Genomic DNA, 57,671 nt, shown 5'->3' with positions numbered 1-57,671 from the left:
AGAGTTTTGGAACGCAGCCCGTATTGGGAGTGGCTTTTCATACCAAACCGTAGGCCACCACCTCTGTGCTGGGTACTTCTCATGGTCGTAAGTGAGCTCTTGATTCAAGCTACTTACAACACCCAAATCCAGGGCTATTAAGGTATTGGGTATTTTAAAGGTGGAAAAAGGTGAAAGCCTTGTATCTGCCCTGCTTTGATTGATAACTGTAAACTTGGATTCACGTTCACTCTTAAGAACAAATGTACAGGACTCATCACATATCAAATCCTCGGAAGCCCAAGCATGACTAGTAATCAAAAATGCAAAAAAAGTGCCTACTCTCAAGCAACGTTTAATGACATTCATTATTTTCTAAACCTTTTTTTGATTGAGGCACTAAAAATCTGTCAGCAAGCTAAAACACCGCCAGTCAATGCCCAGTAAACCACTAACATAGCAGTTATCCAATGGACTGGCATCTCAAATAAAATCAAATCTTCATTGAAGCTGAAGTTATCTTCGTCTTGGAACTATGTGTACGAAATCGGTATATGGTATAAGAATTTGCTAACCGATATACTTTCGATAGCTTTCAATACGCTTTTGGAGCCTGGCACCCAGCAACTCATTTGCTTCATGTAAATGTTGATAGATAACCATTGCCTCTTGCAGGTATGCAGATTTCCTCACTGAATCCCAGTGTGCCGGTGGTTCAGATAAATTAGCTATTCGGTCCGCAAGTTTTACCATCCAAATTTCTTTAGGCTGAAGCTTAATACGCTTAAGCGAATCAAGCATCTGTTCCTGCTTTGTAACTAATGTATCGTCTTTAGTGAGTGCCTGAACACCCTCAGCTACATCCCCACCAAATGTGAACTTTATGAGTTCAAAATCAACCTCAGTATCTTCCAAAGTATCATGGAGTAAAGCACACTGAATGGCGAGGTTACCGTTAAGGTTAACATCTGAAGCTAATCCAAAGATCAACTCCATAGCCACACTTCCGATATGATTAATGTACGGGAAATCTTGACCAGCTACCGAACTAGCGTACCTTTGCCCACTATGTACTAAGGTTGCAAAATTCCAGGCTTTGAGATATACGTCTTGCGACCAATTTAACTTCATTAAACCCCTGCGTTTATTAATGCTGGTAGTGAATTCATGGTTGTAAAACTTATAACACCATCAATATCACATTTTTCATTATATCGATTGTAAAAGAAAGTACTCATACCGGCTTTGGAACCCGCTTCGACACCTACGGGCCCATCATCTACTACGACACACTGTTCAGCCGTATAACCCATCCCTTTGGCAGCATGCAAATAGATACCAGGATCAGGCTTCCAGATCCCCACATCATATGAGCTGTATAGGTTATCGCCAAAATAATGAGATAACCCACATAGCTTTAGCGCATGCTTGATTTTAGACAATGGCCCACTGGAAACCACAGCTTTAGGCCCATTCAGTGCCTCAAGAGCGTTGATCACACCATTCACTGGCTTTAGCTCTCTATCGAACAGGTCTGATACTACCGAGCGATATTCATCAACAAAATTATCCGGTAGAGTCACCTCATTCTCTCGCTCTAAAATCACGAGAATACTGGCCAATTTCCATCCTCTAAAGCGTATAACCAACTCATCCGGATCAAGCTTTATGGCGTATCGATGGAACATTTTGGCCAAACCGATATTACAGAGATACTCACTGTCAACTAAGGTACCGTCATTATCAAAAAGAAAGCACTTATCCATTACACTCTCCATTTATATAAATTCACCAGAAGTCATTCAGCCAGGATAGTTGGCAATTAATATTGACAAGGCCGTTTACTTGAATATTCGATGGGAGGTTAAAGGTATAGTATACTAATTAATTTGCAATGATATCTTCGATTATTACTGGGGATGAGAGCCACTTTTGAGCTTATCTCTTTATTACTTGATCTAGGCAGGAACCCAATAGTATCTAACCTGACAGAGAAGTCCCTGCCAGATTAGAAATCTTCTAAATATCAATTACTGACTACTTTTCAGCAGTACGTGGATGGGGCTTATATCTGCCCTTACCTTTCACCTTATGCCACGCTCTTTGAGCATCAACAAAACCGAGACCTGTATTGTTAGCCCCCAGATGTGAGTGTCTTGCTGTCGATTGAAGTGCTTGTACTACCCTTTGAGTTGCCTCACTCCCAGAGAAACCATAGCGTTCTGCAGCATCCAGTAAAAGAACGCTCACTGCTGCCAGTTGTGGCGCGGAAAAGGAACTACCGGACTCAAAATTGTTGCTTGAAGCTGAGTAGACCGCATCACCCGCGATTGCAAAGCTTCGATCACTAGCCAACTGATTGTACCCAGGCACGGTGGCTGTCAGTGAAACCTCATTTGAAAAAGGCTGCAAATTAATCGCGAACATTAAGTTCTCATCACCAGGCTGACCCTCATTTCGCACAAGAAATGATTTTATTAACTCCAGGTCGTAAGTGAAAAAGCTACCAAGCGGCGGCAGACCTAAGCGCTCGCGAACATCTGTATTTACTCCATCCAAGTCTGTTCCTGTATTACCAATGGACTTTGTAAAGATTTTTGTCTGCAGGATACTGGATAAATGATCGGCAAACTCCTGATCTAACTGATCGTCGGTAATGTGAAATGCCCTGCTCATGTTGATAACACTAATATCCTCACGAGCACGCATGTATTCCATAGCTTCGTTGTAAGTTTTACTCTCTGTACTCACTGGAACAATAGTGGCCTTAGGCGCGATATCCAGGATGATATCAATCACAGTATTTCCATGCAGAAAAGTAATAGGGTCACCAAATTGAACTTCAGCCTCAATATTTGGGTACATTTCACGCTGCTCCTTCAATCGTATAGGGTCAAATAAATCGAATACCGCTATAACGATCCCTTCTCCATCAAAATGCCTAACTAAACTTTGCTGTTTAAGACTGTAGCTCGGCACATAGGGCAATAAAAATTCATTAATTGCTAACCTGAACTCATCCAATTCATGAATAGCTGCTTCAAATGCCGGCAGATGCTCTTGCTGATAATCTTCCGGCTGGAAAGTGTACAATAGTTCAGCCAGTACAATAAATTCAGTAATAGACTGGCCCCACTTATGCATCAGTAGATCTTCTACCATGTATAAAGATTTATACCTTCCCTGGTATTGATCGAAATCAGCTGCTAAGTAGCTATCAAATATCGGGGTAATGGGCTCTTCCCAAGACCAGGGAGTAAGCTCCTTGATGGTATCCAAAGACTCTCGTGCTTGCTCTACGTTCGGGTCAGATGCGAGCACTTTAAAACTGAATACAATCAGTAGAACCGTCAATATAACCTTATTCAAAACTATTTTCCTTTTATACTGGAATTTATTTGGATATTTTAGTTTGGACTACTACAAGCCAAGGGTGACAACACCGCAATTTCTCCCCGGCAGGATCTCTTAGCAGTGAATAAATAGGAACATGGAAGATACGGAAAGGCAATGATAGGCTAACAAATTTTGAGTAAAGTCACATTCAATTGAATAGACTTTAAATTGAAAAATCAGGAGGAGATATTGAACGATTCAGATCTATTTGATAACAATAAGTGAGAAACCAGAGTACGGTCAATGATGCCTAGTTTATCTTTACTAGATTAGAATTCATCTGACAAGCACCCTCTAAAAAATGTCACTGTGAAATCAAGCCTGAAATCAGATTTAACACTATAAAATCTGCATTCAATCACGTCTAAGATCGATTTTAAGTTTCCATATTTTGCCCCAGTGAATATGATTGCCGTAGAAAATAGGTTCTTTGAGGCTATGATTTCTTGAGGTTAAACTTACCTGGCTCTTTTCGAGGGTACCCGCGCTTCTATTTACGCCCGATCTGACGGGAATCAGGACAACATACCCATATCCCCCTTTTTTTGCCCATTCTTTGGAATGAAGGTGATCCAAGTCACCCAGACCTCTATCAGGCTTTTCGAAACCAGCTTTCTCCCACGCAGTTCCATAACTTGTATAATTAGGGTTGACCCAAATATGCTCTTCCTCTGGAATATAATCCCTCAGTGTCGAGTTTGTAATATTTTTTAGGCGGAGAGCATTACCTGAAGTAACTCCTGGGATTGATATGACGGTTCCAAGACTCCTTAAGACTTGCTCATCTCTAACCGCAACAGGCAAGTCATCTTTTAAAACTAGAGTGTCGCGCTTTTCATCATACGTTCGATTGAAGTCATTTTCGTCTATTGTAAACATCATTTCTCTCTAATTTTTATTAAAACCCAGAAATCAATTTAAAATATAATTATCAATTTATTTATGCATCATAAAAAATCCATCTCCTTCTGATTACGGAGATACTTTAAGGAGCGCTATACAAAGCACATCATACATAGCGGAACAGATAATCATGACAGGCAATCAGGACGAACAATATTTGATCACCTCATGAAGAGACCATGGGTATATACGCTTTTGCCTGAAAGCGATCTCAATATTTATGGTATTCCCCGATGTGTCAATAGCTCTGACACTTAATGCTTTATAAGAGGGCAAATCTTCGGGAAGTTTAAGCAGAATTGGTCCATATCGACTGTACTACTCATGAACTAGGAGATTTTTTATACTTCAGACCTCAACCCAGCTCGTCAAAATGCCTACCCATCAAATGTTGATATATGTCCTTTGTAGGCATAATCACTCACTGAAAATCAAGATTAACAATGGACTTGATTATGCCTACGCTTACTTAGAATTCCTTTTTAATCAATTTAACAGCTTCCTTTGTGGTTAATATATCATTAGCCATATACTTGAAGTTAATCATTGCCGCTTCGTAGCCATCACCCTCAGGCAAATTTGCACCAGCTGTTGCATCAGTTACAACAGCCACTTCAAACCCTTGTTCTAACAGTTCGCGCATATGAGATTCTGTGCATAGATTTGCAGACATCCCTGCAAGAATTACTTTATCAATATCCTGCTTTCTCAATTGAAGTACTAAATCATTTGTTTCAGGGCCATAAATTTTATGTGGGCCGGTCACAACAGTCTTACCATTATTTATATATGGCTTATATTGCTCCAACCAATCAGCTCCAGAGTTTTCAAATCCATTTAAACTTAGAGGGTCCTCTCGGTTGAACATACCAAGTTTGTGCATTACCACTTCGAGGTTCCCCTCAAACTTCCACTTGTGATCATGAGGATAGTAATAATGCGGAGAAATAAATAATGGCACATCCTTTTTCCCTGCAACTTTCATTAACCGTTCAAGGTTCTGAACTGTATTATTTTTTTCTACACTTTCCCCCACTACACCCCAGGTTACACCATTAGGACTTAAGAAATCATTCTGCGGGTCGGTTATTACGATTGCAGTCCGCTCAGGATCAATTTTCATTCCAGGTTCAGCTTGATCGGCAAAGCTATTCAGTGAGAAAGAGATAAGTCCTAGTGTTACAACTGGCGCTACTAGATTATTTAAAAAGTTCATCAGGTATTTTCCTATCCAAAGCTCTTAAGTTATATAGGGTAAGTAAGCAGGACATTGCTAGCGCTTAACCTGGAACGTATAATATCGTCACAATCTGTATGATAAATGCTTAAAAGTATATATTTCATGTCAGATCGTATGACTGTATGGTTTTTAGGTATTCGCAGCTATGGACGTGTTAAGTGATTTGCTCAGGGTTTTCCACTTAAAAGCACATGTTTTTTTACACAGCCAGTTTTATGGCGCCTGGCGGGTAGACACCTCCGGAGAGCAAAAGGCCACCTTTCATCTTGTTACTCGTGGTGTTTGCTGGTTACATTTACCCTCTAAGGATGTGCCAATACCATTAAGGGCCGGTGACTTGGTGGTATTTCCTCATGATGCTGTTCATACAATAACCCATAGTCAGGACACACCAGATCTTCAACTGGAACTTAACCAGCCTAACGAAGAGGGACAGGCTTCAGGCAGGGCTGCTACAAGTTTAATATGTGGTTATTTTGAGCTCGATCACTTTAGCTGGAATCCTCTTCATGAAGATTTACCTGAGGTTTTAATCGTTCAGAATGATTTGGCTGAAGGTGCTGCATTAATTGAAACGGTGACTCGCTTTATAACATTTGAGATAGAAAACAATTTGCCTGGAGAGAAAATCGCTATTGATCGCCTATCAGAAATTTTATTTATTTATATTGTGCGGGCTCATATGAAGAGCTCACAGTTCACCGATGGATACATTAAAGCACTCGCGGACCCCAAGCTGGGAAAAGTTTTACAGTCTATCCATTCTGACCCAGGTTACTCGTGGACAGTTGATAAATTATCCAAACGAGCTGCTATGTCTCGATCCTCATTTTCTGAAAAATTCCTGTCTTTGGTGAAAAAAACACCAATGCAGTATGTTACCAATTGGAGAATGCAGCGTGCTCACCAAGAGTTTTATGAGAAGAAAAATTCAACTGCTCAAGTAGCCCATCAGTTTGGCTACCAATCCGAGGCCAGTTTTAGTAAAGCATTTAAAAAACATTTTGGCTATGGCCCTGGAGCAGCAAGAAGGAAAGGCATCGAATCTTGACATTTCTAGTTATTTTTTAATAACTCAATAGCCTCTACAGCCTTCATAAAGGAGGGCTGAGTTAGATTTTACGTGATTCCCCCTCTTCTCTGGCTCTAGCTCGCTCAGCCTCCAGAATGACCTGCTCTACAGAATACTTTATTGCACAAATCATAGTAGCTATAGCGCCAATAAATGTTGTAAACCAAAATGAAACATTTAGCGCAACGAGAATAAGTGACATTACACTCACAGCCAGCAATTTTATGTTATCTAAATGAAAATCAAAAAATTTACGGTCAAGCAAACCCATATGAAAAACAAGGAACAAGCCAATTGCAGCACACGAGACAATGGCTAAAATCGCAGAGGAATCATCTCCAACTTTTACAAACTGATAGAATCCATAATAGACAAACCATCCTAAAAAAGGGCTTAATAAGGCTACCTTTCCAGCAGCTATATCTTTAGAGATATGACGCCAAAAAATTGACCACCGGTTATTTCTACCCTTTTCAAGATTAGTTAATTTAGCCGCTCCAAAAGGAATAGCTAGCAATCCTCCAATAATCATTGCAAAAACTATAATCGTTGTTATTGTTTCCAGTATCAGATACCACATAAATACCTAGCCTCGTCACTGCTTTGATATAAAAATCATATCTAGCGGACAGTAGAAACTATTTTTGCTGAGGAATACAGATCATTCTTAGCTATATGGAGCCTGCGCCAACTTTTATTCGCGCATTGTCCAGGTGATCACAAACCATTTCCATCCCATCCAGCACTCTAAAGGTATGTCTCTGGATAATATCTGGGGGTACAAAATAGAGACTATCATTTTTCACCGCATTGAGTGTCGGATACGCTTTCCAGGCATCCAGCCAATCTGGCCGGCTTTTCCCCATGCCGCTGGAAATAATCACTTCAGGATTCCGGTTAAGAACAGATTCGATACTGATCTTGGGCGCCAAAACCATCGCATCAGCAAATGCATTGCGGCCACCACAAGTTTGGATCACATCGCTGATCAAATGCTCGCCGTTGAGTGTTTGGAGGGGATCATTCCATACCTGGTAGAATACACTTACCGGTGTTTTTTTCTTGTTGCTATGCTGGAGTTCATTTAGTCTCTTAAGCCACTCGCTTGCAGTGCGATCCGCATTCTCGCTTGTGCCGGCAAGTTCGCCAAAAAATCTTACATTCTTTGCAATATCTTCCAGAGTTCGGGACTCAGTGACGAATACCGTAAACCCGAGATCATCCAGCTTTTGGATCATTTCATCGCCATTTCCCGACCCCCAGGCGACAATCAGATCCGGTGTCAGAGCCAGCAAAGATTCATAGCTTAGTGCTTTGTAATTGCCAATCTTTGGTAGCTTCTTTGCCTGCTCAGGATAATCGCTGTAGCTAACAGCAGCAACCAGCTTCTCTCCCGCACCTGCGCTGTAGAAATTTTCTACAATATGTGGAGCCAGGGCAACAATCCGCTCTGCCGGCGCTGGCAATTCGATCCAGTGCCCCCGTACATCCTGTACACGTACTGGTTTATCGGCCCAACAAGAGCCTGTCCATAAAAGGCTCAAGGTGGTAATGAAGATTGTGAAAATACTCCGAGACATCATTTAACTCGTCTAACTCTAAACTTATTGTTTTGTAACACTCAAATTTTAAACACTGGCAAGAGCTACCCACAGAATTAGTATTGCGAGCTCAATAATTTCGACCAGGCCACCCAGACAATCACCGGTATAACCACCAATAGTTTTCTCCCATAAATGACGCCAACAAAGAATCAGCACAGGTAAAGCACTAGCCATTCCAACTACGATGGCCATAGGAGCTGTTGCGAAAGCGATGGCCGTAACGATAATGACCACAGACAATAGCTCCCGTCTTCTCTTTGAGCCAGAGGGTGGAACAAAACCCTCCACACGGGCGTAGTCTGAAATACTCATTAGAGATAACGCTGCCGTCCTGGCCAACATCGGCGACAGTACCAGCGGCAGGTATATCCAGTTTTCTATCGCATCCAGTTCGGCTGTAAGTAGAGTTGCGATCGCTGCGAATTTAATCAGTAGAAATACAACAAGTGCAACAACCGCAACTGAGCCACAATGTGGATCATGCATTACAGTGAGGATTCGACTGCGCCTCTCTTCAGGATCAGCACATTTGTGACCGGCAAAGTAGGCATCAGTACAATCGGCAAGACCATCAAGATGTAAGGCACCAGTTAAAATGACCCAAAACCCCAGCAATATTGCCGCCTGTAGCTGAATTCCCAGTGGGGCCAGCAGGTATGCTGCGGCCGATAATAGAAGCCCAATAACAACCCCAACAAACGGATAGAAGTAAATTGATCGCTCTACTGTTTCTTTATCGACCCGGTACAACAATCCCGCGACTGGCAGCCGGGTAAGAAAGACCAGTGCATATAGGAATGCCTGGATAAGACCTGAAAATTTACGGACAATAAACATAGGCATCCTGCCCCGGATAGGGAATCCCGAAAGTCCCGCTATTGCAATCGTATTCCATTGACGCGGCAAATCCATAGCCTACCTGTAACGACATCATCTGACCGGGCCCCCAACCATTGGCAATGGTCAGCAGTAACTTGATCACGCCACCATGGGTTACCAATAATAGAGATTCTCCCGAGTAGCGCACAGACAGCTCGCTAATAGTCTGTAGCACCCGGGACCGGAAAGATGTGAAAGGCTCACCGCCTGGGGGACAGTGCTTTTCTGGCTCGCGGCTCCATGCATTACACAAGGTTTTGTGCTCGGTCCAGATTTTGTCGATCGCTTGCCCTTCCCATTCACCGAAACTAATTTCGCGGATACCGGGAACAATATCTACTGGCAACTTTCTTTTGTGGCCCAGCTGGGCAGCAAATGCCTGGCAACGACCCAGTGGGGAAGTGATAATTCTATCCCATGGGCCGGTAAGATCCCTGAGTCCTTGCCACATTTGCCCCCAACCTTCTTCAGTTAAGGAGACATCAATCTGGCCACGAAATATACTACCGCCAGCACATGCGCCATGTCGTAACAGGTCAATCCTCAATCGGTACACCTGCTTCGCTAAATGTGAACATCTTGTTATGCAGGTTAAGCGCCTGCCTGATAATACTTATAGCCAGAACAGCACCAGTACCCTCCCCCAACCGCATATTGAAGTTGAGCATAGGACTAACCCCCATACACTCTAGGGCCAGTTTGTGCCCAAGTTCATCCGACAGGTGCGCAAATAAGAACCAGGGTTTTACAGAGGGATTGATAGCTCCAGCAACAGCAGCTGCAGCCGTGGCCATAAACCCGTCAACCAGAACCGGGGTTCCCCGCTGGGCGCAGGCGATAAATGCCCCGGCCAGGGCCGCAATTTCGAAACCACCGAGAATTTGCAGAATACTCACGGGGGAATCCAGAGCAGCGCTGTGCTGCTCCAAAGCAGATTCAATCAGTGCAATTTTTCGGGCGAGTACATCATCACCGATACCTGTACCTCTCCCTGTGATTTCTGGAACTTTCAAATCAAACAAAGCAGCAAAAATTGCGGCTGCCGAGGTGGTATTACCGATCCCCATATCCCCGCCGATAAAACAATCACTATCGGTAGAGTGCCTTCGTCCCACATTAAACGCACTTATGAGCTGCCCATAAGTCATCGCGGGTTTACCTTGGGAAAAATCCGCTGTAGAAGGCGCAATGACCTCATCGATCAATTCAGGGTGCTCAGTGGGCACCACACAACCCAAATTAATAGCAGCAAAGTCTGCATTCTGCTCTCGACTCAATACATTGATGGCCGCCCCACCCTCACAGAAAATATTAAGCATTACTGAGGTAACGGCCTGGGTAAATTGCGAAGTGCCCTGGGCTGCAATACCGTGATCAGCTCCAAAAACACGCACAGATAGGCGTTCAAGTTGAGGCTGCCCTTTACCCTGGAACCCGGCAAAATCTACAGCAATAGTTTCCAACCGGCCGAGTGCGCCCTCTGGCTTTATCAATTGTTTCTGCCGGGCAATAGCTGCATTTCGAGCCGATTGATCTGGTGCAGGTGCCGGGTTATAGAGCCAGCTCAGTTCATCAGACATAACCTTTCGCCTCTCGTGCTCAATCTATTTTACCGTCAGAGGTAAACCGGCAATAGCCAGGGTTACGCTGTCAGCCCGCTCCGCCAACGCCTGGTGCAACCAGCCTGCAGCATCCATAAATTCCCGTGATAATTGCCCAAGAGGCACTATCCCGGAGCCAACTTCATTACTAACGAATATCCATGGGGCGGCATTGTTTTCTGAATTATTGCGCCTTTGATCAACACGCTGCATCAATGCTTCGCGTTCACGCGCCCAGACGCCTTCATGAATGCAGTTACTGAGCCACAACGTCAGGCAATCCACCAAAACACAGTGAGATTTAGGGGATGCATCTAAAGCCTCAGCCAACGCGATAGGCTCTTCAATAGTTTGCCAGTGTTGCCCCCTGTCTCCTTGATGACGAGCGATACGAGAAGACATTTCCTCGTCCCCCGCTGTAGCAGTTGCCAGGTAACTAAGTCCACCGGCATTGTTACTTTGCAGCCACTGTTCAGCACGCTGCTGTGCCAGTCGGCTCTTGCCGCTGCGCGCACCACCGAGAATCAGGTGCAAATTACTGTTGTTATACATCGGCAACCACCAGGGATTTACCAGTTACCGGGTGTGGTACCACTGTGACGCTGTAACCATAGAGTTGCTGCATATTTTCTGCGGTCAGTACCGTTTCTGGGCAACCATAGGCCATGCTACGGCCATGCTTAAGGGCGAGGATCCGGTCACTGTAACCACTGGCGTGAGCGAGATCATGCACCGTCATCACAACAGCCACACCACTTCGCGCAAAGTCGCGCACCGCTCTCATCATTTCGTACTGATGAGCGATATCGAGGCTGGTAGCCGGCTCATCCAGCAGAAGCAAACGATCTCCTCCATCTTCAGCACGCCAGATTTGTGCCATTACCCGTGCCAGTTGCAAGCGCTGCTGCTCACCGCCCGACAATGTGGGATAGAGACGCCCAGATAAATGGCAAACGTCCAGTGCCGCCATAGCTTCCAAACAAATAATTCTATCTCGCTCAGTGCCTGTGGAGTGTGGCGTGCGGCTGAGGGCAACCAGTTCAAGGCCCGTAAAGGCAAATGAAAGCGGATTGCTTTGTGGCAGAACTGCCAACTGCCTGGCTCGCTTGCGAGCGGGCAAACTAGCAAGCGACTCACCTTTAAAGTGAACTCTTCCAGTCTCCATCGCAGATTCACCGCAAAGTGCGCGCAATAGTGTCGACTTACCGGCACCGTTGGGACCAATCACGCAAACCAGCTCCCCGACATCAACGTCAAGACATACATCGGTAAGCAGCGGTCGATTGTCCACACTTACCGTGACTCCCTCAGCCTGTAACAGAGCCATTAGAGGGACCCCCTGTTTTTGCGTAACAAGGAAATAAAAAATGGCACCCCAATCAGGGCGGTAATCAACCCTACCGGTATCTCGACGGGCGCAATAATTGTGCGTGCGAGGGTATCAGAAACCAATAACAGGCTGGCGCCAGCCAGCGCCGATAGGGGTAACAGCTGGCGATGATCCGGCCCCACCCACAACCGCACTATATGCGGCACCACCAAACCCACAAAAGCAATACTGCCGGCCACGGCAACTGAAGTTCCCACCCCTGCAGCGACAAGCACGATCAAGCTGGTTTTTACCCGCTCCACATCGACACCGAGATGCCGTGCCTGGGATTCCCCCAGCAAAAGAACATTCAGTGAAGAACCAAAACCGGGCAGGCTGGCAAGCAACCCACACAATACTGCCAAAATCAGAAAAGCACGGGGATAGCTGGCCGCATCCAGCCCACCCATTAGCCAGAGGCTCATACGACGCAACGTGTCATTATCTGCAAAGTATTCCATCAGCCCGATTAAACTTGCTGATAGAGCAGTCACAGCGATACCCATCAGCAGCATGGTGGCCACTGAAGTTCCATTGATACTTTTTGCCACCCGATAAACCAATGTCACTGCTAGCAAGCCACTGAAAAATGCCGAAATTGATACCACCGGCAAACTTCCAAAGCCACCGGCTACTTCTGCTCCAAGTAAAATAGCCAGACAGGCACCAAGGGAAGCACCCGCAGTAACCCCAATTAATGAAGGGTCAGCCAGTGGATTGCGAAATAAGCCCTGTAACATCGCACCACAGATGGCGAGTACTGCCCCTACTCCTGCCGCCAATAAAGCCCGTGGCAAGCGAATTGCCTGAACGATATCTTTTGCCAGACCTCCCTCCCCTTGCCCACTGAGAGCAGAGACAACTTGAGAAGGCGAAAGATATACAGCACCGACGGCCACTGCGACAACAAAACTCATTGTGAGCCCTGCGGGCAATACCCACCAGGCAAGATTCAAAGCTTTGACTCGGGCGATTGTCATTGGCTTACCTCTTCCAATGTTGCCCCACCTTGGTCTCGTCCGAATTGCCTAAGCCAAGAGTTCTGCATATGTTCGGCAATAGAATCAGCCAGCCTATCCAACTGCTTCTCACGATGGACATTCAGGTTCAGCGGTGTAGCCCCTGTTAGGCCGCCCCAGGAAAACAGCGCATTTTGGGCTTGCGGAGAATCGAAAAGCCCATGCACATAAGTAGCAAGCACCTGCCCGTCGGCACTGATAGCCCCATCTGGCCTAAGGTTTCCAGCTTCGTCATGAAGAAATACCGCGGGGATCTGCAAAGCTGGCCCTTCTGTAATCCCGCAGTGTATTTCGTAGCCTTGAAGGGCGATATCCCCCTGGTCATTATCCTGATTTCCCAGAGATAGAAACCCGGTAACATTTATTAATGCCTTATATGGCTGCAGCCTGGTTATATAATCCAGATAACCAAGGCCTAGCTCACTGCCGGGGACATCTTCTACCCCATCTGGGTCCTGCACCTCTTTTCCCAGCATTTGCAGGCCGCCACAAATACCTATGAGTTTTCCACCATAACGCAAGTGCCGATCCAGTTGTGCAGGCCAGTCATTTTCTTTTAAATAGGCCAAATCAGCCCGCACATTTTTACTTCCTGGAAGGATAACCCAATCGCAAGGGGGGATTGATTCACGCACGCTAACAAATTGCAGGTCAATATCCGGGTTCAACCTCAGTGCGTCAAAATCTGTATGGTTACTAATTCGGGGCAGCACCGGTACCACTACCTTTAGCCGAGCATCAGCACCAGCCTGCTGGGTGCTAATCGCATCTTCCGCATCCAGATACAGGTCATGGAGATATGGCAATACCCCGAGAACGGGTTTACCGGTGTAGTTTTCCAACCATTCGAGCCCCGGCTCTAGCAGCTGCAAGTCGCCACGAAAGCGGTTGATCACAAATCCAACTACGCGATCGCGTTCAGTTGGGGACAGTAATTCGAGGGTGCCTACCAAGTGGGCGAAAACACCGCCGCGATCAATATCAGCAATTAACACCACAGGGCAATCCACCGCCTCAGCAAAACCCATATTGGCAATATCATTTTCCCGCAAATTGATTTCCGCCGGACTTCCCGCGCCTTCAACAAGCACCAGCTCATATTGATCATTAAGGCGTTTAAAGGAATCCAGCACGGCATTTTGTGCAGTGGATTTGTAATGGTGGTAATTCAGGGCCTGCATATTTCCCAGCGCCCTGCCCTGGATAATCACCTGAGCCCCAGTGTCTGAAGCAGGTTTAAGCAGCACAGGGTTCATATCGCTATGCGGTTCTATTCCGCAAGCTTGGGCCTGTAGCGCCTGCGCCCGCCCTATTTCGCCACCGTCCGTAGTGACTGCACTATTGAGCGCCATATTTTGTGGCTTGAATGGAGCAACACAAAGTCCCTGCCGGGCAAAATAGCGGGCAAGCGCCGCAACTAGAGTACTTTTGCCAGCATCCGAGGTGGTGCCCTGGATCATCAATACGGACATAACGAATACAACTTAGTAGTCGACCCCTTTTCTGGCCTTGATCCCAGCTTTAAAGGCATGCTTTATATCTTTTACTTCAGACACAGTGTCCATCAGCTCTTGCAGAGCACTACCACCGCCGCGGCCGGTCACTACCACACTCTGCTCTGGAGGGCGTTCCGCCAAAGCTTTCAATATCTGTAATTCATCCAGGTATTTATACGCGAGCATATAAGTTAACTCGTCCAATACCACTAGATCATAGCTGGCATCGGTGAGCATTTTCCCGGCTTCCTCCCAGGTTCGTTCTGCAGCTGCTATATCACTGCTGCGATCCTGTGTATTCCAGGTAAAGCCTGTACCCATTTGGTAGAGGTTTACTTCAGGGCAATGGTTTTTGAGAAAGAGTTCCTCTCCAGATTGCTGTGCGCCTTTGATAAATTGCACTACACCCACCTTCTGGCCATAACCTAGCGCACGTATAACCATGCCGAAAGCAGAGCTGGATTTTCCCTTGCCATTACCAGTTAGCAATACAGCAACTCCACGCTGGATATCGGCCGCTGCTATATTTGCATCAACCTTCGCCTTATGTTTTTGCATTGCCTGTTTGTGTTTGGCATTTTTTTTCTGCTGGTCTTCCGACATGGTCACCTCAGTTCAAGAATCTATTATAGAGAGTGCTTTAGAAGCTGAATTCCACACCGGCATAAGCAGCAGCGCCCGCGGTGTTATACCCAGGCACTTCCTCATAGTCTTCATCCGCGAGGTTTTCTCCACGAATGTAAACGGTGGTAGCGTTATTCAACTGGTAACGTACGCTAGCATCCAATACTTGGTAATCATCTATGGAGGAGCCATCTGTATCTTCCGCTCCAGCACTAGAGCGTAGATTCACCAGAAGACTAAGAGCGCCGGTCGGTTTATAGGTAAAGCCCAGGTTAGCCAAATGCTTCGGGATTCGCGGGCGTGGAGAATCATCAGCCTGTTCGGCATCGGTATAGGTGTAGTTGGCTGACAGCAGCAGAGTATCAGTGACCTGAGTTTCGGCTATCAATTCAACTCCCCGGGATTTGCTTGTTCCCTTGCTTTGCAGGTAACCAAACGCATCGTTATTCCAGCCAATTTCCTTATCAATGACCTGCTTAAACAGTACGAATTCCAGATAGAGGGAATTTTCACCAAAGTACTCAACACCAAGGTCCAAGCCTCGACTTTCTTCCGGCGATAGTATTGGCAGTTCTAGTGGCTCAGAAGTCAACCGATCAGTTGCGGTAGCGTTGTGATTAACTTCATACAGACTGGGAGCGCGGAAGCCGGTACCGTAACTGCTTTTTATCTTTACAGTACCGTTGGCAACATCCTCAAACAGGTACGCTGAGCTGACGCGGAAACTGTTAAAGCGGCCAAAATCTGAGTTGTTGTCATGGCGAAGACCAAGGGTGACATAGGCTTGATCGGCATAGCTTCCCCGGTATTCAGAATAAACCGCCCACTGATCCCGGTCCAAGTCTCCCGAAGTATCTTCACGGTGCTCCACCCCGTAGACCATCCCATGTTCGCGACTAAACCCATGAGAACCAGTGAGGTTCAATTTTTCAATATCACCTTCATACTCATAGGAAGTTCCCCCTCCAATGTAGATGCGCTTCAAATCAGAATGTGAATAGGCCAACTCTTGTTGACCATCTTCGCCATTGTGAGCCAAGCTGACACGAGCACTTTCCTGGCTGAAATCAAAGTTACAATCGTCCTGAGAGGGCCAGCCGCAACGATCATATTCACCTGAGGCATCGGTATCCCGCGCTACAGCTTCCACTCGCCACAGCTCAGAGATATTCCAGCCTACTCGGCCATGTAAAGTCTCGTTATCATAACCGTCGTCATCCCTCAATTCAGTGTCATCGCTGCTGGTATTGAAACCATCGGTTTCCAGCGCCGCAGCTGAAAGGAAGTAATCCAGTGTTTCATTGGCTCCACTGGCACTGGCATTGTAGCGCTCAGTATCGTAGCTACCACCCTCAGCGGATAATTCAAAGCGCTGCCCTTCATCCTCTCGACGGGTCGAGATATCCAGTACACCACCAGCATCAGCCCCATAGAGCATGCCTTGCGGACCGCGTAGCAATTCTACTCGCTGCAAATTACTGCTCATAATATGCTCAATATGAGCACCCGACTGGAGACCGGTTGGATCAGAAATATCGATGCCATCTATTTGGACCAGCGTTCTAAAGCCAGATTCCCCCCGCACCTGTAGCGAGGTTGTCTTACCAATACCACCGCTGTTGTTGACAGAAACCGAAGGTACGCTTCGCAGCACATCGGCCAAGGAAGCCAAACCTCGTGCTTTGAGTTGCTCTTCATCCAATACGGTTACCGAAGTGGCGATCCTGCGCAAAGGCTCATCTTGGCGGGAGCTCACAACAACTAAAGTTTCCAGGTCGGGAATAGAAGATGCACTATCGGTAGATTCGCCAAGTACTGGCACACTCACAGCTGACAGCACAGTCAAGCTCAATAAAGATTTTTTCAAGTTTCAACCCCTAAGGACAAAAGCTCATGGGATCGAGGGAGGAATAGCAATGCGGCACGCCGACGAAGCGTGAAAGATCGTATTGCGAGATGGTAGCCCTCCGCTCCATCGTGTTTCGAGAAGAGGCCGGTATCGGGCTTACCACTCAAAATACTGGTGGATCACCGTTGCGGGGGCAGCGCCGGAATTCCGGACTTCCCGTTTAACCTTCTCAGCCAGCACAGGGCAGAAGGCACCTCTTATCGTGGTCGCGAAACTAGTGGAAAGGCACTGGAATGTCAACTAATGCAAAAAAGGGGCCTGACTCTACTATCTGCTGGAAACTACGGCGCGGGCTCATCAAGGGTAAGATTCCTGACAGGGCATACAGATGAAAATTTTGGACTTATATCAATCAATTTTAACGGGCTACAAACTTACTATTCAATATTATTTGATATCAGTAATTTAAAAAGCTTTTAATATATTAAAGCTATTTATGCTTAGACCCCTCGTTTACCCTGGTGAGCTTTCATAATTAATTGGCTCAAGAAGGATTGCCTCATGGTATGGCATAACAAATTTGATTCGTGCACCATCAATTTCTGTAAGCTGCCCTGCCCATGCTAAGCAATACAGGCTTTTCAAATCATTCTTATCAGCTTCTGTAAGTTCACTTTGCTCCCCATAATTCATGATTGAGAAGGGCTTATGTTCACCATAAATTACACTCGGCCAGGTCTTCTCTTTCACATCGGCAAAGAAGTGTCTAAGCCCAAATATATGACCCAACTCATGAATCATAGTGTCAACCTGCTCCTTCCGACTTTGATCAAACATTGTGGGGAAAAGCACTAGCTCATTCCGCCCAGGATTTGGAAAAAAAGCACGAGCTAGAGTACAACCGATAACACTACAGTTTTCTACAGGCTCTACCCTAATTTTAAAATCCCAAACATTTGGATTCTCATTGAACCTCACCGGGGAAGCATCTCCCCACTGAAGTAGTGCCTCGCCCAAAAGAATTCGAATATAGTCCTTTATCTCATCTGGATTTTTAAAATACCTTAAAGACTCATCATCAAACTTCCACCTTAAAGTCGTACCCTTCTCCCACAACGGTATAAAACCCTCACCACTATGCAACACCAGATCTAATGGAGACTTATTACCTAAAGTAGGAAACCCAACCTTATCAGTGACACAAATTTTATTGTTTCCATATTTATGGACCACTGGTTCGGCGCAAGAGTCGCATTCTTTTTTCGACTTAATTTTTAGTTTGAGACTCTCTTTTGAGGAAGCTTTATCTGATGAAGTCACTATTATCCACCTGAAAACGCTGAATATTCTTCCTAGAACAATAATCCAAATTTCGAGAAATCGTACAAATTAGAGCGGCTTCTTACAGCTGAATCATTGTGACAAGATTAGAAAATCGTAAAAGACTGTACTCTGACACTACAATCATCATCAATAAAAATTGGTGGGCAATTATCCCAAAGTTTGTAGCGACTCAAGTGCCAAAGACAGTGGCAATCTCACTAGGCAATTAGCTCACAGAAAGAGCCAACAACACCCAAAAACGAGAATATGCAAGCCTTGTGTCTTCCAGATTTATCTGGAGAGGAAATAATGAGGACGTCAACTACCACCTACCTTTATTTTCAACCTCATTTGGATACTAGCTGCGCACCATGCCGTTTCTTTAAAAGACCTATTAGATAAGTCGCACCAACTTACCCTTTCTCTTGTAGATATTCTTATAATCCCACTGAATCTCTGTAGATTTTTTCAGCCAACGCTTCAGGTCTTTTATATTTAATTGCTCAACCCCTGTATAACAAACAGAAGCATCCTTAAACTTACCTGTCCCCGGCTTAAGATCCGGCTCCTCAAAGTCAGCCCCGCTCCAAAACATCAGCCTAATAGAACCCTTCAGCTTGTTATAACCCACTATTGGATTCCCATCCAAGAACCACACGGGGTGTCCGTGCCAGATTTTACTTTCTGCCATAGGTAGCCCTCGGTTGATTTCATGCATCAGCTTTTCACAAATAGGGCTTTCACAATCATTCTGAGACGCATTAAATTCTTCTATTGTGGTAGGTTTCATAGCGTTAACCTAACGAATAAATCCTGAGCGCCCCTTTAAACGGCAGCTAACACAGGATGAATTTTTGAGATTACCTTACATGTAGAGCTTATAGGTTAAGGGTAATGTGAAAGTTTCTACAAATAAGTAACTCGCTATCAAGCAGTATAAAACTCTGCTATAAATTTTTCTTTCATCATCCATAACCCTTGCCCTAGATAGAAACTTACTATTAATTTCAAACAGCACTAAAGGCTTGAACTTATGAACTTCGAAGTGAGGAGCTTAACATTAGGAGCACTTCACGATCGAAAACGTTTAAGAAGCCATCGGCGATATCCTCCGTGCGTCTATATATAGATAAGATCGTATACCTCAAGCTAAATGCCCAACCCAACTTCACCCAATCAACACTAGAAATTCAAGGGCTCATATGGATTTAAATGAGAACTTGATCTCCATAACTTTTCCAGATTACCTTGCATTGGGCCATCTAATAGAATCCTACTTAACTCAATTTAATCACTTTTAAATACGACAACCAATTTATTATCCAAATTTAGCTAACTGAAACCTCAAGAAAAAAGCCCTCTGACTTTTGGAAACCTCATACTTGTAGCCCAATGATGACCTCACCTACCCTATTGAAGTAAAAGCAAGTCCAAGCGAGCACACCTAAATAAGCCAGACTTGATAACGGTTCAGAACAATTCACACTTATCAAATCTAAGTTAAACTCTTTCAATCTACATAAAACTATATATCCCAACATTCATGAAACCTAATTGGGACGCTACTCGCATCCATATTTTTTGATAACTGGATTATCAAGTAGTTTCATTCACCGAGCAGTCTGATAGTAAGGACGTCTAATCATGTCCTATATTCTGACAGCATCATTACTAACCTTGTTATTGCTTTAGTGAGTATTTCTTCATATTCATGGTAATAAAAATTCCCTCTAAAGTCTTACCTTTTCACATAGCTGTCTAGCCCACAATCCCATTATAGATTTTATAACTATCAATGCTTCACAAACGCCCCCTATCATACAACCCCAGTCCACTATCATCTATGGAAATTCCAAGCATAATTCAATGCCGAACACCTCTTTTAAGTTGTTCATTATTTAATCCATATGATAATTCAATGTCACAACATCACTTAAAGTCAGGTTGCAATATCTTGCTGACCAAGTTTAGTTGGCTAAAGACTAATGAGGTGGTTTATAATGCCAATACCCGATAAATACTTATAATGGGGATAATGGGGAATTTAAATGAATAAAAAAATGTTTCGACTTTCTGTGATTCAAGCAGCTCTTTTAATGACATTATCAGGCTGTGATAGCAGTAGTAACTCGTCTTCTCCCGCTCCTGCTCCCACTCCTACTGACATTCCGCCAACTGCTAGTGATGTAACTGTAGATGGGGCAAAGCAATGGATTCCTGTATCAGGAAAACTATTGGGCACTGATCAAAATGGCGATGCTTTAACATTTAGTTTCTCAGAAAATGATGAAACTATTAGTCCGCTTGATGGCACTTATACATTCAGCCATGGCCAGTTAACATTAGATGGCAATCTATTTGAATATACTTCAATCTCGGGGCAGGACGCTTCAATTACTTATACCGTGACCGCAAACGGTGCCTCAGCATCTGCAAAAGTTGATATCCTGAACGTAGAAAATGATCCCTTAGCCTATCAACAATGGCATTTACGCAACACAGGTCAAAAAGCTTACGCTCTTAGTGATGAAATGAAGCAAGGCCTTGTCGATATCGGAATTTATACAACCGAGGAAATTAATTCCATCTTTGAGGAAAATGAAGTCGAGGAGCTTGTAGCTGGCGAAGACATGAATGTTGTAGCGGCTTATGCTCAAGGTGTAACCGGTGCAAATGTAACTGCTGTTGTTGTAGATTCAGGCTTAGAAATTCGCCACGAAGACTTAATAGATAACGTATTAATAAATCGCTCTCTCAACTTGGATGAGTCAGCAACTGACAGAACAGATCCAACAAGTCTTTCTAATAGTGGTGATCACGGTACCAGTGTAGCTGGCTTAATTGCGGCTAAAGGCTGGAACAATATCGGTAGCCGAGGTGTTTCTCCAGACACAGGGCTAATCGGTATGAACTTTTTAGGCAGTGGAAAAATAGAGCAAACAGATCTATTGGTTCATGGATTCCCAGGAAGTGGCATTTCTTCAGATGAAGAAATTTCGGCATTTAACCGTAGCTATGGTATTACCTATCCTGGATTTATTGCGTACTCTGCACTAGATGAAGCTGTTGAGTCTTATCCTAATCTTATGCTTCGAGGCGGTAAGGGTGCTTTGAACATGAAATCTAGCGGTAATTCTTTTGAAGACGGCAATGGTGAAGGCTCTTTATGTGCCGATAACGGAGCAAATGATTTAGGCCTAACGTGCTATAACTCGGCATTTCAGCCTAGCCATGGTCACCCATATTACTTAAATGTTGCAGCGGTGAACGCAAACGGTAAACATACAAGTTACTCAACCGCTGGTGCAAGTATGATGGTATCAGCCCCTGCGGGCGAGTATGGTCGTTATGCTCCCGCGATGGTAACAACTGACCAGATGACCTGTATTAATGGTTACTCTGGCTTTAATGGCGGCACAATAAGTGCTTGGGGCGGGGCCTATGGCGAAGACTTCGCAGCCAGCCAGTTCCCATTTAATTACCCAGGCCATCCTGAGAATGCGAGCTGTAACTATACTTCAACTTTTAATGGTACATCTTCCGCTGCGCCAAATGCATCAGGTGTTGTCTCTCTAATCTTATCAGCAAACCCAGAATTGACCTGGCGTGATGTTCGTCACATCTTAGCTTCAACTAGCACTGTGATTGATGCTGAAAATGAAAAGGTTGAACTCACCATTGGTGAGGGTACTTTTGTTGCTCATGATGGTTGGATTGAAAACTCAGCTGGTTATCAATTTAATAACTTATATGGCTTTGGTCGGGTTGATGCAGGTGCAGCTGTTGCTATGGCTCTAGATTACTCAGAGAGTCTCGGTGAACAAATTATCACCCAATGGCAAGGTTTGGGTTCAACAGCTGGTGAAGAAGCCATGGAGGCGGTTATTCCAGATAACAGTGCGGCTGGTGTGAGCCAACAAATCGAAGTAACAGAAGATATTATTATTGAAGCTATGCAGTTCGAATTTGATATTCGTAATGATCACATGGGTTCTATTTTAAATGATAGTCTATTAACCTCCGCTGGTAATGACTTGGCGCTGGAGGTGGTATCTCCCTCAGGTACAAGAAGTGTTCTACTTTCTTCCAAGCAGGCATTATTAGATGCTTCTTATAGCTTTGCTGATGGGTATAGCATGGGTTATATTTTAAATGGTGCCGTATTCCTTTCTAATGCATTTTATGGTGAAAATGCTAAAGGAACTTGGACTATCAAAGCATTAGATACAGGTGAGACTAATATCGTATTCACAGACCCAGATAACTATTGGGATGCAACAGGCCTGATGAACAACCCAGTAGAGAGTGTTCTAGAAGGCGTATCACTTAGAGCGTTTGGTCGTGCTGTTCAATAAGAAGGGAAATACAATGAAGCTAAATAAATTAACGATCTTAACTGCTGCAATGTGTTTATCAGGTATTACACAGGCAAACGCTATTGATGCTGTGGAAAAGAAAGATATAGAGATTAAGAAGCTAAACACCATAGCTGCGGCAAGAACGAATTCTGCTGATTTTGGTATCTTTAAGGTTGAAAGATCCTTGAAAACTGTCCCAGTATCCATTGCTGCACCAGAATCTATTGTTGTGACAAAAGGCGAAATGGCGATAGTCAATATCGGCAATAATTCTGCATCAGATGTTGTTGGCAAAGGTACAATTGTACGAAACACAATCACAAACAAACTGACAACTTTAACCGGAAATATAACAATATTATTAGGCAAGAATGTTGAAGCATCAGAAGTAGCGTCAATTTCTGGCATGGAAGTATTGTCAGTATTTCCCGGTACTGATATTGCCATCTTGAAAGTTAAAGAAGGCAATGACTTAGTAGAAGCTTTCAATGCGATAAAACAGTCTGGCTTGGCTGTTGAAAGTCGAGTTGAAGTTACTGAAACTATGCATGAAGCACAATAGGTATAGCTTACTAAGTTAAGCATGGCTTCGCCTTAGACAAGCAAAAGGCACCGCTTTATAAGTGGTGCCTTTTCATCTTTGAGCGGCTGGTACTATTTTGATTTTAATACTAGGAAATAGGCTAACGATCCTAATGACAGGATTTTCTTTCCCTTTTGACAAACTAATAAACTCCAGCCAGGATCAAAAGGATGCCAATATTTTTACAGTATATTCCCACAGAAAGTGGCAAGGCTTTTTTCATATCCTCTACCACCCAAATAGCGCGTACCAGAGAAATAACACAGGCCAATACCGCTTTTAAGAACACAACAAGTCCACATCTCAAATTAAGCCAGGATTGGCCGGCTTAAATCTACCTGTAAAATAATAAGCGAATTAAGTATCCACCCAGCGAATCAGATCATGACCAAAACAACTAAAACTCCAATAGAAGCTACAGTAAGACTATAGAAGAAAGTTGGTGCTACAGCAGTTCTAACATCAACGACCGCAATGACAAGAAGTAGAATATCGATTAGAGGGGCATAGTAAAGAAGATACAAGCCTACTTTTAGCACACCAAAATATATTTGACACTGAGATCCAGAAATTAAACCACTCAGAAAGCCATTTTACATCTAACAATAAGTACCAACAGAAAGCTGTCTAATATACCACCTCACATTTAAACCACTTTTAAAATTATTAATGGTATTTATTAGACATGATATCTGAATTTTAGCAATCAGACATAGGGTTAAATACCCAAATTTATTTTTAACACTCTAATAAATACATCTGTGAAGAATATGATCAATGATTATATGCAGTTTAAGAGTGTATATCCCGGTCACAATTTCCTAGTCTATATCAATACCAGTCTAAGTATTAATCAGAATGGCACATGAGAAGAACCTTGGAGGAAAAATAGATTCTTCCAGGAATGCTCTGCCTACCTCCCACTTATTAGGTGAAGTAGGCAGATACACGAAAAATTAAGTCAACTTTATACTTTCTTTAATGACCTCTTCTCTCCCATGCACAATCCGATAAAGTAACGGCAATACAAATAGAGTTAGCAGTGTCGAAGAGATAATTCCCCCAATCACCACAGTAGCTAGCGGTCTTTGGACTTCAGCCCCGGTGCCCACGTTCAGTGCCATAGGCACAAAGCCAAGACTAGCAACCAGTGCAGTCATCAAAACAGGGCGTAGTCTGATCATAGCGCCATCAATGATGGAGGTAAGCAGCTCTCCTCCTTGCTGGCGCAGTTGCCGTATAAAGGAGAGCATTACCAAGCCATTCAAGACTGCCACACCGGAAAGTGCGATAAAACCGACTCCGGCAGATATTGACAACGGCATATCCCGCAGCCATAGAGCCAAAACACCTCCAGTCAATGCCAAAGGGACTCCGGTAAAGATAATCAAAGCATCCTTAAACGAGCCGAAGGCCATTACCAGTAAACCGAGGATTACCAAGAGTGTTAACGGGACCACGATAGAAAGACGGGTGCTCGCGGACTCCAGTTGTTCGAAAGTGCCTCCATATACTAACCAGTAGCCCGCAGGCAGGGAGACCTGCTGCTCAATACCTGCCCTCGCCTCTTCGACGAAAGACCCCAGATCACGGTCACGTACGTTTGCTGTTACTACTATACGGCGTTTGCCGTTTTCACGACTGATCTGGTTTGGGGCTGGAGTCATTTCCAGACTGGCGACTTCAGACAAGGGGACGTAACTACCCAATGGGCTGCCTGCAGGTAAAGGTACAGGCAAATCATCGAGATTCTTGTAGTCCCTGCGTAGCTCTTCCGGTAAGCGTACAACCAATTGGAAACGGCGGTCGCCTTCGTAAATCAATCCGGCCTCTTCACCCCCAATAGCGGTGGAAACCAGATCCTGCAAGGTTTGTAGGTCTATGCCGTAGCGCGCTAGCGCAATACGCTTCGGCAATATGGAGAGAACTGGCAGCCCCTCCACCTGCTCTACTCGCGCATCGGCAACACCCTCTATCCCATTCAGTACGCCGAGGATTTCATTGGCGGAGGTCACCAGCTGATCCAAATCATCACCGAACACTTTAATACCTAAGTCTGCACGCACACCAGAAATCAGCTCATTAAAGCGCATCTGGATTGGCTGGGTAAACTCGTAGTTGTTACCCGGCAACTCACGTACAGCTTCCTCAATTTCCGCCACCAATAGTTCCTGGGACAGTTTCGGGTTGGGCCATTGATCCCTGGATTTCAGGATTACAAAATTATCGGCTACATTAGGCGGCATTGGATCCGTCGCCACTTCCGGGGTACCAATTTTTGCAAATACTTTATCTACCTGGGGAAACTCCTTAATCCGCTGTTCCAGCAAGCGCTGCATCTCGATCGATTGCTCCAAACCGGTGCCAGGAACCCGCAAAGCGTGCAGTGCGATGTCTCCCTCATTCAACTGAGGAATAAATTCCGAGCCCAAGGTAGTGGCGAGCCAGCTACAAAAAAGTACCAGCGCAAGAGCACCGGAAAGCACCAGCCAGCGCACTTTCATCGAAGCGATTAGCAGTGGCTTATACAGAGACTTGGTAGCAACGATTACCTTGTTTTCTTTCTCACTGATTTTGCCGGTAAGGAAAACAGCAACCGCTGCAGGCACAACAGTCAGTGAAAGCACCAATGCGGCCAGCAAGGCCATCACCACAGTGGCAGCCATGGGGTGGAACATCTTGCCTTCCACGCCGGTCAGTGTGAACAGCGGTATATACACTACAGTGATAATCAGCACACCAAATAAGCTGGGGCGAATCACTTCATTAGTGGCTTGAAATACCAGCTCCAGCCGTTCCTGCAAGGGCAGCTTGGCACCTTTGCGATTCTGAGCTTCCGCAAGCCTGCGAATGGCATTCTCCACGATAATCACGGCCCCATCGACAATCAGGCCGAAATCGAGTGCGCCGAGACTCATCAGGTTGGCAGAAACACCGGTTTGCACCATGCCGAAAATGGTGGCAAGCATGGAAAGCGGAATCACTGCTGCAGTAATAAAGGCCGCTCGAATATTCCCCAGCAAGAGAAACAGCACGACGATAACCAGCAGAGCCCCTTCGATAAGGTTTTTCTGCACTGTAGCGATGGCTTTATCTACCAGTGTTGTACGATCGTAAACCGCCTCCACCTTGATACCTTCTGGCACCGTAGATTTTACACGCTCCAAAGCATCCGCAACATTAAGGGCCACTTCGCGGGAGTTTTCCCCCACCAGCATCATCGCGGTGCCCAGTACGGTTTCTTCGCCATCGCGAGTGGCGGCACCGGTACGCAGTTCTTTACCGATAGCTACTTCGGCCACATCCGAAATTTTGACCGGCACCCCAGCGCGGCTGGTAATCACCACACCTTCAATTTCGGCAATATTCTGCAGCTGCCCCGGTGAGCGCACCAGCAGTTGGCGACCGTTAGTCTCCAGGTAGCCGGCACCGCGACTTTCGTTATTGCGACGTAGGGCCTCAGCAATATCCTCCATGGATACGCCGAAATTGAGCATCTGCCGAGGATCTGGAGTGACATGATACTGCTTGTTATAGCCGCCAATGGTATTCACTTCAGTAACACCGGGCACCAAAGACAGTTGTGGTTTAATAATCCAGTCCTGGATTTCCCGTAATGCTGTGGCGTCGTAGGGCTGCCCATTTGGCTGGGTGGCACCGGGCATTGCCTCCACGGTGTACATAAAAATCTCACCAAGCCCGGTGGCAATGGGCCCCATCTCTGGTTCCAGCTCAGGTGGTAATTTGCTTTTAATCGCACCAAGGCGACTGTTAATTAAATTACGCGCAAAATAGAGATCTGTGCCCTCTCTAAAAACTACAGTGACCTGGGAAAGTCCGTAGCGGGAAATCGAACGGGTGTATTCCAGGTTGGGAAGGCCGGCGAGTGCCGCCTCCACAGGATAAGTAATCCGTTGTTCTGCCTCCAATGGCGAGTAACCAGGAGCCTCGGTATTAATCTGAACCTGAACATTGGTAATGTCGGGGACCGCATCAATCGGTAACTTCTGGTAACTCCAAATCCCTAGCCCCACCAACACAAAAATCAGGGATAGAATGAAGTAGCGCCGCTCAATTGAGAAGCGCAGGATGCTTTCAATCATCTTCTCGCCTCAATTAGTGGTTATGCGCAGCACCGGATTTTTCGATATCCGCTTTAATCAGGTAGCTGTTCTCCGTGACATAGCGATCACCCACATTGAGGCCACTCAGCACCTCTGTCACCTTGCCATCCGTACGTCCAAGCTTGAGCGGACGAACTTCGTAGGCTTGCCCTACTTTGACAAATACCACTGTCCAATTGCGCAAAGGCTGCAAGGCCTGGTTTTCAACCACTAGAGGCACAGGATTTTCACTGGTTACAACTTGCCCCTGCACCATCAGATCTGTTGTCCAGAGATCATTTGAGTTTTCAATCACTGCCCTTGCAATCGCGAAGGGCTGGCCATTACCACCGGGAGCAAGACTGGTAATCGTTGACTCGAAAGTGCGGTCACCAGCAGTAATGGAAACTTTCTGGCCACGGCTAATCTGGCCGCGACGAGTGGGAAACACCTGGAGCTCGGCCCACAGTTGATCATAGTTTGCTATGGTAAACAGCACTCGCTCACCACTGAATTCACCGCGGCTGGCCTGCTTGTCGATAATCTGGCCACTAATCGGTGCAACCAATGGATAAGTTTGTAAGCTATCATTGGATTCGATAGTAGCGAGTTCTTCCCCTTTCTCTACCAAGTCACCAAGCGCTTTTTTTATGGTAATTACGGTTCCCGGATAGCGGGCCCGCACATGGCTTAGGCTACGATGATCAATCGCAGTTTTACCATATAAGGTGACGCTTTCTTTAATAGAGCCTGGACCAGCAACTGCGGTTTTAATACCAGCCTTTTTTGCTATTTGCTCAGAGATCTGTACGCGGCCTTCATGGGATTCATATTTCCACTCGGTACGCTCACCATTGAGGAAAACAGAAACTAAAACATCGAAAGAGTGCGGTTCTTTTACCATACCCTCACCACGATAGAACGCTGTGCTGGAGTCCCAGCTAAAAGAGATTTGATCCACTTGGCCGCCAAGCCTTTCCAGCTCAACGGAAAGGCTGGCATTTTCCAGAGAGTTACCATTACGGGTAACCCAAGCACGGAATTCCGGATGAACACCGCTTTCGTAAATCAGGAGCTCTACTGTGAGATCGCCCTTTTCTAATAATCGGCCTCCGTTTGGGCCTTTTGCTTCTTCGTGCTCTTCGTGTCCTCCATGGCTATCACCATGACTGCCGCTTGCATAGCTTTGGGATACCAGCCAAACCCCCGAAAAAATGAGGGAAAAGAATAGTATTGCCAACCGAATCACATAAGTTGATTTACTCATTTCTCAATCCAAAATTATTTACTGCTATCGGCGCCCATGGGCCCCAGGGGCCTGGCGGTCAATTGTTCGATCTCTGCGCCAAAAAGAAGTACAGATCGCGCTGCTTCAATTCGCGCACGCTTGGCATTTAGCAATTCTTCTCTTGCGGAAATAAGGTCTACATAAGAATCCCTACCGCGACGGTAAGCGCGATCCACTTCATTCAAAGCCTGGCGAAGTTTGGGAATAATAAAGTCCTGCAATGTGGAGACAGTGCCGAGAGCCTGTTCACGGCTGGTCACGGCAAGAAAAAGCTGAGGATAGAGCTGCAACAGGGCAGCCTCACGGCGCAGCATGACTTGATCTAGCTCTGCCACTGCCTCTAGTTCGGCACCGCGGTTGCGCTTGGCTGTTAAAAGTGGAACGTTGAAGCCTGCCAGGACAGCAGTTTCGTTCACTGCCGGATTCACACGAAGGCCAGCATACCAACCAACATCCGGCCTTGAATTAGCCTGGGTCAACCGTAGCCTTGAAGCCTGCAAACGCTCTTCAGAGGCAAAGCGCGCAATCGCAGGGTTTTCCTGGGCTCTTTCATACAACACTTCAAAACTGGCACCCGACTCAAAGCGATAAAGCTCGGCGGAATCCACCCAATAGTTCTGGGCCGGCTGCCCCCATAGCGCCGAGAGTGCATGTTTGTAATACACCAACATACTTTGATCGGTCTGTTCGGCGAGGATGGCTTTTTCCAGGGAGGACTCCGCACGCATTCGCTCTGACACAGGACTGGCCGCAGCGCTGACCCGCGCACTAACGGCACTCAATGCCTCACGTGCAAGCGAGACTTTCTCCTCCGCCAAGACCACCAGTTCCTGAGCAGCCAATACCTGGGCATAGCGGCGGATAACTTCCGCCAGCAGATCTAAGGCCATCGCCTGCTCATCAGCGATGAGCAGGTCCCGCTGCGCATTGACAACATCTATTCGAGCCTGCCGCTTATTCCCCAGCTCCACAACAGAAGAGAGAGTTACCGTCAGTTCAAACTCATTATCAGCATCGTCTTCCGGATCTGGAGCATTATCCGAGTCACCGTTATTGAAGTGCTTGTACTCAGTCTCGACACCCAGCTCCATCTCCGGTTTTAGGGCTGCGGTCTGCCCGGCACCGTCCAGCCCTCTTTTTTGTAATGGAAAAATTGCAAGTTCTGGGTTCTGCGCGAGCGTAAGCCCAACCGCATTTGGTAGTGTCAGCAACTCCCCCTTCTGCGCAAATACTGACTGCGTAGGTAAACACAATATCGCCACCGCCAATGGCCAGGCGGCACGGCGACAAACCACACTCGCAATGAGCGTGTGAAACAAATCCATGGATATCTCCCAAGTCACATCTCGTACACGCGAGTTGGGTCTTTCGACTCTCTTTACTCGCGCAGCAATAGAAAGGTCAGACTTGGGTTATAGGTGGGCGTAGTAAAGGTGAGAAGTAACCACTGGGAACCGCGGCGCTTGCCAACTCCCGGTATGTGATACTGCCCGTTAAAATTGATTGGAATGCCTGGCCAAGTAGCCCGGTGATAGAGCTCCCATGGCAGTGGCAACAGTGATTACAAAAATCCAGCAGCGGAGCAGATTGGTCAGGCTCTTCCCCAGCTTGAGATACCAGGGTATCTCTATCAAGAGCGGGGTTGCTTGGAGCACTGGGAAATGGAATCTTCCCTGAGGCCTCTTCATGGTCCACATCATGATGAAGAGGCAGGTGACTGGCGATATCCTGGAGTTCATCGTGACTGTCATAGAAAGCACCTGCGGTCTGGAAGACCAGCAGTGCAATCAGCAAAAAAGACAGTCGAACAACATTCATGGACATAAAGAAACTGGATAATCTTACGCTCGACTCTAGCAAACAAGTCAGGATAGCTCAAATAGGCTCGTCCCAAGCTATTCATTTTTAAGGATAAAATGCCTAATGGGTCACTTTATTAAAGCTGCCCATCAAACTGACTGGTACGTTTTTTCAAATTAGGCCACTGCTACTCCTGCACCTGTCAGCCTCATAGCACACCTTTCTGCGCCACCCGGTAAGTCCTCTACACTGATTTAAATGCCATGAGTATGACTTGAGAGGTACCGGTAAATGCTCGCTCCGAAACCTTTAGGTGGCCTAACTCGTGCCCTGATCCTTGCAGTGCTGGTAATATCTGTTCCTGCCGCAACCGCCCAACCCTCTCCCCCCCCGCCATCAGAAACTGCAGAGAGCCAGAGCCAAACAACCGAACCCAATGGCTCGGTGCCCAAGCCCTCTCCGCCACCAGGTCAGAAAGACTCGCCACAGACACCAACCAATCAAATGGAGAGTGCCGAGTCCAACCAATCGATTGACCCCAAGGCCATGGAGGCTTTGCAGCAAATGGGGAAATACCTGGCAAGTATGAAAACGCTGATGTTCAATGCCCGCATATTCACTGAAGTGGTACTGGATAATAAGCAGAAGCTCTTAATTGGCGGTAAAGTCATGTATATGGCGACACCTCCCGATCAGTTACGTGTCGACCTGACCACCGATTCAATAACCCGTCAATTCTTCCATAGCGACAATAAGTTCACGATGCTGGCTCCTCGTAATGGCTATTTTGCCGAAATAGAGGCCTCCCAACCGACACCGGAGGTGCTCACCCAGGCAGCCAAGGACTACGGCATTGAAATACCATTCGCCGATTTACTTGAGTGGGGACGCAAGCCAGATGCCTGGGCCGGAATCAAAGAGGGATTTCTGGTGAACTCACCTATGGTAAATGGCCAGCGCACCAAACACTGGGCTTTTCGGTCGGAGAACCTCGACTGGGAAATCTGGATAAAGGTTGGAGATCAGCCTCTACCCCTGCGTATCTCCACAGTGAATACCCGGGACCCATCCAAGCCCCGCTTCCTCGCCACTTTAAAGTGGATGGAGGCCAAGCCAGGGGCAACAGGCAAGTACAAGCCAGCTACGGAGAAACTTAAGAAGATCCCACTGAAGAAGGCGGAGCCAAATAAGCAAATGGAGGGTGCACAATGATCAGTGTTAACTTTGCGAGGCTGGCGGCACTGCTACTCCTATCGGGCGGGTTGTTCATGTCGGTACTCAGCACCCCCGCAGAGGCGCGCGGTCACTTTGGTGGGGCTGGGGCTCATTTTAATGTAGGTGGGCATTTCAATACCTTTAGACCAATGCCTGAAGGTCGTTTTCACGGCGATTTCAGGGCCGGGGAATTTGAGCGCAGGTTTCCCAATCATCCACCATTTCACCCAGTACGACCGATACACCCTCATCACCGGCCCTATCCTCCACCCTGGCGGCCACGTCACTGGCCCTACCCAGGGCCGGCATATTGGGGTGTGACTGCGGTTGGAGTAGGCGGTTGGCTGTACACATTACCACCCAGCTGTGTAAGGGTGACAATTGGTAATGTGACCTATGAGCACTGCGGGGCCTACTGGTATCAGCCCCATTTTGTGGCTGGTCATATTGCCTACCGACATGTACCCCCCCCAAGGCGGGCAATTGTCAGGTAGTTTGGAAGGGCCCCACCATAAATATATGGTGGGGCTAATCTTCCGATTTCTCCGGCCCGCCTTCAGCATAAGATTTGCTAATACGACGAAGAACTTGCATTTGCTTGCCAAAATTCCTGCAAGGCGTACACATTGCCAAGTGTAATTTTAGGCTCGCCTGCTCGCGTAAATTCAGGTTTCGCTCCTGGGATTCGGACATCAGGCGTGTAGCTTCCCGGCACGATTTCATCAGCTCACCCCTCCACGCCAAACCAGTGATCTTCCAGACATTCACGCAAGCGCAGGCGCGCTCGGTGCAATGTCACATTCAAGTTGCTCACCGACACTTCGGCAGCGGCACAAATCTCGTGGCTTTCCAGCTCTATGAACTCGCGCATCATAAATAGCTGGGCCTGGCGGGATGGCAGGTAATTAAGGCAGGCTTCAAAGATTCGCCAGAAATGCTTATCGTGAATCGCCGACTCGGGATCAGCCCACTTCTTGGGGCGCTCATCCTTCTGCCAGTGACCTGTCTGATCGAATAACTCATCATGATCATGTTCCTCCCTGTCGCCGTGTACAAGCTGGTCTGCATCCACAAAGCGCTGACGCTGGCGTAGTACATCGGCGATCTTGTTTTTCAAGATGGCAAAAACCCAGGTCTTGAGTGCTGAACGGCCATTAAAACTGCGAGAGTTTTTCAGGGCCCCCATCAGGGCCTCCTGTACAGCATCTTCAGCTAGCTGGGTATCCTGCAGCTGCAAACTGGCAAAACGAAGCATTTGCTGGCGCAAATCCACAAGAAACTGTGAATTTTGCAGGGAGTCTTCAGCACCTTCTTCTGTGGAGGCGCCCGGGACAAGGTAATCGCTCAATTACGTTCCCTCATAATGTCAACGCGGAAACTGGGGATATTAACCAAAAAGCAGAGATTATCTAACAACCAGCTCCCACTGACATCAAAAGGCAACTTTAACCATTTGCCAGTTACTAATACTTGGTCGCGCGAATCCTGCACTTGTTACAGACTTCTTACACAGGTAAAAAGATCCCAGCGAAGGCGCTTTGATGCCATATAGGAAAACAACTCTGCGAAAGGTAAAAATCCGATGCACGACATTGTACAGGACTACTACGGACGTCAACTGAAAAGCTCATCGGACTTGAAGACTGATGCCTGCTGCGATGCCAGCACTGTCCCGGAGTGGTTGAAGCCTTTACTGGCCAATATTCACCCGGAGGTCCTATCGCGCTATTACGGTTGTGGGCTTGTGTGCCCACCCCTGCTGGAGGGATGCCGGGTGCTGGACCTGGGCTGCGGTTCCGGCCGCGATGTCTACCTACTATCTCAATTGGTTGGACCAAGCGGCGAAGTAGTCGGTGTCGATATGACTGATGAGCAACTACAAATTGCCCGCGAACACCAGAGTTACCACTCGGAGAAATTTGGCTATGACAACGTCACCTTCCTGCATGGTTACATTGAGCAGTTAGAAAACCTTAATCTGGAGCCCGGCAGTTTTGATGTGATTGTGTCGAACTGTGTTGTGAACCTGTCCACTGATAAAGGAGCCGTACTGCGCGGCCTCCACCGGCTACTCAAGGATGGCGGGGAGTTTTATTTTTCCGACGTCTACGCAGACCGCCGTGTACCAGACACCCTGCGCACCGATCCCGAGCTAGTGGGAGAGTGTCTCGGTGGTGCCCTCTACTGGAATGACTTCCTGGAACTGGCACAAAGCAGTGGATTTCGCGATAGTCGCTTGATGGAAAGCCGCCCGCTGGAGGTTACAAATACGACCCTCTCCGCACGCTGTGGTTCTGTGCGCTTTTATTCCGCAACCTACCGTCTGTTCAAGCTGGCACAGCTGGAAAAGGATTGTGAAGACTATGGCCAAGCAGTTGTATACAAAGGCACCATCCCAAGTTGCCCACACGAATTTATCTTGGATGGGCATCACGTGATTGAGAAAGGCCGCGTTTTCCCTGTCTGTGGAAATACATGGAGAATGCTGGCAGAGACGCGAATGGCACCCCACTTTGAGTATATTGGCGACTTTTCCCAACATTTCGGCCTATTTCCCGGCTGTGGCCGTGAGATGCCATTTTCTACTCGTGCGCTGCAAAGCAACGAAAACAAGGGACAATGCTGCTAGGGGTACTTAATTCGCTAATCCGAATTTGGCCGGTATTCCTAAACATCTAAAAATGAATAGGGGGCCGGCAACCTTAGCCAGATCTGCCACGCCCTAGGGCAGAGTCCAAAAAGGCGGGAATTTTTTGCTCCAGCCAATAATTCGGATTCCATAGTGTCCCACCGACAAACCCTACATGCCCACCGTGCTCACTGATTTCAAGATTGACCATCGCACTGACTTCACCCTGCTGTGGGATTGCAGTCGGACACACAAATGGGTCGTCTACAGCATTAATAATCATTGTTGGCACCCGGATTTCTTTGAGCAGCCGTTTGCTGGAAGCTCGGGTGTAATAGTCATCGACATCACGGAAGCCATGTAGGGGTGCGGTAAATGTATTGTCAAACCGGCGAAAGTTTACAAAGTAAGTAGCATCGTCCAAATTGGGTAAAGCAGCTGCCATACCAGGGTCTTCCGCCTTTTGCTTAAGAGTGAGGCGCAGACAACTGAGCAAGTGCCGCTGGTAGAGCTTGGATAGGCCAGTGTTGATTCTGCGGCTACACGCATGTAGATCCATTGGGGAAGATACAGCTACTGCACCTATCACCGGACTGCAGATACCGTCCTCCCCCAGCATCTTCAGCAACACATTACCACCAAGTGAATAACCGACCACAAGAATCGGGGTAGATGGCAACTGCCCTCTCAGCTGCTCTACCATCCAACGAGGATCTTCACTATCACCACTGTGATAGGCTCGAGGCAATCGATTAGGAATACCTCCACAACCGCGAAAGTGCATTACCGCTACCTGGTAGTGCCGCTCCAACAAAGATTGCATCAGCCCCTGCACATAAGGAGAGGCTACTGACCCCTCCAAGCCGTGGAGTATCAGAACCAAAGGAAGTTCTGGATCATCCACCAGTGGACGAGGATAGTGCATAGCGAGGCAGTCGCCATCAGGGGTTTCATACCAGCGACGGCTGGTATTAATCCACGGGGAAGGCCGGTGCAGGCGGCCAAATACAGTTTGAAGGTGGCAGTTCCCAAGGCCTGTTGCAGGCGTAAACTTTTCAGTCATACATCAGGTCCAACTGGCGGAATGAATCCCCCACACACTTTTAACTCACTATCCATAGTGGCTAACCCTGGCCCTGGCGGGAATTCACCGCCTCCGACATCAGATCAGGCCTTGAGCGCCTTGGGTATCGTACAAAGGTTATACGGGTACTTTCAGTATATAACTACCGACGACTGCTTGAGGAGTGGTGTTGCGCGTCAAGACTCGGCTACCATTGAGACAATCTATGAGGTTAAGGCTGTCATTCACCCACTAGCACTTAGCTGATTTCCGCATGGTTTCTGGAGCAAAAATTACAAAAAAATAGCTGCGCCAGCAGCGATGCCTATACAGCTGCAGTTGCAGCAGCGCAAATATTACCAGCATGATTGGCCGCCTGGTTTGCAGGGCAAATGTCTTTTCTGTGCAAACCCCCAAAGTAATCGCCACAGTTGAGCGCGCAACAAAAGCTATCGCGACTCCCATCAAAATCTGGGACGTGTAAAGAATCGGTTTACGGCTGGTCAACATGACAATTAAAACTGACACAGCAGTAATAATTATGCCGCAACTAGCAATCAGTCCATACTTGAAACGAGTGCTATCAATAAAAGCACCAGCAGGTGTTTGTAGAAGTACAATGGTAATCCCGCCTATCTCTAGGACAATACCTGTTTCACCAGCCTTCCAATATATGGCAGAAAGCAAATAACCAGCAACCACATCTCCTGCGAAGAAATTCGTAAAGAGAAAAGGTTTGTTTAAACTCATAATTAAGTCTTATTTATAAATCTTTCGCCTGGACTGGTGCTTTGGAACTGTCGGAAATGGCGAGCATCGACTCCAGCGTAGCAACTATAAGGGGCTAAGCCCGGACCCGTACTCATGTCGATAAGCCTCTTTGTCTCAGCAATCATTTTTCTATTGATTGCCGCACGTCAGTGGCTTCCATCTATTATTCGCATTTGGCATATCATGACCCTTGGCGCTGTAGCACTGCTATTGATGCGGCAAATCACCCTACGGGAAGCTTTTTTTGCCATAGATTGGGATCTTATTCTTTACCTGTTTTCAGTTTTTTCAATTGCCTCCGCTTTGTACGACACCGGAATATCCACCCAAATCAGCAAGCGTATCCTGTCTTTTCAGAGTCCCAATATGGTGCTAGCAGCTTATGTCATCACCATGGCGATATGTGCAGCAATACTCACTAACGACGCAGCCGCAGTGATCGGTGTTCCTATTGCAATTATGCTGGCACGCAATATGAACTGGAGTTTGATTCCACTGCTTATTATTCTATGTGCTACGGTAACGATTGGCAGTATGATCTCGCCAGTAGGAAATCCACAAAATATATTGATTGCCGGTGCGGGTAATTTCGATAATATGTTTATTGTCTTTGCCCAATGGATATTGATCCCTGCAGCTATAACCCTGCTAACCTCTATGCTATGGCTTAAACGCTTTCTTAGAACCAGTGATATCGCCAACTATGAGGCAAGCAGGGAATACCGGGAGGAGAATAAGATCACTCAAAAGTGGCCCGCTCTATTATCTGCTGTGCTGCTATTAGTATTTATTGTTTTGGGAAGTGTACTGCATAATGTGGAAGGCATTTACCACCCTACTATAGGCCAGGTCGGATTGGCTGCATGCCTACCTATTTACATAACCAGCAGGAAAAGACGGCAAATCTTACGCGAAGTCGACTGGCCCACCCTCTTCTTCTTTATTTCGATGTTTGTGGTTACAGGCTCTCTTTTAAAATCAGGGTCACTACAGTTTTTCCTTAAAGAAAGCGGCATCAATCTGGCTGAACCAGAAACTGTTGCTTTTGTTAGCTTTTTTGCCAGCCAATTGTTTTCCAATGTACCTGTAGTTGAGATATACCTCAATTTATTGCACAAACATGAAACCCAAACACTAATGATACTTTCTGCAATTTCCACTGTAGCTGGCAATCTATTTATCATCAGTGCCGCAAGTAATGTTATTGTGCTGCAACAGGCTGAGAAATTTGGCATCAAGGCATTTAACTTTTGGCAGTTCTTCTTCTTAATGCTGCCGGTGAGCATTTCCAGTGTACTGATTAGCTATTTTTGGATTCTATGGTACGCATCCAAATAAAGTAAGCTGCAATAAAATAATTATATTAAATATCTGGAAAGGCTTTAAACAACCAAGGAAAAACATCTAGACATTTATTCTGCAGGTTTACTATCCATTAACTGAATAGCTCTCGGGTCCTCTATGCGCGCATAGAGCCGGTAATCCCCATCTTGCAACAACAAGTAGATGTTGTAAGGCTCAAATTTATCTTTGGCTTCCATACCGGGGCTGCCTATCGGCATCCCCGGCACCATCAGGCCAACACTATCTTTAGGGGGCGATGCCAGGAACTTTTGTATGAATTGTGCGGGCACATGCCCCTCGAATACATACCGCCCTTGCCACACAGCCGTATGACACCCCTCCATACCTTTGGGTACTCCCCATTGCTTTTTTACTGCTTGCATATCTACTTTGAAGACAGATGATGCCTGCAATTGATTCTCTCTCAGATGGCTAACCCACTTTTTGCAGCAAAAGCAGAGCGGATGCTTATAGACGATGATTTTATCATCGTCCTGCTCAGCGATAGCAGCACTGACAAAGAGGGCTGTTACTACAAATAATGAAAAAACCTTTACCAGAACGTTAAATGGCCTGGGCATAGTGAATCGCATAAGATGCAGCAGCATCTTTCCAGTGACAGATTGGCCTGAATCCACCCCTGGCAAGCAGCTGGTTAAAATCACTGATGGAATACTTGTGGCTATTTTCCGTATGTATTGTTTCCCCCTCGGAAAAGTCCACACGCGTTCCAGCTACTGATACACTGTGATCCTTCAGGCTAACTAAGTGCATTTCAACCCGTTTGCGAAGTTGGTGGTAGAAAGCACGGTGGGCAAACAGGGAAAGGTCAAAATCTGCCTCAAGCTCTGTATTGATACGATTTAGAAGGTTTTTATTGAACCTCTCGGTAACATGTTCGCTGTCATGGTAGGCTCGCTCAAGCCTCACCGAATCCTTGACCAAATCAGTACCAATAAGCAACCCATCACCGGCTCCTAAGTTCGCAGCAAATAGTTCCAGTAGCTGCTCAGCCTTATCCGGCTCGAAGTTTCCAATTGTTGACCCAGGGAAGAAGACGACTTTCTTGCGAGAGGGAAGCTGGGTTAACTGGTCCCATACATCCGGCTGAGTGAAATCACCAACCGCACTCCAGACTTGCATCTCGGGTTGATTCGCCTTGATTCTACGCTCAGCATTTAGAAGTATCTCTGGGGATATATCAATCGGGTAGTAACCTTTTGGGGATTCCAATTGAGCAAGTAGTGCTTCGATTTTTTCACAATTACCTGCACCGGGTTCGATTAGCAGCGCTTCAGGTCCAATTTTATCGGCTATATCCTTAAGATTAGTGGCAAATATACTTGCCTCTGTACGGGTCAGGTAATAATCCGAAACCTCACAGATGTCCTCGAAAAGGCGAGAGCCTACTTCGTCATACAAATACTTACAGGGCAATGTTTTTCTTTTTCCTCCCAACCCCTCCAGAACATCCCTGAGAAATTCGCTATCCTGTTGCTGCTTTTCTGGAACGGACGATAAGGCTGCTTTCACATTTAGTCTCCTGCTAAACGGACCCCGGTAAATTGCCACGCTTGATGTGGATAAAAGAAATTTCTATAGCTGATTCTGATATGATCCGATGGCGTAGCAAATGAACCGCCTCGAAGAACTTTCTGATTACACATAAACTTGCCGTTATATTCACCTACAGCATCTTCACGAGCCTTAAAACCGTGATACGGCAGGTAGGAGCTGGAAGTCCACTCCCATAGATCCCCCAGGAATTGGGTTCGCCCTCGACGGGCAGGCAGAGGTTTGAGGAAGCGTTTTTCCAGCAGATTGGCAGTAGCCAGTTGATCAAGCTGGCGCAAGTGACAAGCAGCAGCCTCCCACTCAAATTCCGTGGGTAGGCGCTTACCGGCCCATGTGGCAAAAGCATCAGCCTCATAGAACGACAAATGATGTACAGGCTCTGCCTCATTCAACGGCTGTAATCCGTGTAAGCTAAACTGTTGCCAACCGTTCTCAGTTTCCCTCCAATACAAAGGATGTCTGTGCTGATTTTGTTGAACCAAAGCCCAGCCGTCCGACAACCACAAGCGATGTTGCTGATAACCACCATCTTCAATAAATGCGAGGTATTCTCCATTAGTTACCAGGCGGGATGCTATGGAAAATTCCTGTACAAGCTGCTGATGGGCAGGACCCTCGTTATCAAAGAAAAAGTCCTCACCCTCACTACCAATGCCATAGCAGCCACCTGGAATCTCCAACCAGCGCAGTGGCTCAGCAGTTGCAGATTCCTCTTCCGGTATCCCATCACTATAAGCAGGAGCCAAAGGGTTCAGCGACAGAGCGTGCTTAATATCTGTTAGTAAAAGCTCCTGATGCTGCTGCTCATGATTGAGGCCCAGAGCTATGAGTGACGCCAAGTTTGATGAGCACGGGGAATCTTTTAACAGCTTCTCAATTCCAGTATCTACAGACTTGCGATAGGCGTAAACTCGATCAATATCCGGACGGGAAATCAAGCCGCGCTGCGATCGCGTGAATGGTGTTCCCAAGCTGTTGTAATAGGAGTTAAAAAGATGATGAAAGTGTTGATCGAAAGTCCTGTATCCCGGTAGGCGGGAATTAAGCACAAAGGTCTCAAAAAACCAACTGGTATGGGCCAAATGCCACTTTGTAGGGCTGGCATCCGGCATGGATTGGAGCTGCATATCCTCAGCGGACAAAGGCTCAGCAAGACGCTCTGTCTCCCCCCGAACTCTTCGATATGCTGTAAGAATTTGCTGCTGTACTTCTTCTAAAGATACTTCGCCTGCAAAAATTGCCATATCAATAATCGGTTACACCACATTTCTGTTCTATTGAAATCATCATACGCAGTTTTAGGTGTATTCCCACGAGCTTGCAGGCCTACATGAATGAAATCACGCCAGTTTGTTTACAGAAACAGAACTATGCAAAAAAAAGGGCCGGTAAAACCGGCCCGCACTCTCATCATGTTAACATTAAATATTCAATTAAAATCGTGCAGTGAAATCAGCCCCATACATTCTCGGCATAAATCGCCACGCTGGACTGGCGCCAATGGCCGCACCTGTGCCGCCATAGCCACCGGCAATCTCCTCATCGGTAAGGTTCTGTACCCAGAGAGCTACAGAATAATTATCCGAAGCACTATTCCAGGCGGCTCGCAAGTTAAACAACTGGTAATCATCAACGATACGAGTGCGATCAGTAATCGAACCAATCCGCTCATCGGTCCAGTTGTAATCACCACGGAAAATAAATTCTCCTCCGCTGGCAAGGTTTACGGTGTACTCTGCCATTAGATTAAATTTATTCTCTGGAGTGGAAACCCTTGCCTGACCCACTTTTGAGTCTTCTTCCGTTTCACCAATAGCCTCGATGATTTGATAATCAGTGAATTCGGTATCCAAGTAAGAGTAATTACCGGCAATGAACAGGTTGTCTGTCGCAGCCCACTGCACTTCTATCTCAGCACCTGTACCCTCCGCATCGGAGTTCCTCAGGTTATAACTGGGAATGGGAGTACCGACCAGGTCCAGTTCCTGTAAGTTTTTGTATTCATAGCTATACAGTGAAGCATTCAGGCGTACCCGATTGTCAAACAGGCTGCTCTTAAGACCCACCTCCAGGTTAACAACATCCTCCTGATCAAAAGAGGGTTCAACGCCCGGTCCAAAATTGAGGCTGTTAAACCCACCGGCCTTAAAGCCATCAGCCAGAGAGATATAGGTCATCATCTCCTCAGTCCAACGATAATCCAGCACGATACGACCGGAAATATCACTCCAGCTATCACTCAACTTGGAGTCTAGAACTGGCTGGCCATTATTAAAGAAGGCGATACCAAATAGCTGAGAGCCCAGGTCTATTTCTGGGAACGTGATTACATCGATAACATTTCCATCACCATCGACTAGGGGCACTGGCCCACCAGAAAGTGACAGTGGAATACTGTTGCCATAGGCTGTTTCAATCGTGAAATCCTTTTGATCGTAGGTATAACGTGCACCTACCGTAAGGTCCATTTTGTCGGTGATACTCCAAGTCATATCTCCATATATGGCACTTGAGCGATAATCCCCGGTGTTACGAACACTCTCATTCCATGGCGTATCTGAAGCAACCCAAGGCTGAAAGCCAGCCATCATTTGCGCCACTACGGCATCAGCCTGCAGCATACTTCCCGTTACCGTACTCGGTGCTCCTAGGGCGGCAAGTAGAGCATCTACTTGCCCAGTTTGGAGCATCAAGTCATACACAAAAGTGGCACTGGCAACACCTTCACGCCCAGCTTGCTGAAGAAGTTGACGTGTAATAACCGCCATATCCTCTTGCTCTGTTTGAGTGAGGTCAGGATAAGCGGCCTTAACGCCCTCATACACAGCAAAGGATTCTACTGAACCGGTGGTGAAGTAAGCATAAGTTGTATGGTCTACCTCCTCCTGGGAATAAGAAGCACCCAAAGTCCACTTAATGTTGTCTGTGGCTCCATTCAACCTGAATTCCTGGGAGAACTGGCTCTGATCGTCCGTATTGGCCGAGCCAAACATATAATCCGGGTTTGCAGTGCCGTCTTCGTCCTGCTGGAGGTGCGCATCGAATTCACGATATGCTGTGATCGAAGTAAAAGTGAAGTTGTCGAAATCGCTTGTGACTGTCAGCGAGGTACCAAAAGAGTCACGATCCTCAATAGTTGGTGTATCCAGGGCAAAATCGCCAAATACGTCTGTTTCACCCTGTAGACTGGGCACTATAGTCGTACGTAAAGCACTGCCCTGATCCATCACGCCATAGTCAGCACGCCACAACACTTCAGTATCTTGAGTAGGCTCCCATAACACAGAAGCCCGGTAGGTCTGGGTATCCTGGTCACCTACGGAGAAGCCGCCAGCTAAGTTGTCTGCAAAAGGATCTCGGCGATTGGTCGACGCAGAAAAGCGCCCATACAGATTATCTGTAAATTGGCGGTTCACCAGTAAGTCCGATGACTGGCGCCCATAATTACCTGCAGTGAGACTCAATTGTGTGGAGTCATCTGCCTGCGGCTTAGTGGTGATGATATGGATCGCACCGCCGGTTGCATTGCGACCAAATAAAGTACCCTGTGGCCCTTTAAGTACTTCAACCCTCTCGATATCGGTTAGGGGTATTTCGGCACCAGCTCCACGACCGGTATAAACTCCGTCCACATAAACAGCAACAGCGGGATCTGATCCCACGGTCCAGTCATTGGTTTGGATGCCACGCACACTGTAAGTAGGCTGCAGCGCAGTATCATTGTGCATTTCAACGCCTGGCGTATATCTCCCCAGGTCAGTCAGATTTTTGACACCTGACTCTTTTATATTATCTCCAGTAAAAGCGGTAATCGCGATTGGAACTTCCTGTAGATTTTCCGCGCGCTTCTGGGCAGTAACTACTACCTCTTCAATTTCAGCAGCCTGCACATTACCACTGACAGCGGTAATGAAGGCAACGGCTCCAGAGAGGATAGATAGATTAAATTGACGGGTTTTTGCGGTTCTACCAACATCGTGCATCATCGCGTCCTCGCGTTTATTGTTATACAGCGTGATGATCTCGGTTTATTATTTTTGTTATTCCACGCCATCTTACGATCGCATTTTCGGATTTAAAACCCCGATATGACCTTTTTCTGGTGACTGGTCAGTTTTGCGAAGGAATGTGCGAAAAGACAGGTTAATGTGGGAAATTGTGTACAAAGTAACGTCACGAAAAGTTACCAATGTGTGTTCTGTAGTAACTCGCACAAGTCGAATGGTAATCTAACCCGATATGGCCAAGACCCAATAAAATAATATTTTGCAGGAAGAATTATGGCGCGCACGTCCTATCTAAAAAGCTGGAAGTTCCGCTTACCAATTATTTTGGCAGTCATTTTTGTTCTGGCTGCAGTTTCCATTTGGGCCTGGTGGCGATCAAGCCTGCCAATTCTGAGTGGCGAAATTGAAACTGGCTCACTTGAGGAGCCCGTCGTAATCCAGCGCGATGCCCAAGGGGTGGTCATGATTCAGTCCCAGGACCGAAACAGCTCCGCCTTCGCCCTGGGTTTTCTGCATGCACAGGAGCGCTTTTTCCAGATGGACTTGTTGCGCCGCAACTCCGCAGGTGAACTATCCGAGTTACTGGGCCAAGCCGCCTTGAAAAAAGATAAAAAGGTGAGAAGGCACCAATTTCGCAAGCGGGCAGAGCGAAATATTGCTGTCATGCCCTCTGATCAACGTGAGTTGCTCGATCACTATGTACAAGGGGTCAATTTCGGCTTGACTCAACTCGGAGCAAAACCTTGGGAGTATTTATTACTGGGACAAGAACCCCGCCCTTGGAATGCCGCCGACAGCTTGCTGGCAACTTACAGCATGTACTTGACGTTACAAAGTGAGGAAGGAAATTTTGAACGTCGCGATACTGCGCTAGCCGAACTCCTGCCTGAAGACCTATACGCTTTCTTTTTCCCTGCAGGCGGGACTTGGGATGCCCCTCTTTTCGGCCCAAATGAAGCCGAGATCCCTGTTCCCCAAACCCCCATATCTACACTGCTGAAAGCGGACGATCCTATTGTTTATCAGGAGATGGAGAGCGACGATAAAGTTTACGGCAGTAACAATTGGGTAGTTGGTGGAAAATTGACCGAGCATGGCAGTGCCATCTTAGCCAATGATATGCATCTAGGGTTAAGTGTTCCGAACATCTGGTATCGCGCCGGTTGGAATATTCCCGGGAGCGATAGAAAAATACGCGGCGTCACCCTACCCGGCGGCCCAATTATTGTGGCTGGCAGTAACGGTGCGGTAGCCTGGGGGTTCACCAATACCGGCGGTGACTGGGGCGATCTTATCCCACTGGAGTTAAATGAGGGCGCTACCAAATATCGAACCCCGGATGGCTGGCGGGACTTCACCTTCGAGAAAGAAACTATTGCAATTAAGGGTAAAGAGGATGAGACACTAGAGATCCGCAAAACAATCTGGGGGCCGGTCATCGGCCAAAACTATCGTGGAGTCCCGCTGGCCTACCGCTGGATAGCCCATGATATTCGAGGTGGCAACATGAACCTGTTGCGCATTGAGTCAGCCACCACCACACAACAGGCTCTGGATCTTGGACCAGAAATTGGCATTCCCCACCAGAATTTTGTTGTCGGTGACCGGGATGGCAATATCGGCTGGACTGTGGCTGGGGCTATCCCCCGTCGTGTTGGCTTTGATGGTAGTCGCTCAGTCAGCTGGGCTGATGGAGAAGCCTACTGGAATGGATACCTTTCAACCGAAGAGCAGCCACGCATTTACAATCCACCCACTCACCGTATCTGGACCGCCAATGCCCGCACAACCGACGGAGACTGGTTGAAATTGATGGGTGACCACGGCTATGCCCTCGGTGCCCGCCAGCAGCAAATTCGCGATGGGTTGCTCGCTCTTGAGCAGTTCGACGAACAAAGCTTACTAAATATCCAACTCGATGACCGCGCTATATTCCTGCAACGGTGGCAAGAGCACCTGGCTGGTTTTTTAAAAAATCAGGAGGGCTATAGCGAAGTTTACCAGCAGGTTCAGGATTGGGGCGCTCGCGCCAGTGCCGATTCAGTGGGCTACCGAATTGTGCGCAATTACCGCCTTAAATTTATGGAACTTAGCACTGCTCCTATCCTGGCCTACATGCGCAAGTTTGACCCCAAGTTTTCTTTTGGCCAATTAAAAAGACAATTTGAGTATCCTATCTGGGCACTGGCTCAGCAGGAACCACAGCAATTGCTTAATCCAGATTTTGAATCCTGGACAGCCCTCAAACTCGCAGCACTGAACCAGGTCTTGGATAAAATGGCTGCAACAGGAAGCCCTTTACAGCAGCAAACCTGGGGCGCTCAAAATACGGCTACTATTCGCCACCCACTTGCAAGAGCTATCCCTGCCATAAACTGGTTTGCTGCAATGCCCAGCGATGCACTGGCGGGGGATACACATATGCCCCGGTTCCAGTCGCCCACTCATGGGGCATCTGAGCGCATGGTGATTTCACCTGGACGTGAGGACTTGGGAATATTCCATATGGCAACCGGGCAGAGTGGCCATCCCCTCTCCCCATTTTTCGACAGCGGACATCGTGACTGGGTAGAGGGAAACCCTTCCCCCCTGATTGAACAGGAAACCCACTACAAGCTCACACTTCACTAAAGTAAAAATTGCAAGGACACCTCATACAGGGGTGTCACGCCGTTTCATCGAGAATGGCAAAAGACAGGAAAAGGGTGAAGAAGCTGAGCCCAAGCACCAAAGGCAATAGTGGGAAACATAGCATCACCAGTGAAACGCCTATCCACAGCCATTTCACCAACTCTTTCTTTTGCCGGTAATGATAAGTGTAACGGCGGGAATAGTAGTCAGCTGGATCAACTAATGGAAACTCCCGCTGTTGCGGAAGGAAAAAGCGCACAATATTAGTGCAATAAAAGCAAAGGATCGCCAGCAGCATGCCACAAACCCCACTGAAAAATTACTCTCAGTATAGGTTCTGTGCCAAACTCAGCTGGACCCTAACTCACGCAGGTCTTCCAGGCTACTTTCTCAGCCAGGCTGGTACCAGTTCAGCTTCTCATGCAAACTGACGACTCCACCGATAATGGTCAGGGTTGGGGCGCGCACAGCTTTTTCTTCTGCCAGCGCTGGCAATGTGGAGAGGTCTCCCACAGTCACTCTCTGCGCCCGCGTAGTCCCCTTTTCAATCAGAGCTGCAGGTGTTTCAGGTGGCAACCCATGACGGGTCAGCTCGGTACAAATTGTCTGCAGCCCTGTCAGGCCCATGTAGAAAACCAATGTTTGGCCTGGCGACGCCAGATCACTCCAAGGCAGGTCGAGATTGCCCTCCTTTAAATGTCCGGTGACAAATCGTACCGACTGGGCATGATCTCGATGCGTCAAGGGAATACCCGCATAGCTCGCACAACCCGCAGCCGCAGTAATACCCGGTACTACCTGGAATGGGATTCCCGCTCCAGCCAGCCTATCGATCTCTTCGCCGCCGCGACCAAAGATAAAGGGGTCCCCGCCTTTCAGGCGCAACACCTTTTTCCCCTTACTCGCCAAGTCAACCAGTAGCTGGTTGATATCATCTTGGGGCACCGAGTGAAACGCCTTCCTTTTTCCAACGTAAATGCGTTCGGCGTCCCGACGTACCAACTCAAGTACCTCTGGAGATACTAAACGATCGTAAAGTACAACATCCGCCTGCTGCATCAGGCGCAATGCACGAAAAGTAAGAAGATCGGGATCTCCTGGTCCCCCACCCACTAAGTAAACTTCCCCTACTGGGTTGGGGCTGCCTTGCCACTCTTGTAACGCTTCAAGTAGCTCTCTCTCTGCATCTGCCAGCTGGCCTGCTTCCATTCGACTGGCGACGGGCCCGGCAAATACCCACTCCCAGAAATTCTTACGCCGGCTTTCTGGCAGTGCCGCTTTAACTTTAGCGCGCATCCGGGAAGCTAAGTCCACCAAGGACGCGACACTCGGCGATAGCAAGGCCTCAAGCTGGGCACGAATTCTTCGTGCCAGGACCGGGGCAGCTCCTCCGCTGCTGATCCCTATAGATAGATCCCCGCGCTCCACAATTGCCGGGAAAGTGAAAGTACACAGATCCGGAGCATCCACTGCATTAACGGGTAAGCGTACGGCCTGCGCATCGGCAGAGACCTGCGCGTTGACTTCCGTACTGTCAGATGCCGCCACAACCAGTTCTGTTCGCTGCAAATATTCAGCAGAATAACCAGCCTCAAACCATTCCCCAGCTGAATCTGTCACCAGTTGGCGAAGCTCATCGGTAATATCCGGGGAAACCACTAACAAGCGCGCACCAGCTTTACTGAGCAAACGCGCTTTACGGGTGGCAATAGAACCACCGCCAACTATTAGGCAGGGGCGTTGTCTGACATCAAATGCGAGGGGTAAATAGCGCAACTTTTTATTCCATCAAATAGCAGGCGGAGCAAAATAAGTTCCGGCAACAAAAAAGGGCAAGCACAAAGCCCACCCTTTCAGATAACTGCCCTTAGGAAGCTGAGATAACTTCCTGGCCGCGCATATAGGGACGCAGCACTTCAGGAATCTCAATGCTGCCATCCTCGCGCTGGTAGTTTTCCAAAACCGCGATCAGGGTTCGTCCCACTGCGAGCCCTGATCCATTCAGGGTATGCACCAGCTCCGGTTTACCAGTTTCCGGATTGCGCCAGCGGGCTTTCATACGGCGGGCCTGAAAATCACCTACTAGAGAACAGGAGGAAATCTCGCGGTATTTATCCTGGGAAGGTATCCAAACTTCGATATCGTAGGTCTTGCGGGCGGCGAAGCCAATATCGCCACCGCACAACACTACAGTGCGATATGGCAGATTGAGTTTTTGCAGAATGGTTTCTGCATTCTGTGTAAGGGTTTCCAGAGCCTCTTCAGATTGTTCCGGACGTGTTACCCAAACCAGTTCCACTTTTTCAAACTGGTGCTGGCGAATCATGCCGCGGGTGTCACGACCGTGGGAGCCTGCTTCAGACCGAAAACAAGTCGTGTGAGCAACCAGTTTGTGCGGCAGGGTTTCTGCATCCTCAACAATATGATCTCTGTACATATTGGTTAGTGGGACTTCCGCAGTTGGAATCAGGTAGAAACCACGTTCATCTTTAAGCTTGAACAGGTCTTCTTCAAACTTGGGTAGCTGAGAAGTACCGTAGAGGGAGTCACTGTTCACAACTACCGGTACATTAGTTTCCTGGTAACCATGCTCTTCGATATGGGTATCCAGCATGAATTGCGCCAAGGCTCGGTGCAGACGTGCGACCTCGCCAGACATTACGGCAAAACGTGAGCCTGTCAGCTTTGCGGCCATTTCGAAATCTAAGCCACCCAACTGGGTTCCAAGATCCACATGATCCTTAACTTCGAAGCCGAATGCGCGTGGCTGCCCCCAGCGACGAACCTCAACGTTATCATCTTCGTTCTCGCCCTCAGGCACAGATGCATCTGGCAGGTTCGGGATTGCCGACAGGATCGCATCGAGTTCTTCCTGTAACTCAGTCAATGCATGCTTGGCATTTTGCAGCTCACCCCCAAGGGACTCCACTTCTTTCAGCAAGGGCGCAATATCTTCACCATTGGCCTTAGCACGGCCAATATTTTTCGATTTACTATTGCGCTCGCTTTGCAAACTCTCAGTGCGCACCTGCAATTCTTTGCGGCGCTCCTCAAGGGTTTCCAGTTTGGCAGTATCCAGTTCTACACCGCGCTTTTTTAGAGCTGCGGCCACTTGGTCCATATCCGTGCGAATCAGTTTGGGATCGAGCATCGTTTCCAGTTCGCCTGCTATCAGGCTCCTACAACTTAAAATTAAATAAACTTGGGTTAAAAATAGCGTGTCGCCAAGGCGACGGCGGCTCCAGTGGCTAACAGACAACTCACCAGGCTGCCGACAACATAGCCAATTGCCACCAATGGCTGGCCATTGTGCCACAGTATCAAGCTTTCTAGGGAGAAAGTGGAAAAGGTAGTTAGGGCACCAAACAACCCGGTCATTAACAGGAGCCGCCATTCCTCCCCGAGCATTGCACGGTGAGTGATCAATATATAGGCAATTCCGATTAAAAATGAACCGACAATGTTAACCACCAAGGTACCCAGGGGGAATTTACCGTTGAATACCGGATAGCACCATATAGTAACCAAGTGGCGAAAGATTGCCCCGAGAGCACCGCCAACGGCAATAGCCAGCCACTGCATTACTGCTTCCCCCTAATACCTATGGCTTGAGTTTGTAGCGCTGCTGGCCACTCTCGCTATTGAGACGGCGCAGCATCTGCAATTTTTCAGCGATCTTCAATTCCAGCCCCCGCGGGACAGGCTGGTAATACTGGCGATCCGCAATTTCTTCTGGAAAATAGTTTTCTCCCGCGGCAAAGGCATCGGGCTCGTCATGTGCATAGCGATACTCAGCTCCATGGGACAAGCTTTTTGCCAGCTTGGTGGGCGCGTTGCGCAAGTGGACCGGCACATCGTAGCTAGGCTCGCGACGTACATCTGCAACTGCGCGCTTATAAGCCGAATAGACTGCATTGCTTTTCGCTGCCACGGCGAGATACGTAATCGCCTGGGCGATTGCCAATTCCCCCTCTGGGCTGCCAAGTCTCTCCTGCACATCCCAGGCGTTGAGAGCTAACTGTAATGCGCGTGGGTCTGCGTTGCCTATGTCCTCACTGGCCATACGCACCACTCTGCGGGCGACGTAAAGCGGATCACAACCACCATCCAGCATCCGTATAAACCAATAAAGTGCAGCATCTGGATCGGAACCACGTACAGACTTATGCATGGCAGAAATCTGATCGTAAAAATAATCACCACCTTTATCGAAACGACGCACATCAGCGCTGAGCACTTCAGCAAGTACACTTTCATCGACAACCAACTGTCCCGACTGCTCTTTGGCGAGGTCACAGGCCACCTCGAGTAGATTGAGCGCACTGCGCGCATCGCCATCGGCCGCACGCGCAATCTTGAGCAACAACTCATCTGGTACACAGGTATTGCGGTCGAGCAACTGTTGATCGGTTCTCAATGCACGCTGCAAAAGGCCTGCTAGATCATCTTCGGGAATGCTGCGTAACAGATAAACTCTGCACCTCGATAGGAGCGCATTATTTAACTCGAAAGCGGGGTTCTCGGTGGTGGCGCCAACGAAAGTTACAGTGCCTTCCTCCACATAGGGAAGAAACGCATCCTGCTGGGCCTTATTGAAACGATGAACCTCATCCACAAAAAGGATAGTGCCGCGACCGGATTGCATCCTGTGTTGCTCGGCTTCCGCTACTGCCTGGCGAATATCCTTTACTCCAGCCAGTACGGCAGAAAGTGTGGCAAAGCGAGCATCACACTCCTGGGCGAGTAATCGGGCGAAAGTAGTTTTACCCACTCCCGGTGGTCCCCAAAGAATCATTGAGTGCAGCTGACCACGCTCCACCGCCTCGCGCAACGGTTTTCCCTCCCCCAATAAATGCGACTGGCCCACATAAGAGGCCAGAGAGTTAGGCCGCATACGAGCAGCCAGGGGTTGGTGTCTTTGAGGGGAATGAAACAGATCACTCATCTTTGATAATGTCGGTACCAGCTGGCGGTTTAAAGTTAAATATAGAGTCGGACAATTTCGGGTTAGCCTTCATACCGCTAAATTTAATTTTGGTGGTCTGCCCCATTCCATCACGCACAGTCATGGAATCAGGCAAGCCATCCTTAGCAAAGTGGATTTCCATTGCCTTAAAAGGGGCTTTGGGGTTTTTGGGAGTCAGGTGATAAACACCATCTTTGAGATTTACATCAAAGGATTTACGGATCTCTTCTACTTTGCCTCCAAGCAACAACGCCGGAGTTTCCTTAATGCGGGTGTCAACCGGCCGCACGGTTACCTGCTCCAGGTCCGGGTCGTAAAGCCACAGGGTTTTATTGTTGGTAACCAACAATTGCGCATAGGGTTCCCCTGTTTTCCAGCGGAGCTTTCCCGGCCGTTGCACAGAGAAGTTACCGTTGCTCTCCTGGGTTACCTTCCCGCGCTCATCAATAAGGGTCTGCTTGAAGTTTCCAGACAGCGCCGCCAGTGGTTGCAACTGTTTGCTGAGATCATCGGTAGCATCGGCCCAGGCGGCACTGGTCGCAACGGTCAAACTTAGTAATAAGTTGCGCAGAACACTTTTCATAATTGAATTCCAGTGTGTTGATTTCCTTAAAGGTTAGCCGCAGCCAAGTGAACTGTAGCTTAACCCCCACCTCCCCTTTTCGGACTCTTCAGCTTAAGCGGGAGGCGGTGCCAATACCTCGCGGTTGCCATTATGCCCCGCAGGGGAAACAACACCAGCAGCCTCCATGGCATCGATAATTCGCGCGGCCCGATTGTAGCCGATACGCAATTGGCGCTGCACAGAAGAAATAGAGGCTTTCCGGGATTTTGTTACAAAGGCTACTGCCTCATCATAGAGGGCATCAGCCTCTGGGTCTTCATCCTCCCCTCCCTCAGATTGCAGGCCGGGTACTGGGATACTGTTATTGCTGTCATCAATGATGCCATCAATATAATCTGGCTGTCCGCGACGCCCCCAATCTGCAACTACCTTATGCACCTCATGGTCATCCACGAAAGCACCATGTACCCGCACAGGCACACCACTGCCGGGGGGCAGGTACAACATGTCACCGTGCCCGAGTAGCTGCTCAGCACCACCCTGATCGAGAATAGTCCGAGAATCCACTTTAGAAGAAACCTGGAAACCAATACGGGTAGGCACATTTGCCTTGATCAAACCAGTAATCACATCTACTGAGGGGCGCTGGGTCGCGAGTAGCAAGTGAATTCCTGCGGCACGGGCCTTCTGTGCGATGCGCGCAATCAACTGCTCCACTTTTTTACCGACGATCATCATCATGTCGGCAAATTCATCGATAACCACCACGATAGCGGGAAGCGATTTCAGCGCTGGAGCGGTCTGATCCTCTTCGGGCACGCTCAGAGCAGGATCCGGTTGCCACAATGGGTCGAGAAGTGGCTCCCCAGCTTCTTCCGCCTCCTTCACCTTGCGGTTAAAACCTGCCAGGTTGCGCACACCCATCGCAGCCATCAGCTTATAGCGGCGCTCCATTTCACCAACACACCAGCGCAGACCATTGGCTGCATCATTCATATCAGTAATAACCGGTGTAAGAAGGTGGGGGATGCCCTCATAAACAGACAACTCCAACATCTTTGGATCTACCAAAATCAGGCGGACCTCTTCAGGAGTCGACTTGTAGAGCAGACTGAGCAACATTACATTGATGCCGACCGACTTACCGGAGCCGGTAGTCCCGGCTACAAGAAGGTGTGGCATCTTCGCAAGATCAGCCACTACAGGCTGCCCGGAAATATCGTGGCCCAGGGCCAGGGTTAATGGCGACTTGGCATTATCGTAAACATCTGCCGATAACACCTCACTAAGACGCACCATCTGGCGATTCTCATTAGGAATCTCAATTCCCACCACTGACTTGCCAGGAATTACCTCCACAACGCGCACACTAATCACCGCCAGGGAGCGCGCCAAGTCTTTGGCCAGGTTGGAAATTTTACTGACTTTCACTCCTGGAGCTGGCTGGATTTCAAAGCGAGTTACCACCGGACCGGGTAGAACAGATACCACCTCAGCGACCACTCCAAAATCCTTTAGCTTTAACTCAAGCAGCCGGGATAGGGCCTCCAAAGACTCTCGTGAGAAGCCTGCTTTCTTGTTTTGGTCGGCAGGGTCCAATAATCCCAGAGGCGGCAAAGTACCGGTAACAGGACCACTTTTAAAAAGCTCTCCCTGTTTCTCTTTGGCTGCACGCGGGCTTTGCTTGGGCTTGGGTGCTGTGGCTTCAATCTTCGGCGGGATTCGCTTCGCTGTACGTTGCTTTTCTTCTTCTACCGAAGCTTTGCGCACCACTATGGCCTCACGCGCTACCCGCACCTCGGTTCGTTTTTGGCGCCAGCGCTTATAAAAACTAATGAGCAGAGCAAACAATCCCAGCACGTTGCGCCCAATAGATTCCGCCAATTTTAGCCAGGACAAGCCTGTAAACACGGTAATGCCAATAGCAAATATCGCCAGTAATAAAATTGTGGCTCCCACATAACCAAGGCTTGCACCGGTAGCACTGGAAAGCGCTGCACCTATAATTCCACCATTGGAAAACGGTAACGGGTTGTCCGCTGGAGCAAAACATAATGTCGCCAACGCTGCGCCACTGACCAACACCAGGATTAATCCAAAAACCCTGAGGGCAAAGAGAGGACCATGGAAGCGAGCATTGCGATCACGCAAAATACGGTATGCGCGCAAGCCGATCAGCAATGGAAATATGTAAGCCATCCAACCAAGCAGTGACAAACATACATCCGCAAGCCAAGCGCCAGCTGGGCCGATAGCATTGTGAATTTGACTGGACTGCCCGGTATGGGACCAACCGGGATCCTGAGAGTCGTAACTCAGCAGACTGATCGCGAGTAATAACGCCCCAGCTAGTAAACTGATCAATGCGCCTTCGCGAATCAAACGGGCGATCAGTGAATCCGGCAAAGCACCGCTCTTGTCAGAGGTCTCTTCAGTAGCACTTTCGGCCTTCAATGGCTTACCTCAATACTAATTTGTTGTTTGTAGAATGATTAGCAAAACCGGCACCTGTCTAAAATTTATGCCGATTTTTTGAAGATTGGCTAAATATAAAGCTTTTCAGCTCAGCTGGGGCCAGCCTTACCATCTAACTTTGACCCAGTTTTCTATCCAGCTCTCTACCCTAGTCTTTTTATGAGTAACATTCAGTTAGTTCGCTCGCGGATTGTGCACATTTGTTTTTCGCCAACTTGGCTTATATGCGCGAAAGAAGCAGTAGATAGCTTGATAGATGGATCCTCCCCACTTTCCTTCCAGGATGCCCCATGTCTTAGGCTCACCGGTATCCTATTTCGCGCAAACCGGTTCAAAGCAACCAGTTTACTGCGGTTTTCGGCCAATTCAGCACCCACTATGGCTTCCATACTAAAACGATAGACAGTACAGAAACTTGTACTACTTCATCAAAGCCAGCACTCTTGAAGTGCCATAGCAACTGATTCTCTCAGAGAAATTAGCAATCAAACGCCTGGGACTCACAATGAACTGGCATGCTGAATTTTTGTACAAAATCTATAAAAGCAGCCTGCAGAATGCCAGTACCAGGCAATAACCCCCAAACTATGAGCCGTCCTCCAGGCTTCAATCTCAATAAGCCCCCTGAATGACTATTGGCTGATCAACACTAATCACCTAGTGCAAGCCCATTTTGTGCACCACCGCATCAAAATATTCCTTTTGGAGGGCAATGCCTGGCGTCTTTAACGAAGACTTCAACACTTCCGGGGAAATCTTTGTGGCGCCAAGAACATCCACAGTGCAGACATTGTACCCATCCGCAACAATATCGCACCTGGCTTTAAGGCTGAGCGATACGATCTCCGCCAAGTCCGGTGGTCGTGCTGGCTTGCACGATGGTGTCCACAGGGCTTCAAAACAAAAAGTGGCCGGATAGAAAAAACGTCATCCACTATCTCTCACTGATGCGAAGGTCTGGACTGCCTCATTCAAACTGAAATAAGGGCGGGGTGCCCTATCCTGCTGCTGACAGTCTCAGGCCCCCACCTGCCCCTACCTAAAATCCAAGGGCAACATCTGAACCAATATAAAACTGGCTGGCGCCTAACCTTTAGGCACAACCTTGTTCCGTTCCAAGAATTAACCTTGATTAAATATAATTTCATATATATCAATGAATTAGCTTATCTTGCTAAGGTAATTTATTCATATGATCTGTCATCATTTAACCACTGTCGGGGGAGCCTCTGTCACACACCTCTCTCACAGATAGCACTTTCCAATGGAACAAATTAAGGCAAACTATTTCGCCCATTTGTAACTATCGCCTATTATATCCGCCAACTTGATAGTCTCGGCTGATCAAAAAGTAGCCAGACTTGTGAAACCCGGTTCGCCGGGGAAACTTTGCACACCGACAGTCTTAAAGAGAATTTCATGAGCAACAATCATCATCGACTGATCATTCTCGGCTCGGGCCCCGCAGGCTACACTGCCGCCATTTACGCTGCCCGCGCTAACCTGAATCCTGTAGTTATCACCGGTATGCAGCAAGGTGGGCAGCTGACCACCACAACCGAAGTTGAAAACTGGCCGGGCGGCATCCCTGATCTGCAGGGCCCAGATTTGATGGTACAAATGCAGCAACACGCAGAGCGTTTCGACACCCAGGTCATTTTCGATCACATTGAATCTGTTGACCTCAACCAGCGCCCATTCACCCTCAAGGGCAATGAGACTTACACTTGTGACTCACTGATCATCGCTACTGGCGCCTCAGCCCAGTACTTAGGTCTTCCGTCCGAGGAAGCCTTTCAGGGGCGCGGTGTGAGCGCCTGTGCAACTTGCGATGGTTTCTTCTACCGCGATCAAAAAGTAGCAGTTGTAGGTGGTGGTAACACCGCCGTTGAAGAGGCGCTTTACCTGTCCAATATCGCCAGTGAAGTAACCCTGATTCACCGCCGCAATGAACTGCGTGCGGAGAAAATTCTGCAGGACCGCCTGATGGAAAAAGTGGAAAACGGCAACATCAAGGTTTGCTGGCACCACACTCTGGACGAGGTTTTGGGCGATGACAACGGCGTAACGGGACTGCGGGTTCGTAGCACCCAGGACGACTCCACCAAAGAGCTGGATGTGTCCGGTGTATTTATCGCCATTGGCCATAAGCCAAATACCGGCATCTTTGAAGGTCAGCTGGAAATGAATGGTGGCTATATCATCGTTCAAAGCGGCCTGGAGGGTAATGCCACCCAAACATCCATTCCCGGCGTATTTGCAGCCGGTGACGTCTCTGATCATATCTACCGTCAGGCTGTAACTTCTGCCGGCACCGGCTGTATGGCGGCCCTGGACGCCGAGCGCTTCCTGGACGCCCAGTAACACCCTCCCACTCCGGGTGGAATCTCTCCGCCCGGACCCCCGCCATCTCCTCGGACAGGAGTCAGCTTGTGGCAAGGAATACCCAAAGCCGCTTGATATGGCTCGATGAAAACCATATCGACTTCCCCCCTACTAGAGCGGCATTGGATGATCCCAACGGTTTGCTCGCAGTTGGCGGTGACCTATCACCAGACTGGCTGCTCGCAGCGTACCGACGCGGGATATTCCCCTGGTACTCCGACGAGCAACCCATTCTCTGGTGGAGCCCCTCACCACGCTGTGTAGTTATTCCCCACGACTTTAAGATCGGGCGAAGCCTTCGCAAAGTACTGCGCCGCGGAGCCTTTCAGGTTACATTTGACCAGGCATTCGAGGAGGTCATCGATGCCTGCCGCGCGCCCAGGTCCGGCGAAGATGGCACCTGGATCACTGATGAGATGTGCCAGGCCTACGTAGATATGCATCATCTCGGCCATGCCCACTCTGTAGAGGTGTGGCGAGAGGGCAAGCTTGCTGGAGGACTCTATGGACTGGCCATTGGCAAAGTGTTCTTTGGCGAGTCGATGTTTCACAGAGAAACAGACGCTTCCAAAGTCGCTTTTGTCCACCTCATTCGGCAATTAGAATTGTGGGGCTGCCCGCTCGTCGACTGCCAGGTTAGTAACCCGCACCTGACCAGCCTGGGGGCCATTGAATTGTGCCGTAGGGATTTCGAACAATTGCTGGAAAGCGGAATTAGACAGCCCGCATTTCCACAGCCTTGGAAGCTTTGTTGGACTTATGGGTAAATATTCGCAACTGGATTCTGTACGCTTGCTGGCCACGCTGCCCCACCCCTGCGGCTACCTGCCGGACCGGGAGGCCACCACGGTATTTGTGGACCCCCAGACAGAGGTGGACCAACGCCTGTACAACCGTCTGTCCGAGCTGGGTTTCCGCCGCAGTGGCGCCTACCTATACCGCCCACAATGTGCCACATGTAGGGCTTGCATTCCGGCAAGGGTGCCGGTGAACCTGTTTGTACCAGATCGCAACCAGCGCCGCTGCTGGAAACGCAATCGAGACCTGGATATCTTCCACATCGAGTCTATTGATACTGACGAGCACTACGAGTTGTATGCTCGCTACATTGAGCAACGCCATGCCGACGGAGAGATGTATCCACCCAGCCGGGAGCAATACCGAAGTTTCCTGAGCCAGGCTTGGGGAGCCACCCGCTATATTGAGTTGCGCGCTAGAGGCAAGCTGGTTGCAGTAGCTGTTACTGACCTGCTCACTGCTGGCCTCTCTGCCATCTATACTTTCTTCGACCCGGATGAGGACAAGCGCAGCTTGGGCAGTTACTGCATTCTCTACCAGATTGAATGGGCCAGGCGACTCGGACTCCCCAATCTCTACCTGGGTTACTGGATAGAGCAGTGCCACAAAATGGCCTACAAAAGCCAGTTTCGACCGATTGAAATGCTTAAGGAAAACCGCTGGAGCCTGAAGTCTCTCTAAAGCACTAGCACACGCCCTTTGCTCTATTCAGCCTTTTCGTGCAAAATGCTCGCCCGTCAAGCCGCGGCTAGGCCAAAGCG

50 protein-coding genes and 1 riboswitch (1 of these 51 only partly in view) are annotated in these 57,671 nt (G+C 47.9%); of the genes, 11 read left to right on the top strand and 39 right to left on the bottom strand.

The genetic code is table 11. The features are described from left to right. From G367_RS24645 to G367_RS0121865, 6 genes are all read right to left on the bottom strand, one after another. A protein-coding gene (locus G367_RS24645) for a penicillin-binding transpeptidase domain-containing protein (RefSeq protein WP_020415312.1) crosses the window boundary here: on the bottom strand, positions 1-348 show its 5' end (the start). Its footprint begins 447 nt before the window's first position; the window shows 348 of its 795 coding nt (coding positions 1-348); its start codon is at positions 346-348; the stop codon falls past the left edge of the window. Between the two features lie 201 nt (positions 349-549). Continuing rightward, the gene (locus G367_RS0121885; RefSeq protein WP_020415311.1) at positions 550-1,110 is read right to left on the bottom strand and encodes an HD domain-containing protein; all 561 of its coding nucleotides are present in this window, start codon (positions 1,108-1,110) and stop codon (positions 550-552) included. Beyond that, positions 1,110-1,745 carry an HAD-IA family hydrolase gene (locus tag G367_RS0121880; RefSeq protein WP_020415310.1) on the bottom strand — a complete coding sequence of 212 codons (636 nt, stop codon included), beginning with the start codon at positions 1,743-1,745 and terminating at the stop codon, positions 1,110-1,112. Before G367_RS0121880 ends, G367_RS0121885 begins: the two co-directional genes overlap by 1 nt. Positions 1,746-2,016: 271 nt before the next feature. Then, positions 2,017-3,348, bottom strand: a complete 1,332-nt coding sequence (locus tag G367_RS0121875; RefSeq protein WP_020415309.1) for a S8/S53 family peptidase — start codon at positions 3,346-3,348, stop codon at positions 2,017-2,019. A gap of 381 nt (positions 3,349-3,729) precedes the next feature. Continuing rightward, positions 3,730-4,257 (bottom strand): hypothetical protein, encoded by a 528-nt coding sequence (locus tag G367_RS0121870; protein ID WP_211214969.1) that lies wholly within the window; start codon positions 4,255-4,257, stop codon positions 3,730-3,732. 490 nt (positions 4,258-4,747) lie between these two features. After that, complete coding sequence (locus tag G367_RS0121865) at positions 4,748-5,494, bottom strand: cysteine hydrolase family protein (RefSeq protein WP_020415307.1); 747 nt, start codon at positions 5,492-5,494, stop codon at positions 4,748-4,750. 169 nt (positions 5,495-5,663) lie between these two features. Here G367_RS0121865 and G367_RS0121860 point away from each other — a divergent pair, with 169 nt between their 5' ends. Next, on the top strand, positions 5,664-6,569 hold the full coding sequence (locus G367_RS0121860) for an AraC family transcriptional regulator (protein ID WP_020415306.1): 906 nt from the start codon (positions 5,664-5,666) through the stop codon (positions 6,567-6,569). Positions 6,570-6,630: 61 nt separating this feature from the next. Here the strand turns inward: G367_RS0121860 and G367_RS0121855 are convergent, their stop codons facing one another. The 13 genes from G367_RS0121855 to G367_RS0121795 form a co-directional block, all read right to left on the bottom strand. Next, a complete protein-coding gene (locus G367_RS0121855) occupies positions 6,631-7,170 on the bottom strand; it encodes a hypothetical protein (RefSeq protein ID WP_020415305.1) in 540 nt (179 codons plus the stop codon). 91 nt (positions 7,171-7,261) lie between these two features. Further along, the gene (locus tag G367_RS0121850) at positions 7,262-8,170 is read right to left on the bottom strand and encodes a cobalamin-binding protein (protein ID WP_157533719.1); all 909 of its coding nucleotides are present in this window, start codon (positions 8,168-8,170) and stop codon (positions 7,262-7,264) included. 48 nt (positions 8,171-8,218) lie between these two features. Beyond that, on the bottom strand, positions 8,219-9,031 hold the full coding sequence (gene cobS / locus G367_RS0121845; RefSeq protein ID WP_020415303.1) for an adenosylcobinamide-GDP ribazoletransferase: 813 nt from the start codon (positions 9,029-9,031) through the stop codon (positions 8,219-8,221). After that, the gene (locus G367_RS0121840) at positions 9,015-9,620 is read right to left on the bottom strand and encodes a histidine phosphatase family protein (RefSeq protein WP_020415302.1); all 606 of its coding nucleotides are present in this window, start codon (positions 9,618-9,620) and stop codon (positions 9,015-9,017) included. The genes cobS and G367_RS0121840 overlap by 17 nt, the downstream gene beginning before the upstream one ends. Then, complete coding sequence (cobT, locus tag G367_RS0121835; RefSeq protein ID WP_020415301.1) at positions 9,610-10,653, bottom strand: nicotinate-nucleotide--dimethylbenzimidazole phosphoribosyltransferase; 1,044 nt, start codon at positions 10,651-10,653, stop codon at positions 9,610-9,612. Before cobT ends, G367_RS0121840 begins: the two co-directional genes overlap by 11 nt. Before the next feature lie 24 nt (positions 10,654-10,677). Further along, the gene (gene cobU / locus G367_RS0121830) at positions 10,678-11,226 is read right to left on the bottom strand and encodes a bifunctional adenosylcobinamide kinase/adenosylcobinamide-phosphate guanylyltransferase (RefSeq protein WP_020415300.1); all 549 of its coding nucleotides are present in this window, start codon (positions 11,224-11,226) and stop codon (positions 10,678-10,680) included. Then, positions 11,219-12,001: a heme ABC transporter ATP-binding protein gene (locus G367_RS0121825; RefSeq protein ID WP_020415299.1), complete on the bottom strand. Its 783-nt coding sequence runs from the start codon at positions 11,999-12,001 to the stop codon at positions 11,219-11,221. The genes cobU and G367_RS0121825 overlap by 8 nt, the downstream gene beginning before the upstream one ends. After that, positions 12,001-13,023, bottom strand: coding sequence for a FecCD family ABC transporter permease (locus G367_RS0121820; protein ID WP_020415298.1), 1,023 nt, complete (start codon positions 13,021-13,023; stop codon positions 12,001-12,003). The genes G367_RS0121825 and G367_RS0121820 overlap by 1 nt, the downstream gene beginning before the upstream one ends. Beyond that, positions 13,020-14,534, bottom strand: coding sequence for a cobyric acid synthase (locus G367_RS0121815; protein WP_020415297.1), 1,515 nt, complete (start codon positions 14,532-14,534; stop codon positions 13,020-13,022). The genes G367_RS0121820 and G367_RS0121815 overlap by 4 nt, the downstream gene beginning before the upstream one ends. Positions 14,535-14,546: 12 nt before the next feature. Continuing rightward, positions 14,547-15,161: a cob(I)yrinic acid a,c-diamide adenosyltransferase gene (gene cobO / locus G367_RS0121810; protein WP_020415296.1), complete on the bottom strand. Its 615-nt coding sequence runs from the start codon at positions 15,159-15,161 to the stop codon at positions 14,547-14,549. A gap of 37 nt (positions 15,162-15,198) precedes the next feature. Further along, on the bottom strand, positions 15,199-17,049 hold the full coding sequence (locus G367_RS0121805; RefSeq protein ID WP_020415295.1) for a TonB-dependent receptor plug domain-containing protein: 1,851 nt from the start codon (positions 17,047-17,049) through the stop codon (positions 15,199-15,201). Between the two features lie 107 nt (positions 17,050-17,156). Then, positions 17,157-17,304, bottom strand: a riboswitch (cobalamin riboswitch). Between the two features lie 240 nt (positions 17,305-17,544). After that, entirely contained in the window at positions 17,545-18,351 is an 807-nt protein-coding gene (locus G367_RS0121800; protein WP_020415294.1) for a zinc metalloprotease, read from the bottom strand. 397 nt (positions 18,352-18,748) lie between these two features. After that, positions 18,749-19,144 (bottom strand): DUF1801 domain-containing protein, encoded by a 396-nt coding sequence (locus G367_RS0121795; RefSeq protein WP_020415293.1) that lies wholly within the window; start codon positions 19,142-19,144, stop codon positions 18,749-18,751. 1,258 nt (positions 19,145-20,402) lie between these two features. Between G367_RS0121795 and G367_RS0121790 the strand changes: the two genes are divergently transcribed. Both G367_RS0121790 and G367_RS0121785 read left to right on the top strand, forming a co-directional pair. Then, on the top strand, positions 20,403-22,709 hold the full coding sequence (locus G367_RS0121790; RefSeq protein WP_020415292.1) for a S8 family serine peptidase: 2,307 nt from the start codon (positions 20,403-20,405) through the stop codon (positions 22,707-22,709). A 13-nt stretch (positions 22,710-22,722) separates the two neighbouring features. Beyond that, entirely contained in the window at positions 22,723-23,274 is a 552-nt protein-coding gene (locus G367_RS0121785; protein WP_020415291.1) for a serine protease external chaperone, read from the top strand. Positions 23,275-24,251: 977 nt separating this feature from the next. Here G367_RS0121785 and G367_RS0121775 read toward each other — a convergent pair. The 4 genes from G367_RS0121775 to G367_RS0121760 form a co-directional block, all read right to left on the bottom strand. Continuing rightward, positions 24,252-27,398, bottom strand: coding sequence for an efflux RND transporter permease subunit (locus tag G367_RS0121775; RefSeq protein ID WP_020415289.1), 3,147 nt, complete (start codon positions 27,396-27,398; stop codon positions 24,252-24,254). Between the two features lie 13 nt (positions 27,399-27,411). Beyond that, positions 27,412-28,665: an efflux RND transporter periplasmic adaptor subunit gene (locus G367_RS0121770; RefSeq protein ID WP_020415288.1), complete on the bottom strand. Its 1,254-nt coding sequence runs from the start codon at positions 28,663-28,665 to the stop codon at positions 27,412-27,414. A 14-nt stretch (positions 28,666-28,679) separates the two neighbouring features. Beyond that, positions 28,680-30,011, bottom strand: a complete 1,332-nt coding sequence (locus G367_RS0121765) for a TolC family protein (protein ID WP_020415287.1) — start codon at positions 30,009-30,011, stop codon at positions 28,680-28,682. A gap of 76 nt (positions 30,012-30,087) precedes the next feature. Then, a complete protein-coding gene (locus G367_RS0121760) occupies positions 30,088-30,510 on the bottom strand; it encodes a hypothetical protein (RefSeq protein WP_157533717.1) in 423 nt (140 codons plus the stop codon). Between the two features lie 267 nt (positions 30,511-30,777). On the opposite strand from G367_RS0121760, the gene G367_RS24640 reads away from it, so the two are divergent. Next, the gene (locus G367_RS24640) at positions 30,778-31,698 is read left to right on the top strand and encodes a DUF2092 domain-containing protein (protein ID WP_020415285.1); all 921 of its coding nucleotides are present in this window, start codon (positions 30,778-30,780) and stop codon (positions 31,696-31,698) included. Positions 31,699-31,878: 180 nt separating this feature from the next. Here the strand turns inward: G367_RS24640 and G367_RS26310 are convergent, their stop codons facing one another. The 3 genes from G367_RS26310 to G367_RS0121740 all read right to left on the bottom strand — a co-directional run bounded on the left by G367_RS26310 (position 31,879) and on the right by G367_RS0121740 (position 33,049). Next, positions 31,879-32,055 (bottom strand): hypothetical protein, encoded by a 177-nt coding sequence (locus G367_RS26310; RefSeq protein ID WP_020415284.1) that lies wholly within the window; start codon positions 32,053-32,055, stop codon positions 31,879-31,881. A gap of 174 nt (positions 32,056-32,229) precedes the next feature. Then, on the bottom strand, positions 32,230-32,424 hold the full coding sequence (locus G367_RS0121745) for a zf-HC2 domain-containing protein (protein WP_020415283.1): 195 nt from the start codon (positions 32,422-32,424) through the stop codon (positions 32,230-32,232). A gap of 4 nt (positions 32,425-32,428) precedes the next feature. Then, positions 32,429-33,049 (bottom strand): RNA polymerase factor sigma-70, encoded by a 621-nt coding sequence (locus G367_RS0121740; protein WP_020415282.1) that lies wholly within the window; start codon positions 33,047-33,049, stop codon positions 32,429-32,431. 234 nt (positions 33,050-33,283) lie between these two features. Between G367_RS0121740 and G367_RS0121735 the strand changes: the two genes are divergently transcribed. After that, complete coding sequence (locus G367_RS0121735) at positions 33,284-34,330, top strand: methyltransferase domain-containing protein (RefSeq protein WP_020415281.1); 1,047 nt, start codon at positions 33,284-33,286, stop codon at positions 34,328-34,330. Positions 34,331-34,403: 73 nt separating this feature from the next. On the opposite strand, the gene G367_RS0121730 is transcribed toward G367_RS0121735, so the two are convergent. Continuing rightward, positions 34,404-35,393 carry a hydrolase gene (locus G367_RS0121730; RefSeq protein WP_020415280.1) on the bottom strand — a complete coding sequence of 330 codons (990 nt, stop codon included), beginning with the start codon at positions 35,391-35,393 and terminating at the stop codon, positions 34,404-34,406. Between the two features lie 252 nt (positions 35,394-35,645). Continuing rightward, positions 35,646-36,143: a hypothetical protein gene (locus tag G367_RS0121725; RefSeq protein WP_026305318.1), complete on the bottom strand. Its 498-nt coding sequence runs from the start codon at positions 36,141-36,143 to the stop codon at positions 35,646-35,648. A gap of 114 nt (positions 36,144-36,257) precedes the next feature. Here G367_RS0121725 and G367_RS0121720 point away from each other — a divergent pair, with 114 nt between their 5' ends. After that, a complete protein-coding gene (locus tag G367_RS0121720) occupies positions 36,258-37,502 on the top strand; it encodes an SLC13 family permease (RefSeq protein WP_020415279.1) in 1,245 nt (414 codons plus the stop codon). 74 nt (positions 37,503-37,576) lie between these two features. Here G367_RS0121720 and G367_RS24635 read toward each other — a convergent pair whose 3' ends face one another. From G367_RS24635 to G367_RS0121700, 4 genes are all read right to left on the bottom strand, one after another. Then, a complete protein-coding gene (locus G367_RS24635; protein ID WP_020415278.1) occupies positions 37,577-38,089 on the bottom strand; it encodes a DUF411 domain-containing protein in 513 nt (170 codons plus the stop codon). Beyond that, positions 38,073-39,041, bottom strand: a complete 969-nt coding sequence (gene egtD / locus G367_RS0121710) for an L-histidine N(alpha)-methyltransferase (RefSeq protein ID WP_020415277.1) — start codon at positions 39,039-39,041, stop codon at positions 38,073-38,075. The genes G367_RS24635 and egtD overlap by 17 nt, the downstream gene beginning before the upstream one ends. A gap of 2 nt (positions 39,042-39,043) precedes the next feature. Beyond that, positions 39,044-40,327 carry an ergothioneine biosynthesis protein EgtB gene (gene egtB / locus G367_RS0121705; RefSeq protein WP_020415276.1) on the bottom strand — a complete coding sequence of 428 codons (1,284 nt, stop codon included), beginning with the start codon at positions 40,325-40,327 and terminating at the stop codon, positions 39,044-39,046. A 189-nt stretch (positions 40,328-40,516) separates the two neighbouring features. Continuing rightward, entirely contained in the window at positions 40,517-43,069 is a 2,553-nt protein-coding gene (locus G367_RS0121700) for a TonB-dependent receptor (protein WP_020415275.1), read from the bottom strand. A gap of 294 nt (positions 43,070-43,363) precedes the next feature. Here G367_RS0121700 and G367_RS0121695 point away from each other — a divergent pair, with 294 nt between their 5' ends. After that, the gene (locus G367_RS0121695; protein ID WP_020415274.1) at positions 43,364-45,721 is read left to right on the top strand and encodes a penicillin acylase family protein; all 2,358 of its coding nucleotides are present in this window, start codon (positions 43,364-43,366) and stop codon (positions 45,719-45,721) included. Between the two features lie 34 nt (positions 45,722-45,755). Here the strand turns inward: G367_RS0121695 and G367_RS0121690 are convergent, their stop codons facing one another. The 7 genes from G367_RS0121690 to G367_RS0121660 form a co-directional block, all read right to left on the bottom strand. Beyond that, positions 45,756-46,019, bottom strand: coding sequence for a hypothetical protein (locus tag G367_RS0121690; protein WP_020415273.1), 264 nt, complete (start codon positions 46,017-46,019; stop codon positions 45,756-45,758). Between the two features lie 92 nt (positions 46,020-46,111). Further along, entirely contained in the window at positions 46,112-47,497 is a 1,386-nt protein-coding gene (gene cysG, locus G367_RS0121685; protein WP_020415272.1) for a siroheme synthase CysG, read from the bottom strand. 91 nt (positions 47,498-47,588) lie between these two features. Then, positions 47,589-48,872, bottom strand: a complete 1,284-nt coding sequence (gene serS, locus G367_RS0121680; protein ID WP_020415271.1) for a serine--tRNA ligase — start codon at positions 48,870-48,872, stop codon at positions 47,589-47,591. Positions 48,873-48,928: 56 nt separating this feature from the next. Next, positions 48,929-49,303 carry a fluoride efflux transporter CrcB gene (gene crcB, locus G367_RS0121675; protein ID WP_020415270.1) on the bottom strand — a complete coding sequence of 125 codons (375 nt, stop codon included), beginning with the start codon at positions 49,301-49,303 and terminating at the stop codon, positions 48,929-48,931. A 19-nt stretch (positions 49,304-49,322) separates the two neighbouring features. Continuing rightward, positions 49,323-50,666, bottom strand: a complete 1,344-nt coding sequence (locus G367_RS0121670) for a replication-associated recombination protein A (RefSeq protein ID WP_020415269.1) — start codon at positions 50,664-50,666, stop codon at positions 49,323-49,325. Next, a complete protein-coding gene (gene lolA / locus G367_RS0121665) occupies positions 50,659-51,270 on the bottom strand; it encodes an outer membrane lipoprotein periplasmic chaperone LolA (protein ID WP_020415268.1) in 612 nt (203 codons plus the stop codon). Before lolA ends, G367_RS0121670 begins: the two co-directional genes overlap by 8 nt. Before the next feature lie 93 nt (positions 51,271-51,363). Beyond that, a complete protein-coding gene (locus G367_RS0121660; RefSeq protein WP_020415267.1) occupies positions 51,364-53,706 on the bottom strand; it encodes a DNA translocase FtsK in 2,343 nt (780 codons plus the stop codon). 733 nt (positions 53,707-54,439) lie between these two features. On the opposite strand from G367_RS0121660, the gene G367_RS26305 reads away from it, so the two are divergent. The 4 genes from G367_RS26305 (at position 54,440) to G367_RS0121640 (ending at position 57,591) form a co-directional block, all read left to right on the top strand. Continuing rightward, complete coding sequence (locus G367_RS26305; RefSeq protein WP_157533713.1) at positions 54,440-54,646, top strand: hypothetical protein; 207 nt, start codon at positions 54,440-54,442, stop codon at positions 54,644-54,646. Positions 54,647-55,146: 500 nt separating this feature from the next. After that, a complete protein-coding gene (trxB, locus tag G367_RS0121650) occupies positions 55,147-56,091 on the top strand; it encodes a thioredoxin-disulfide reductase (RefSeq protein WP_020415265.1) in 945 nt (314 codons plus the stop codon). 68 nt (positions 56,092-56,159) lie between these two features. Then, positions 56,160-56,879 (top strand): leucyl/phenylalanyl-tRNA--protein transferase, encoded by a 720-nt coding sequence (gene aat, locus G367_RS0121645; protein ID WP_020415264.1) that lies wholly within the window; start codon positions 56,160-56,162, stop codon positions 56,877-56,879. Beyond that, positions 56,872-57,591: an arginyltransferase gene (locus G367_RS0121640; protein WP_020415263.1), complete on the top strand. Its 720-nt coding sequence runs from the start codon at positions 56,872-56,874 to the stop codon at positions 57,589-57,591. The genes aat and G367_RS0121640 overlap by 8 nt, the downstream gene beginning before the upstream one ends. The last annotated feature ends 80 nt before the right edge of the window (positions 57,592-57,671 follow it).

Origin of the sequence: Microbulbifer variabilis ATCC 700307 (genome assembly GCF_000380565.1) — a bacterium.
Classification (GTDB): domain Bacteria; phylum Pseudomonadota; class Gammaproteobacteria; order Pseudomonadales; family Cellvibrionaceae; genus Microbulbifer; species Microbulbifer variabilis.
The sequence above is the reverse complement of the archived record's forward strand: the minus strand, read 5'-3'. Positions and strand labels throughout refer to the sequence as shown.

What these genes read in the sequence shown, in the direction of transcription:
- G367_RS0121885 (WP_020415311.1), bottom strand. Translation starts at nt 1,110, where the DNA reads ATGAAGTTAAATTGGTCGCAAGACGTATATCTCAAAGCCTGGAATTTT.
- G367_RS0121880 (WP_020415310.1), bottom strand. Translation starts at nt 1,745, where the DNA reads ATGGATAAGTGCTTTCTTTTTGATAATGACGGTACCTTAGTTGACAGT.
- G367_RS0121870 (WP_211214969.1), bottom strand. Translation starts at nt 4,257, where the DNA reads ATGATGTTTACAATAGACGAAAATGACTTCAATCGAACGTATGATGAA.
- G367_RS0121865 (WP_020415307.1), bottom strand. Translation starts at nt 5,494, where the DNA reads ATGAACTTTTTAAATAATCTAGTAGCGCCAGTTGTAACACTAGGACTT.
- G367_RS0121860 (WP_020415306.1), top strand. Translation starts at nt 5,664, where the DNA reads ATGGACGTGTTAAGTGATTTGCTCAGGGTTTTCCACTTAAAAGCACAT.
- G367_RS0121855 (WP_020415305.1), bottom strand. Translation starts at nt 7,170, where the DNA reads ATGTGGTATCTGATACTGGAAACAATAACAACGATTATAGTTTTTGCA.
- G367_RS0121850 (WP_157533719.1), bottom strand. Translation starts at nt 8,170, where the DNA reads ATGTCTCGGAGTATTTTCACAATCTTCATTACCACCTTGAGCCTTTTA.
- cobS (WP_020415303.1), bottom strand. Translation starts at nt 9,031, where the DNA reads ATGTTTATTGTCCGTAAATTTTCAGGTCTTATCCAGGCATTCCTATAT.
- cobT (WP_020415301.1), bottom strand. Translation starts at nt 10,653, where the DNA reads ATGTCTGATGAACTGAGCTGGCTCTATAACCCGGCACCTGCACCAGAT.
- cobU (WP_020415300.1), bottom strand. Translation starts at nt 11,226, where the DNA reads ATGTATAACAACAGTAATTTGCACCTGATTCTCGGTGGTGCGCGCAGC.
- G367_RS0121825 (WP_020415299.1), bottom strand. Translation starts at nt 12,001, where the DNA reads ATGGCTCTGTTACAGGCTGAGGGAGTCACGGTAAGTGTGGACAATCGA.
- G367_RS0121820 (WP_020415298.1), bottom strand. Translation starts at nt 13,023, where the DNA reads ATGACAATCGCCCGAGTCAAAGCTTTGAATCTTGCCTGGTGGGTATTG.
- G367_RS0121815 (WP_020415297.1), bottom strand. Translation starts at nt 14,534, where the DNA reads ATGTCCGTATTGATGATCCAGGGCACCACCTCGGATGCTGGCAAAAGT.
- cobO (WP_020415296.1), bottom strand. Translation starts at nt 15,161, where the DNA reads ATGTCGGAAGACCAGCAGAAAAAAAATGCCAAACACAAACAGGCAATG.
- G367_RS0121795 (WP_020415293.1), bottom strand. Translation starts at nt 19,144, where the DNA reads ATGAAACCTACCACAATAGAAGAATTTAATGCGTCTCAGAATGATTGT.
- G367_RS0121790 (WP_020415292.1), top strand. Translation starts at nt 20,403, where the DNA reads ATGAATAAAAAAATGTTTCGACTTTCTGTGATTCAAGCAGCTCTTTTA.
- G367_RS0121785 (WP_020415291.1), top strand. Translation starts at nt 22,723, where the DNA reads ATGAAGCTAAATAAATTAACGATCTTAACTGCTGCAATGTGTTTATCA.
- G367_RS0121775 (WP_020415289.1), bottom strand. Translation starts at nt 27,398, where the DNA reads ATGATTGAAAGCATCCTGCGCTTCTCAATTGAGCGGCGCTACTTCATT.
- G367_RS0121770 (WP_020415288.1), bottom strand. Translation starts at nt 28,665, where the DNA reads ATGAGTAAATCAACTTATGTGATTCGGTTGGCAATACTATTCTTTTCC.
- G367_RS0121765 (WP_020415287.1), bottom strand. Translation starts at nt 30,011, where the DNA reads ATGGATTTGTTTCACACGCTCATTGCGAGTGTGGTTTGTCGCCGTGCC.
- G367_RS0121760 (WP_157533717.1), bottom strand. Translation starts at nt 30,510, where the DNA reads ATGTCCATGAATGTTGTTCGACTGTCTTTTTTGCTGATTGCACTGCTG.
- G367_RS24640 (WP_020415285.1), top strand. Translation starts at nt 30,778, where the DNA reads ATGCTCGCTCCGAAACCTTTAGGTGGCCTAACTCGTGCCCTGATCCTT.
- G367_RS26310 (WP_020415284.1), bottom strand. Translation starts at nt 32,055, where the DNA reads ATGTGTACAGCCAACCGCCTACTCCAACCGCAGTCACACCCCAATATG.
- G367_RS0121745 (WP_020415283.1), bottom strand. Translation starts at nt 32,424, where the DNA reads ATGAAATCGTGCCGGGAAGCTACACGCCTGATGTCCGAATCCCAGGAG.
- G367_RS0121735 (WP_020415281.1), top strand. Translation starts at nt 33,284, where the DNA reads ATGCACGACATTGTACAGGACTACTACGGACGTCAACTGAAAAGCTCA.
- G367_RS0121730 (WP_020415280.1), bottom strand. Translation starts at nt 35,393, where the DNA reads ATGACTGAAAAGTTTACGCCTGCAACAGGCCTTGGGAACTGCCACCTT.
- G367_RS0121725 (WP_026305318.1), bottom strand. Translation starts at nt 36,143, where the DNA reads ATGAGTTTAAACAAACCTTTTCTCTTTACGAATTTCTTCGCAGGAGAT.
- G367_RS0121720 (WP_020415279.1), top strand. Translation starts at nt 36,258, where the DNA reads ATGTCGATAAGCCTCTTTGTCTCAGCAATCATTTTTCTATTGATTGCC.
- G367_RS24635 (WP_020415278.1), bottom strand. Translation starts at nt 38,089, where the DNA reads ATGCCCAGGCCATTTAACGTTCTGGTAAAGGTTTTTTCATTATTTGTA.
- egtB (WP_020415276.1), bottom strand. Translation starts at nt 40,327, where the DNA reads ATGGCAATTTTTGCAGGCGAAGTATCTTTAGAAGAAGTACAGCAGCAA.
- G367_RS0121700 (WP_020415275.1), bottom strand. Translation starts at nt 43,069, where the DNA reads ATGATGCACGATGTTGGTAGAACCGCAAAAACCCGTCAATTTAATCTA.
- G367_RS0121695 (WP_020415274.1), top strand. Translation starts at nt 43,364, where the DNA reads ATGGCGCGCACGTCCTATCTAAAAAGCTGGAAGTTCCGCTTACCAATT.
- G367_RS0121690 (WP_020415273.1), bottom strand. Translation starts at nt 46,019, where the DNA reads ATGCTGCTGGCGATCCTTTGCTTTTATTGCACTAATATTGTGCGCTTT.
- serS (WP_020415271.1), bottom strand. Translation starts at nt 48,872, where the DNA reads ATGCTCGATCCCAAACTGATTCGCACGGATATGGACCAAGTGGCCGCA.
- crcB (WP_020415270.1), bottom strand. Translation starts at nt 49,303, where the DNA reads ATGCAGTGGCTGGCTATTGCCGTTGGCGGTGCTCTCGGGGCAATCTTT.
- G367_RS0121670 (WP_020415269.1), bottom strand. Translation starts at nt 50,666, where the DNA reads ATGAGTGATCTGTTTCATTCCCCTCAAAGACACCAACCCCTGGCTGCT.
- lolA (WP_020415268.1), bottom strand. Translation starts at nt 51,270, where the DNA reads ATGAAAAGTGTTCTGCGCAACTTATTACTAAGTTTGACCGTTGCGACC.
- G367_RS26305 (WP_157533713.1), top strand. Translation starts at nt 54,440, where the DNA reads ATGCCTGGCGTCTTTAACGAAGACTTCAACACTTCCGGGGAAATCTTT.
- trxB (WP_020415265.1), top strand. Translation starts at nt 55,147, where the DNA reads ATGAGCAACAATCATCATCGACTGATCATTCTCGGCTCGGGCCCCGCA.
- G367_RS0121640 (WP_020415263.1), top strand. Translation starts at nt 56,872, where the DNA reads ATGGGTAAATATTCGCAACTGGATTCTGTACGCTTGCTGGCCACGCTG.